Source organism: Micromonospora sp. BQ32 (genome assembly GCF_059358895.1).
On sequence record NZ_JCADBI010000001.1, the window covers coordinates 113,923 to 171,593 of the forward strand.

A 57,671-nucleotide genomic window follows, 5' to 3' on the forward strand; every position below is an offset into this window, starting at 1 on the left:
GCGGAAACGCCGAGTCCGATGCGTGGCTGCCGTCCGGCCTTCCATTGCAGCAGGTTAATGCAGCGCCGGTTGTTGGACGGCTGCGGATCGGCTGGCGGCGAGTGACGGATAGTCAACAGTTTCGCCATTTGTGCGAGCTGGCGAGGCAGCCGGGATCGGCGAAACACGTCGATGGCGGGGCCGCCGGCGATCGGAAACTCGTGCCGGCGACCCCGCTATCGATGAACGCGTCACTGGTGGACCACCCGGCTGGGGGGATTACGCTCGGCCCCGCCGTTCGCTCGGCCGTACCGCCCAGCCGTGTTAGCCGATGCGGAACTGGTCGCCGTAGACGGCGAACACCAGTGGCGTGTTCAGGTTGAAGTTGCCGTTGTTGAGGAACACCCGCTGGGCGGTGTCGACGCGGGAGGTGTCCGAGTGGGCCAACTCCTTCTTCATTTCGATGACCCGCTCGTCGAGGAACGCGTTGAGCCAGGTTCGCTCGTCGCCGCCCTGGGCCGGCGGCGTGGCCCGATTGAGGGCGCGGCTGCGGATCTGGCGCATGCCCTCGTACCCGTGCATGACCGCCGCGTCGTAGTAGGCAAACTGACCGAGCGCCCGGACCTGGTCGTTCTTGCCGTCGCGTACCGAGGGGTTGAAGTAGACCCGGTCGCGTTCGGCCTCCTGGGCGGCCTGGAACACCGAGTCGGTGGCCGCCGTTCGCCAGTCGCGGGGGAAGTTGGGGTCGAGACCGGCGTGCGACGAGGTGCCGTTGACGTTGCGCAGCGCCGGCAGGTAGCCGGCGAGCACGTTGCCCGGCTTGGTGCGGGTGTACGCCTCGACCAGTTCGAGCATGTCGCCGGTGCCGGAGCAGAAGCCGATGATGCCGGCGGTGTAGCCGCGCCCGTCGCCGATGTCCTCGATGTAGGAGAACTGTGCGCGCCAGTCGAGCGAGGAGTTCTCGGCGGCCGAGACGAGTTGCATGGCGACGTTCTTCTTCGCCGGGTCGTCGAGGTTGGTGCCGGTCGGGGTGGTGGGCGTGGGGGTGGGGGAGCCGCCGCCCGGCAGGGTCCACCGCTGGTTCGTGGTGCCGCCGCAGGTCCAGATCTGCAACCGGGCGCCGTTCGCGGTGCTCCGGTCCGTGACGTCGAGGCACTTGCCGGAGCCGGAGTTGACGAGCGCGCCGTTGCTGGCGGTCCACTTCTGCGCGCCGGTGTTGTTGCAGTCGTACAGCTGCACCTTGGCGCCGTTGGCGGTCGACGCGGCGGTGACGTCGAGGCACTTGCCGAGTGCCCGGATCGAGTTGTCGGTGTTGCCGACGGTCCACGTCTGGGCAGCGCTGCCGTTGCAGTCGTAGAGCTGGACGGGCGTGCCGTTGGCCGAGCTGGCGCCGGCCACGTCGACGCACTTACCGCCGAGGCCGGTGATCGGGCCGGCGGTCGCGGCGCTCGCCGACGGCAGGCCGTAGCCGACGGCGGCGACACCGATCAGCAGGGTGCCCACGACGTAGGCGGCTCTTCTCTTGTGAACCATGGTGTTCCTCGGGGAAGGGGCGGCGTGCCGCCAGCCGGTCGGTGGCCCGGCGCGGCGGTTCGGCCCCGGCGGGCACCGCGAGCATCAGGAAACTGTATTAACAGATACCAGTGCGTCGATTTCTCGTCAATCGACGGCCGCGGGTGCGAGCCGGCGGACGGCGCCCGCCGAGTGCCGTCCGCGTGGCGAGGATGGGGTTGCGGCTCTCTGAACGGGCTGTCTGGAACTTCCGGAAAATCGCGGTGCCGGATCACTGGAAGTCCTGGCTTTCGCTAGCCGGTCTTCTCGCAATAGGTCAGAGGTCTTGACCGCTACGACATCAGCTCGTAGCGTGCCGGCCATCGATCGGTATTACCGGCGAAGCATTGAAAGTTTCGGAGATCCATCGATCCCCACCCTGCCGGCTCAGTCGGCGTCCGAGCACCCCGTGAGACAACGCACCACCGCGAGCAGACCTGAAGTTTCCAGCAGGACGCAGGGGGACCGTGGGCATGGAGAACGGCCGAAACGTCACCATCGCCATGATCGCGCGGTTGGCCGGTGTCTCCGTGCCCACCGTCTCCCGGGTCATCAACGGTCGCTCCGACGTCGCCCCCGACACTCGGGAACGCGTCGAGGCGCTACTGCTCAGGCACGGTTACCGCCGCCGGTCCCCGGCCCGGCGCACCGACGCCGCCCTCATCGACCTGGTCTTCAACGACCTGGACAGCCCGTGGGCCGTGGAGATCATCCGTGGGGTGGAGGACGTCGGCCAGACCAGCGGTGTCGGCACCGTCGTGTCGGCCATCCACTGGCGCATGTCCTCGGCCAAGCAGTGGCTCGACAACATGCGTACCCGCTCCACCGAGGGAATCATCTTCGTGACCTCGATGGTGAACCCACCGTTGCAGGCCGAGCTGCGCCGGCTCCACCTGCCGGTCGTCATCATCGACCCGGCCGGCGTCGACCCGCAGGAGTCACCCACCATCGGTGCCACCAACTGGGCGGGCAGCCTCAGCGCCAACCAGTACCTGATCAGCCTCGGCCACCGCCGCATCGGCATCATCGCCGGCCCGCCGCATCTGATGTGCAGCCGGGCCCGAATGGACGGCTACCGGGCCGCCCTCGGCGCCGCCGGCATCCCCATCGACGACTCCCTGATCCGCCCGGGAAACTTCTACCACGAGGCCGGCTTCACCGCGGGTACGCAGCTGCTGGCCCTGCCCGACCCACCCACCGCCATCTTCGCCTCCAGCGATCAGATGGCCCTCGGCGTCTACGAGGCGGTCCGCAAGCGGGGCCTGCGGGTGCCCGACGACGTCAGTGTGGTCGGCTTCGACGACCTGCCGGAGGTGCGGTGGTGCTCCCCGCCGCTGACCACCGTCCGGCAACCCCTCTCCGAGATGGGCATGCTGGCCGCGCGTACCGTGCTGCGCCTCGCCAGCGGTGAGAGGACCGAGAGCTCTCGGGTCGAACTCGCCACCGAGCTCATCGTGCGCGACAGCGCCGCACCACCACGGTCGTGACCTCCCTCAGCCGACCCGCAACGCGTCGTCGACGCCCGTCTCCCGGCGGCCGAGATGCGCCGGGTCGCGACCGGAGAGCAGATCCAGCGCGGCCTTCACGCAGGCGCCGTTCTCCCGCGACGAACTGAACCACCACGTCTGGGCGTACCGCTTCGCACTGTCGTCGCCCACTCCGTTCGCGTCGATACCGAGGCGCCGGCACAGCGCCACGGCGCGCGGGAGATGGAAGGACTGGGTCACCACCGTGGCTTGCCGCACCCCAAAGATGCGCTTGGCCCGCGCACACGAGTCGTACGTGTCGAAGCCCGCATAGTCCGGCACCACCTTGTGTGCTGGTACACCCCGCTCCACCAGCCAGCTCCGCATCGCGGCGGGCTCGTTGTAATCGGCGTTCATGTTGTCGCCCGACACGAGGATCGCCCGAACCTTGCCGGCGTCGAAGAGTCGCCGCGCGATCTCCAACCGGGCCGTGAGGACGGGTGAGGGCGTGCCGTCGGCGTCCACCTTGGTGCCCAGGACCAGCGCGACCGGGGCGTCCGGCACCTCGGCCTCGCCGTAGAGGTGGCCCTCCGCGGTGTCGCGGATCCAATTCACGCTGGCCACCGTGCCCCCGGTCAACGCCACCGCCCCCACCATGAGCGCGAGAACCGTGCGGCGGACCAACCGCCGATGCTCCCCGTACCATCGCCTGGCCGCACCGAATCGTCCCCGCATGCCGCAAGGCTATTCCGGCCGCGCTCACGACGGTCATCGGCGTCCATGCAACCACTCCGCAGCAGCAAACGAAGACCGTTGTCTATGGACAATCGCTCACTGTTAGCGCTAACGTGACGGACAGTCGTCGATACTCGACAACCTCGGGCGGCTGTGACGGAGCTGTCGCCACTGACCTGAGGTGTGCTGGACGACGATCGTGGCGTGGGGCGGGTGGCACGTGGCCGGCGCGAGACGGCCCGAGACCACCATCGGGCGACCCGCACGCCGCGCGGCCGAGGCATGAACGGCCATCGGGGTTCCAGGGCACCGCAGCAGCCGGGACAGTCGTGCGACGACAACCGGCCCGCTCACCTGCCCAGCGGACGCCGCTGGCAGGGGCCGCACCTTGGGCCGCCCCGATGACGACCGCCGGCCCCAGCCCTGGCCGCCGGGTTGCGTCCCGCTGTTCGGAGTCCGGGCCCGAGCAGCGGGACGCCGCCCGGCCCGAGCCAGGGCGCTACCGTCCTCGGCAGCGAGATCACCGCCGCCGGTCACCGCGTCAGCTTCGGGTCCACCGCTGGCTGTTCGTGCCGTTGCAGCTCGCCAGGACCGCAGGGGTGCCGTTGGCGGTGCCGGCGGCGTTGGGCGTGAGGCACAGGCCGGACTGCACGCCGGTGACCGTGCCATCGGTGTTGACGTTCCACTGCTGGTTGGTGCCGCCGTTGCAGTCCCAGATGATCACCCGGGTGCCCGGCGAGGTCCCGGCGCCCTCGGCGTCCAGGCACTTCGTGCCGTACACCTGGAGTTGTTTCGTGGCGGTCGACGTCCACTGCTGGTTGGTGCCGCCGTTGCAGTCCCACAACGTCAGCTGGGTGCCGTTGGTCTGCGACCGGGACGGGACGTCCAGGCAGCGATTGGCACCGGTGTTGCGCAGCGGCGCGGACGCGCCGCCGGGTGGCGGGGTGGTGGGGCTCGTGGTGTCGAAGCCGAGGAACCGGACGGCCTGCGCGGCGTCGAACGGGATGGAGTGGCCGTACCCCTGGAAGCTGATCGCTTCGACGGGCGCCGTGCCGCCGGTGCCTCCGTACCGGGTGCGGGTGGCGCTGGTCTGCGGGGCGTCGGTGAAGCTGGGGGTCTGCGACACGCCCTGCATGTTGGTCCACTGCTTGATCTGCTCGCCGAAGTTGACGTAGCTCAGCGTGGTGTCCGTGGTGCCGTGCCAGATCTGGAACCGGGGACGCGTGCCGGAGTAGCCGGGGTAGGCGTTGCGGACCAGGTCACCCCACTGCTGCCCGGTCCTGACGATCCGTCCGCCGGAGCACTCGCTGTTCCACTCCGCGCCGTTGGTGGTGGCGAAGCACCCGAACGGGACCCCGGAGGAGCTGAACCCGGCATTGAACAGGTCCGGGTAGAGGCCGACCATGACGTTGGTCATCATGGCCCCGGAGGAGAACCCACCGACGCCGATCCGGTTGGCGTCGACCGGGTAGCGACTCCGCACGTGGTCGACCATGGACTTGAGGCCGACCGGGTCGCTGCCGCCGTCACGCCGCAGGGACTGCGGTGACGAGACGTCCCAACACTTGCTGCTCCGGGTCACCGACGGGTAGATCACGATGAAGCCGTAGCGGTCGGCGAGGGTGCTGAGTCCGAAGCCGCTGTGCACCGCCGGACCACTGCCGGTGCAGTAGTGCAGGGCGAGGAGTAGGGCCGGCTGGGCCGCGACCCGGTCCGGCACGTACAGGTGCATCTGGAGGTTCGTGGGGTTGGCCCCGAAGGTGGTCACCTGGGTGAGCGTCGCGGCCGACGCCGGGGTGGCGACCGTTACCACGGCCGTCATCGTCGCCAGGGCCGTCGCCAGCGTGGCGGCCAGCAGTGCGATCCTTGATCTCATCGGCGGTTCCTCTTGTCGTGAGTCGGGGGCCCGGCAGCAGCGCCTGGGCGGTCCCGAGGCGCGCGACGTCCGCCGCACGTCACCGGCGGCTGTTGGCAGATCCTGATGCGACGTCCACGTGCACAGGGACGTCCTGAATACCGAGGCCCGACCAGCGATGGCCCTCCCGGTGAGCCACGGACGCTGATCGCCTCGCATCGACTGTGAGCGATAACATGCCGTTCGTCAAGCCGTAACGTATGACGTCTGTCGATCCCCCGCGCACCTTGAGATTGTCGAACCGACAATGCCATTGTGGTACGTCGATGAGCCGCGCGGGGCTGACGTCCGTCCACTGGGCAGCCGGGATCCAGATGTGATCTCCGGGGGACGGTGACACAACCGATGGACCAAAGAGAGCCAGCCGTCCACGAGTTCGCCCGTCGCCGCGTCGCACCCGGACCGGCGGGCGGGCGGCTCATCTGCGCGAAGGAACCCCGCCCATGCGTACACCGAAGACCCGAGCGGCGCTCCTGGCGGGCCTGCTGCTCGCCGCGAGCGCGCTCGCGAGCGTCGACCCACCGACCGCCAGCGCGGCGGCCGACCCGGTCACCGTGACCGTCAACACGCGCGCGGGTCTGGCGACCGTGCCGGACACCGCCCTCGGCGTCAACCACGCCATCTGGGACTCGAACCTCGGCACCGCCGAGACGTCGGACCTGCTCAAAGCTGCCGGCGTGCAGATGATGCGCTACCCCGGCGGCTCGTACGCCGACATCTACCACTGGAAGGACCACACCGCGCCCGGCGGTTACGTCGCGCCGGGAACCGACTTCGACACCTTCATGGCGGCGGTCCGGCGCGTCGGCGCGCAACCGATGATCATCGCGAACTACGGCACCGGCACACCCGCCGAAGCCGCCGACTGGGTGCGGTACGCCAACGTGACCAAGGGCTACGACGCGCGCTACTGGACCGTCGGCAACGAGAACTACGGCAACGGCCACTACGGGTCCGCGTGGGAGGCCGACGACCACCCGGACAAGAGCGCGACGCAGTACGCGCGGCTGGTCGTCGAGTACGCCGACGCGATGAAGGCGGTCGACCCGAGCATCAAGGTCGGAGCGGTGCTGACCATGCCGGGCAACTGGCCGGACGGGATCACCGCCGGCAGCGACCCGGGCCCGTGGAACCAGACCGTGCTCTCCATCGCCGGCCCGAAGATCGACTTTGTGGACGTGCACTGGTACCCGGGCGGCACCGCCGCCGAGTCGCTGGCCCGCGTCAACCACCTCCCCGACGCCACCTACCTGCTGCGGCAGCAACTCGCCCGGTACGCCGGCGCGAACGCCGACCGGATCGGCATCAGCTTCACCGAGCTGAACGTCGACGCCGGCCGGAACACCCAGCCGGCCGCGCTCTTCCTGGCCGACGTCTACAGCGGGCTGCTGGAGAACGGCGTCTTCACCGCGCACTGGTGGAACGTGCACAACGGCATGGGCACCGTGACGACGGTGGCCGGCCAGACCGACTACGGCGACTTCGGGATGCTCTCCAGTGGCGGCTGCACCGAGGACGGCTCGGTCTGCCAACCGCCGCTGAACACCCCGTTCGCCCCGTACCACGGGCTGAGCATGATGAAGCTCTTCGCGAAGACCGGCGACCAGTTCGTTCGCGCCGGCACCGACGAGCCCCTGGTCACCGCCCACGCCGTCCGCCGGGGCAACGGTGACCTCGCCGTGCTGCTGGTGAACAAGGACCCGGACAACGACCATCCGGTCACCATCGACTACGCGGGGTTCACCCCGTCGGCGCAAGCGCCGACGGTCTCCACCCTCACCAACGGCGCCAGCGGCATCGCCACCAGCCAGTCCGGCTCGGCGACCAGCCGGACGCTGCCGGCGTACTCGTTGACCACGCTCGTGCTGCGCCCGGCCGGCGCGACCGCCGGACGGCCGGCGGCACCGGGCCAGCCGACCGCGAGCGGCGTCACCGACCGCGCCGCGACGATCACCTGGCCGGCGGCCACGCCGGGCGGCAGCCCGATCGCCAAGTACGAGGTGTACCGGCAGCACGGCGCGGTCAGTGAGCAGTTCGGCGAGACGGCGACCACCTCGTTCACGGTCGACAACCTCGTGCCCGGCAGCAGGTACACCGTCAACGTGCTGGCCCGCGACACCGCCGGACGGGTCTCCTGGGCCTCACCGCCGCTCACCTTCGCCACCGCCAGCCCCGCCGCCAGTACCTGCACCGTCCGCTTCACCGCCAGCAACGACTGGGGCAACGGCTACATCGGTGGCGTCGACATCATCAACAACGGGACCAGCCCGATCAACGGCTGGACTCTCACCTGGACCTGGCCCACCGGCTGGCAGCAGGTGAGCAGCGGCTGGAGCGCCACCTGGGAGCAGGTCGGCACCGCGGTCCGGGTCACGCCCACCACCGACAACCGGCAGATCGCCGCCGGCGGCACCGTGAGCGCCGGCTTCGTCGGCGCGTACAGCGGGCCGAATGTGCTGCCCACGGCGTTCACCCTCAACGGCACCATCTGCGCCACCGGCTGACGCCGCCGCGGCCGGCTGACCCGTTCGTCGGGCCAGCCGGTCGCCCGGTCAACCGGCCTGGCGGACGGTGACCGTCGCCGACCCGGTTTCGTCCGCCCAGGGGTCGAGCACGAGAGCGTACGTGCCGCCCGTGGGCAGTGGGCCGGTCTCGAACCGCCCGGCACCGCCGATGACGCAGCCACTGCCCACCGCCGCGCCGTCCGGGCCGGTGACGGTCAGAATCGCGCACCGGTCGGGAAGGCTGGCGGCGCTCACCTCGATGGTGAGGCGCTGACCGCTGCCGGCGGGGAACCGGAGCCGGCTGACCGCACCGGGCCGGCTGACCGACAGGGTGTTCGCCCGTCCATCCGCGACGGTGTCACGCTGCTCGTCGCTGGCGTCGCGCAGCCGCACGTCCGCCGAGCCGGTGTCGGTGGAGATCCCGTCGACCTCCAGCACGTACCGGCCGGTGGCCGGCAGGACGAACCCGTCGACATGCCCCTGGCCGCCGATCACGCAGCCGCTGGTCACCTGTTCGCCGGCCGGGTCGCGCAGGCGCAGCAGGTTGCACCGGTCCGGCAGGGTGGCGTCGGTGACCTGGAGGAAGACCTTCTGACCGGCCCGGCCGTCGAACGTCAGGCGGCTGATCGCCCCCGGTTGGGCGAGCGTCACCCGGACCGCGGGCCCGTCCAGCGTGAGCGTCTTCTCCTCGTCGGTCACCGCGACGACCCGTACGGTCGCCCGACCGAGGTCGGCATCCCATGGGTCGAGCACCACCTGATGGTCGCCGGTGGCGGTCAACGTGGTCGTGTCGATGAAGCCGACACCGGAGATGACGCAGCCGGTCGCCAGCTGACGGCCCTGTGGGTCGAGCAGCAGCAACACGCCGCAGCGATCCGGCACGGTGGCGGCCGGCACCTCCACGAAGATCTTCTGACCGGCCCGGCCCGGCACCTTCATCGCGGCCGTGTCGCCGGCCCGGGTCACCGCCAGGTCGACGTCGCCGGCAGCGGGCGCGTCGCGTTGCGCGCGGGCGGCGTCCTCGGCGAACGCCACCTGCCCGGTGAGGCCGACGTCGAGCACACAGTCGGCGAGGATCTGTGGATCGGTGACACCGGCGCGCCGGCAGACGAGTTCGGCGGTGGCCCGGTTGGGCAGGTCTCCGACGGTGAGCAGTCGGTCCGGGAAACGCCGGTCGGTGAACGTGCCGGTGTTCTGCCCCGGCTCGTAGTCGAACAGCGACCGTTGCGCCTCGACGCGCCAACTGTCGGCGAAGCCGGGGTACAGCGCCTCGAACGTGGGCGGCTGCGCCACCCGCTTTCCGCTGCGCACGGTCAGGTCGTCGCCGGGGTCACCGTCGTGGTCGCCGAGCAGGCCCTCCAGCGTCCCGGCCCGGGCGGTGGGCGCGCTGACGCTCACGCTCAGCCCCCACACCCCGATCGGCTGGGCGGTCAGTCGGGCGCCGTCCGGCCACTCCACGGTCACCGCGCCGTCTGCCCAGCTGGTGACGGTGCCGCCGTGGGGCAGCTTCACCCCGTCGGGGGCGGACACCGGCGCGGCGCCGTTCACCCGGACGGCCGGGCCGTCGGGTGTGACGTACACGCCGACCCGGTCGCCGGCCACCCGAACCGCGACGGCCGAGTTGACGGCCACCACCGAGCTGGCCGGGAACATCGTCTGTCGTACCTGGACCTCGAAGTCGTCGGTCGTCGAGCGGGTCAGCACGAACTCCCCGGCGGCCTGGAAGCCGTACCGCAGACCGTCGTAGGTGAGCAGGTGCGGGTCGCCGTTGCTGTTCGCGCACCGGTAACCCTTGCCGATCACCGAGATCGAACAACCACCACCACCGGGTGGTCGGGGCTTGGGCTGGTCGCAGTCCTTGCCGTTGGACGGCAGCTTCAATCCGCTGTACGTGGTACGCAGCGGCACTCCCACGGCCTTGCGGTACGCGTTCTCCGCCAGCACCGCGTGCACCTCGTCCGGGTCCACGGTGCTCGCCTGTAGGCCGCCCTGCGTGCAGAACTTGCCCCGGTCGGTGTCGTTCACCTCATCGAGGGCGTGGTTCATCTCGTGGATCAGGGTGGCGCACTGGTCCTCGGTGAAGCCCGCTCCCTCCTCCGGCAGCGCCCGCCCGTCGTTCTCCGGCACCCAGTTGATCTGCACGTCGCTGCCCGGCACGTACGTCGTGGTGCTGCTCTCCGAGCCGAAAATGGGTCTGCGCACCTTGATCTGCTTGCCGGAGCGTTCCAGCTCGTCGAGCACGGCGCCGTTGCCGGAGCCGCGGATCTGTCCGACACAACCCGCGTACTCCGCTTGCAGGTCGCTGTTGACGCTGACCACGGCGGACGCCGCCTGTGGGGCGAGCAGCACCAGGACGCCCGCCAGCACGACACCCAGTCGCATTCGGCTCCGCAACCCGGTCACCCGCCCTTCACCTCGAACGCGACAGTGCCCTGCTCGGCCGTCGCGGCGCAGGCATCCGCCGGCACACCCCGCAGTGGCGCTCGCAGGTAGCCCAGCACCAGCCGGTACGCCCCCGGTTGGTCGACCGGCCACCAGGTGACGGTGGCCCCACCGCGCCCGTCCGGCGCGGAGGTGGTCAGCGCCGCGCCGATCGGGCTCTGCGGATCGCTGCCCAGGGTCAGCTCCACCGACCCGCGCGGCGGCACCCGCACCAGGTTCTCGACCAGGTACGCGGTGAAGTCCCGGTAGTAGGCGGCGCCGCCGACCGCGGGTGCCACCGCCGTGCCGTCTCGGGTCAACGACATGACCGTCACCGCCCCGTCCGGCACACGACTGAGGTGGCACTCGGTGTCGCGGTTGTTGACCAGCTTCAGCCGCAGGCTGATCTGCTCACCCACCCGGTACGACGGTTGCGCGGCGCTGACGGTCAGGCCGACCGTCGCCGTGCCGCCGGTCGGGGCCGACGACGGGCGCGACCGTCTGCACCCGACCGTGGTGGCCATCAGTAGCAGGGCGAGACCGCCGGCGAGCGCCGCCGTCCCTGCACGGGGTACGCCCATGGGCCGCGAGCCTCCTCCAGGTGCCGACCGTCGTCGTCACCGAACCCGGCCAGCCTGCGCCGCAGGTGGTGGGAACGCTGTCGTGATCCGGCCCGGTGGATGTCCGCTAACCGACCCGCGGGGTCCTGGAGAAGGCGGCCGCCGTGCTGTTACCGGCGCTCGTGTTTGCCCGGGGTGTGCCCGAAGGCGCGCCGGAAGACGTCGATGAACGCGCTGGCGGAGGACCATCCACACTGATGCGCCACGGCGGTGACCGGTACACCCTCGGCCAGCAGCACCAGGGCACGGTGCAGCCGCAGTTGGGTACGCCACTGCGGGAAGGTCATGCCGAGGTCGGAACGGAACAGGCGCGACAGCGTACGGTCACTTCCGCCCACCTGTCTGCCGAGCACGGCCAGGGTGCGGTTGTCGGCCGGGTCGGCGTACAGGATCGCGCAGAGTGCCTTCAGTCGGGGCTGGGTGGGCGTGGGCAGGTGCACGGGCTGCGTGGCCGAGGACCGCAACTGGTCGAGCAGGACGGCCCGCAGCCGCGCACGCGCGGGGCTGTCATCCTGGGGGGCGCTGGTGTAGGCGAGGATTAGCTCGCGCAGCAGCGGCCCGACGGCCAGCACTGTCGGCTCCGTCAGATTCAGCGGGTCCTCAGTCGCGGGCAGGCCGATCAGGTGCAGTTCGAGTGCGCCGTGGGCCTGGTGCTCGTGCGCGGTTCCGGCGGGCACCCAGATGGCGCGGCTAGCGGGGACGACCCAGGCACCCGCGTCGGTGGTGATGGCCAGCACGCCGCGGGCGGCGTAGACGATCTGATGGTCGTCGTGGCGGTGCACGTCGATCACGGACCCGGACGCCAACTGCTGGGCGCGAGTCGGTGCCACCGGCCGGTGGCGGATTCTCGTCATTGGTTGGCAGGTTATCGGAAGCCCGACAGGTCGGGAAGCGGCGAACATGGCGGCGTGCGGAGAAACAGAACGATCATCTTGCTGTCCGTCGGGCATGGTTGCGTGGACGTCTACCAGGGCGCTGTGGCCGCGCTCGTACCGTTCTTCATCGCCGAGCGTGCCTACACCTACGCGGCGGCCTCGGGCGTGGTGCTCGCCGCCTCGCTGCTCTCCTCGGTGGCGCAACCGCTGTTCGGTGCGCTGACGGACCGGTGGGCAACACCCTGGCTGTTGCCACTGAGCACGATCCTGGGCGGACTGGGAATCGCGTGCAGCGGGCTCACCGGTTCGTACCCGTTGACGCTGGCGTTCGTGGCCGTCTCCGGGATCGGAGTCGCGGCGTACCATCCCGAGTCCGCCCGGGTCGCGCGGATCGCCAGCGGCGGAAGCCACGCCGGCATGGGTTGGTTCTCCCTCGGCGGCAACCTCGGCTTCGCTGTCGCGCCCATTCTGGTCGCCGCCGTCGTCGCCAACGGCGGTCTGCGACTCACTCCACTGCTCGTGGTGCCGGCCCTCGCGGGCAGCGTGCTGTGCCTGCCCGTCCTTCGCGCGCTGCGCGCGACGACGGGGGCCGGTTCCGATACCCCGCGATGGGTCGGGACCGACGACAGGGCCGCTTTCGGCCGGCTGTCGCTGGCCGTGGTCTGCCGCTCCATCGCCTTCGCCGGTCTGAGCACGTTCCTGGCGCTCTACGCGCCGCAGCGCACCGGCGGGGGAACGTTCGCGGGAACGGCGGCGCTGGTGGTGCTCTACCTCGGTGGAGCGGTGGGTACGGTGCTGGGGGGCAACCTGGCCGGCCGCTGGGACCGGGTCACCGTCGTGCGCTGGTCGTACCTGCTGAGCGTCGCCGCCGTCGCGGGGGTCGTGTTCGTCCCCGGGCCGGCGTTCTATCTGTTCGTGGCGCTCACCTCAGCCGGGCTCTATATCCCGTTCTCGCTCCAGATCACCCTTGGCCAGGACTACCTCCCGACCCGTGTGGGCACCGCGAGTGGCATCACCCTGGGCCTTACCGTCAGCGTCGGTGGCCTGGTCAGTCCGTTCATCGGCGGTGTCGCCGACGCGACCACCCTCCAGGTGGCCCTCGCCCCGCTGATCGTGATGCCCGCGTTGGGTTGGCTGCTTTTCCGCACCCTCCCCGAGTCGCCCGCGCCGAGGCGGACGGCACCTGGCGTGACACCGTGCTGTACGCGATCGTCGACGACGCCTGGCCAGCGGCGAAGGAGAAGTTGCTGGCACGGCAGGCGGCCCACGAGCAGAACTAGTGATCTAGTACATCGGATGTGGCAGACCGTGCCGCACGGTCTGCCACCCCGCCTCGGTGAGCCCTGGTCAGACCCCGGTTCTTGTCCAGCGCTGGTTGTTGGCGCTTCCGCAGGTCCACTGCTGGATGTCCACGCCGTCTCCGGTTCCTGACTGGTACACGTCCAGACACTTGCCGCTGTGCCGGGCCACAAGCCGGAAGTTGCTGCCCTGGGACTGCCATTGCCACTGCTGGTTTTGGCCGTTTCCGCACGTCCACTGGACGATGTTCGCGCCGTCTGCGGTGGAGGCGGAGGCGACATCGAGGCACTTGCCGCTGTTCTGGTTGACAATGCGGAAGTAGCCGCTACCGGCGTCCTCGAAGCGCCATTTCTGGTTGCTGCCGCCCAGGTAGCTCCATTGCTTGATCTCGGCGCTGTCGGCCGTGGACTGCCCGATCACGTCCATCGCCTTGCCGCTGTTGACGTTGTTGATCCGGTATTGGGTTCCCGAGGGCGGGGGCGTCGTGGAGCCGCCGCCGATGGTGTCGCCATAGGCATAGCGGATCCGGTCGGCGCCAGAAGTGTTGCGGATGGTCAGGTTGAGATTGGTGCCGCTGCCGGTGAGGGCGAACATCGAGTACCAGTCGTGACCGGAGCCGGAGTTCTTGCCGCCGACGGCGGGCCAGTAGGTGCCGCCCATCTGGTTGTCACGCATGACCTGGGCCATGGCGCGGATGTGGCGCACGAAGTTGTCGGTGCTGTTCGCGTCGGCGTAGTTGAGGCCGTTGTCCATGGGCGCGCCGAACTCGGTCGCGACCGCCCGGGAGGCACAGTTGCCCAGACGCGTCTGCATGTGACTTCGCCAGGCGTCGTAGGTCATCGAGCCGTAGAAGAAGGCGTAGTGGTGGAAGGACAGCAGCGTCGAGTTGAAGCGGCTGTCGTTGCAGACGTCGCGCAGGTCCTGGCTTGCGCCAGTGCCGCCGATGAGCACCCGGCTGGGCACGGCCGAGGAGTGGGTGCTGAGCCAGTTGGCTGCGATGTCGCGCCACTGTGCCGAGCTGTAACCGCCCGGCTCGTTCATTGGCTCGAAGTACACGTTGGTGTTCGAGCCGTAGGCGCTGGTCACGCTGGACCACATGGTGTTCCACGCGGCGAGGTTCGCGATCCTCGCGCCGGAGGAATGGTCCGTCCAAAAGGCGAGGATGACCTTGAATCCACGGGCAGTAGCGGCGTCAATGGCGCCCCGGTAGGCGTTCCACCAGGTGGTGTTTGCCACTGTCTGAGTGTTGATAGGCAGCCGGACGGTGTTGATCCCCATGGTGGAGGCCATGTCGTCGTAGAGGGCGTTGGCCTTGGCCTGCACTGTTGCGTAGCTGTCGGATTGGCTCAGGCCCTGCACGACGAGCGGGCTGGTGCTGAAGTTGTCACCCAGTTGAGCCCAGTTCATGCCTCTGAACTGGCTGGTGGCGGCAGCGGCTGGGCCGGCGGTAGCGGTGATGGCGATTGCCGCTGCGGCAGCCGTGGTCGCCATCACCGCACTGGTGGCCACGAGCCTGGCCATTCGCGACAGGGGGCGGCTGAACATGGCACGTCGCATATGCGTCGTCCTTTCTGTTGGGGGACGGGACGATGCAGGTCGGACGCTCCGTGCAGACGGCCTGTGCGGGATGAGCCCTCTTTTGGCCGACCGACAGCATGCTCAGCGCGGTGGGCCTGACGCGGGCACGGCGCGGGCAGGCTACTCCCGGAGTCTGCCGAGGCCGAGCGGATCGAGGGCTGGTCATGAGATCTCCAGTCAACCGGTCATGGTGTGGCAGGCGACGCCGCGGACTCGCCGGCCTGCGGTGCAGAGGTGGCACGTCATCGTCTGATCGCATCGACTCATATTTATACCATTCGGAGCTAGAGATGCCAGGAACGGACCGAGACGTTCAAGAACGCTCAGACTCGACCATCCGGCCGTCAGGCTGGAGGACTGCGACGGATCCACCCAGCGGTCGGGGGCCACGCTGGCCGTCCTCATGCCCACGCCACGCCAAACGCCGCAGCCAAATGACGTTGGAGTACTAGACCGTCGACAACTCATGACCTCGTTGTCCTCCCACCAGCCGCGCCGCTGCTGACGCTCCGCTGTGGAGACAACTACGCTAAGGCGAAGCTCGCCGGATCGGATCGAGCTGGCGAAGCGTTCCACGCCGGGGTAGCGGTGTGAGTAGTTGTGGGGGAGTACCGAATGGCCGACTTGCCGCACCCGCTCGCCGCGTTCATCGTGGCCGAGATCCGCCGGGCCCGAGGGGCCGCCGGGATGACCCAGGACGCCTTTGGCCGGGGCGCCGGCTTCAGCGCCTCGCATGTCAGCGCCGTGGAGAGCGAGACGTGGGCGCTGACGTTGGACTTCATCAAGGGCGCCGACCGGGCGTTCAAGAACGGCGGGCTGTTCGAGCGCATGGTGGGCAAGCTCGGCGCCCCGTCCTGGTTCCTGCCGTGGTTGGACGCCGAGCGCACGGCAACGCAGCTCAGGTGTTTCCAGCCGAGCCTCGTGCCGGGTCTGCTCCAGACGGAGAGCTACGGCCGCGCCGTCATCCGCTGCAACGACACGCTGAGCGACGACGAGGTGGAAAAACGGCTCGCGCATCGGATGGACCGGCAGGAGACGCTGACGAAAGCGACCGCCCCGCACTTCGTCGCCGTCATCGCCGAGGCGGTGCTCCGCCGCGCCCGCGCGGACTTCCGCGACATCATGGCGGGGCAGATCAAGCAGTTGACCACTCTCGCCGAGCGGCCGAACGTCAGCATTCACCTCTTGCCGGACGAGGTCAGCATGCACGTCGGCCTGACCGGGCCGTTCAGCCTGGCCCGGCTGCCCGACCACAAGTGGGTGGCCGAGATGGAGAACCAACTCGGCGGCGTTGTCATCGACCGCGACGACGATGTGGATACCCTCATGTCGAGGTGGGAGATGGTTCGCAGCGAGGCGCTACCCCGCCGGCAGTCACTGGATCTGATGAAGGAAGTGGTGACGTCATGGACCTGATCGGCGCTACGTGGCGCAAGTCCACCCGCAGCGGCTCCGGCGGCGGCAACTGCGTCGAGGTCGCGGACGACCTGCCCGGCATGGTGGGCGTGCGGGACTCGAAGGACCCCGAGGGGCCGGCGTTGGTCTTCGGGCCGGTGGCCTGGCGGGCGTTCGTCACCGAGGTCGCCCGGCGGTCGTAGCCGATCTCCGAACACGCCGAAGCGCCCGCCCCGGTCGAGGGGACGGGCGCTTCGTTGTGCGGGTCCGTCAGCCGACCACGGACCGCAGGGGCACTCGCGCGTCGCGCAGCGCGCGTACCAGATCCCTCGCGAACGGGTGTTCGTCCATCTGGAGTCCCTGCGGGTTCGGGATCACGACGTACGCCGAGCCGTTCTTCGCGGACGCCCGGGGTTCGGTGGTGAAGCGTTCGACGATCGCCTCGGTGCGGGGTAGGTCGCCGGCCGCCACCTGGATGGTGATCGGTCGCCACCCGCCGCCCAGGTCCGGCGTGACCGGCGCGGCGGCGGCGCTGGCGCGCGCCGCGTCGACCTCGGCCGGGCGCCGGGCGTCCGGTGCGGCGGTCGCCGGATAGAGCAACGCGTTGGCGACCAGGTGCAGACCATTTTCGTTGTACGCGCGGAAGAGCGGATTGAACGCGAACAGCACCGCCCGACCGGCGCCGGTCGGCTCGTCGACGACCGCGGCCGTGCCCTTCAGGGTGTCCGCACCGACGGTGTAACCGTTGGCCCAGAAGGTGTCACCCGTCGGGTAGGTGAGCACGTTCGTCCCGGTGGTGCTGGGGGTGAGGATCGGGTCGCTGTTGTTGAACTCGAAGTCCTCCGCCGGGCGACCCAGCGCCACCGGGCTGTCCTGGTCGACGTCGACGCGCAGGTGCGAGCCGATCACCAGGTAGTCCGCCGGCTTGGTCTTCTCGGTGGTCGAGGTGAGACCGGCGGCGCGGGCCACCCGGGTGCCCTCGTTGCGCAGCCCGAGGTAGGTGTGGCCCTGGCTGATCCAGTCGCGCAGGTTGGCCTGCCCGGTGGCGGTCAGGCCGCCGGTGGCGCTGCTGCCGTCCGGCACCAGCAGCACGGTACGCCCGGTGAACGCCTCGGTGTTGTCGTTGATGTCGGCCGTGGTGACCGGTGTGAGGTCGAGCCCCCACCGCTTGCCGAGCACGTAGCGAGCCTCGCCGTGTGAGCCGGAGGTGGTGGAGATGCCGGTGCCCTGGAACAGCCCCACGTCGGGCAGGTCGAGGCGGGTGCCGGCGGGTCGACCACCCGGGGTGAGGGTGACCCCGAGGGATTCGGCCAGCCCGTCCACCGTCCGGTTCACCGTGGCCGCCGGGATGGCGACCCTGCTGGTCGTGAGGTCGCGGACCAGGGGTACGCCGCGGCCGAGCAGGCTGAAGGTGAGCTCCGCGGCGGCGGCCGAGTCGAGCGGGTAGGTGTACGAGCCCCAGGGCCACGCCGCGCCGGTGCGACCGCCGGAGACCTTGCGGACCAGTTCGGCCCTCGGCCGGACGGTGTCTCCGGTGTAGATGGTGTTGATGCCCATCAGCAGCGGGTTGCTCCAGGACGACACGTCGTAGAAGTACGGGAACGGGACGTACGGGTCCTCGCCCATGACGGCCTGGATCCAGTGCTTCTGCGGCTGGTCCATCGGGATCCAGTACGCGCCCCTGGGCACTGTCACGTTGGTGGCGCTGCGCCCGCCGAAGACCCGCGCGGTGGGCACCCGGGTCGCCTTCTGCACCTCGTACACCTCGACGTCCATCCGGCGTAGCCGCTCGACGAGTTGGCGGACGTCGGCGAGCTGCCGGTCGGGCAGCAGGATGTACGAGCGGATGGTGAGGTCCGGCACCGGGAACTGGACCTCGTTGGTGGGCTGCACCACCTCGTTCGGCTCCAGGGTGCCCGCCCGGCCCTGGGCGAGCGCGTCGGTCCAGATGTCGAAGTAGCCGTCCAGCACCTCGCGCTTGTTCGCGGCGGCCCAGCCGAGCGTCGACCACTGGGTGTGGAACTGCTGCTGGACCCGGTCGGCCACAGCCGAGGCGCTGCCCTTCTCGTACGTCATGCCGGCCGCGCCGAAGCCGGTGGTCGGCACCGTGTCGCCGTAGCCCATGAAGAACATGTCGTACGTGTCGTAGTTGAAGTAGCACTCGGTGGTGACGGTCTCGTCGCAGGCCCCGTTGAAGCCGAAGCCGGCCTTGTTGGCCTCGCCGATGCGGTTGATCCAGTCCACCGCCTCACCGGCGATCTCGTGGTGGATCGGGTCGGCGTTGGGCGGGAAGAAGTACTGCCGGCCGCCCATCTCGTGCGCGTCGATGAAGACCTGCGGCGGGTAGCGGCGCAGCAGTTCGAGCTTGCCGTCGGTCTCCTGCTGGGTGCGGGCGAACCAGTCCCGGTTCAGGTCGAAGCCGAACTCGTTCTGCCGGCGGGTCGCGTCGCGGCCGTCCGGGTTCTGGGTGGGGACGATGATGGTGACCAGGTTGTCGTTGCGCTGGGCGACCGCGCAGGACAGGCCGGCCGCCAACTCGTACAGCGTCTTGAGCGCCGCGTCGGCGCCGCTCTTCTCACCCCCGTGCACGTTCGCGGTGACCCAGACGATGGCCGGGCTGTCCTTCGCCGTCCGGGCGGCGGTTCGCGCGCTGGTCCGGCGCGGGTCGCGCAGGTCCCGGACGTCGTCGGCGATCTCGCGTAGCGCGGCGGGCCGCACGTGGCGTTCGTTGGACACCACCGCGTACGGCAACGGCTGGCCGAGCACGCTGGTGGTCATCACGCCGGTGACGACCCGGTTGGAGGCCCGATCGACGGCCCCGAGGTAGGTCCGGACCTCGTCGTTGGTGACGACCCGCTCCTGCCCCGCGCCGAGCGGGAAGCCGAGCACGGTCTCCGGGGCGGGCACCGTGCTCAACCGCGCCGTCGGGTCGTCGCTGCACCGGGAGGGCTGGGCGGCGCTCGCGGCCGGTGTGCCGCCGAGCAGGGGAATCATGCCGAGCAGCAGTGCGATCGTGGCGGCACCTGCCAGCCGCCTGGCGGGGACCATCCGGAACGGACGCATCGATGGGGCCATGTGTCGTGTTTCCCTTCTCGGGAACAACCTCGCAGTGGCCGGAGCCTATGAACCGTCGATACGGCGGTCAAGGGTTGATCGATAGTGCTGACTACTCGGCGTGCCGGTCCCGACGCGGACTGGCAGGATGATGGAGTGGGCTTGTCGTCGGCTGGGAGGAGGAGACGTGCCCGAGATGATCACGCTCTCGGTCCATCCGGATCTTCCGTCCGCCGATGCTCGGCGTTCGCTGGCGTCCTGGCTGCGCGCTGAGGATCGGCTGCGGAAAGGGGTGACCACGACGTCCCCTGACGGGATGTCGGCGGACCGCACGGACGTACTGCGGGTGGCCGCCAGCGACGCGGGCACCGCCATGGTGCTGGTGCAGGCAATCGCCGACTGGTTGACCCACCGCCGCGAGGAGGTGACGGTGAAGCTCACCCGGCCCGACGGCTGGTCGGCCGAGGTGGACGTGCACCGCGCTCGGGACATGGACCAGGTGACCGCGCTCATCGATGCCGCGGTGCGGGCGGTGACTGCGCCGCAGCGGTAGCCGGCCCGCCGCCAGCCGATAGGTCGGCCGGCGACGGGCCGGGTGGCACACGTACGGCTACCAGGTCGTCAGGCCGAGGCCGATCGTCTTGGTCAGCGTGGCGTTGTCGTCGTCGCCGTCGAGCGACCAGATCATGGCGCCGGCCAGGCCGGCCCGTCGGATGTAGAGCGTCTTCTGCAACACGACCGCCGGGTCGTCGTACGTCCACAACGTCGTACCGTCGAACAACCAGGCGTGCCCGGCGCGCAGGTCGCGGTGGACGGTGTAGCCGTTACCGGCCAGGGTCTTCAGCTTCTTGTAGTCCTCGTAGCCGGCCTCGAAGGTGGCCGGCGCGGGCCCGGTGGCCGGCTGGAACAGGCCGTTGCCGCCGCCGGTGATGCCGGTCCAGCCACGACCGTAGTAGGGGATGCCGAGCACGAGCTTGTCGCGCGGCGCACCACGGGCGATCCACCCGTCGATGGCCACCTCGACGGAGAAGTCCGGGTTGTCCGGGGCGCCCTGCGGAACGCGCAACGCCGACTGCTGGTTGGCCCGCGCGTCCCAGCCGCCGTGGAAGTCGTACCCCTGCACGGTGGCGAAGTCCAGGTACTTGAAGATCTTGCGACCCTCGTAGCCGGCGTCCATGGTGGCCGGGCTGGCCGGCAGGAACGCGGTCAGCGGGTGGTGCGCGCGGGTCGTGCGCCCGTACGCGTCGAGCTGCCGGCGGAACTCGGCGAGCAGTTTGGTGAAGTTCTCCCGGTCCTCCGGGCGGATGACGTTGCCGGGCTCACCCTCCCAGTTGGGCCACTCCCAGTCGAGGTCGATGCCGTCGAAGACGCCGGCCCCGGCGCCCGGGCCCCCGGCGGCGCCGTCACCGCCGGGCAGGTTGCCCTTGAGGTAGAGGTCGATGCAGGACGTGACGAACGCCTTGCGGGAGGCGTCGGTGCGGGCCGCGTTCGAGAAGTACGTCGACCAGCTCCAGCCACCCAGCGAGATCAGCACCTTCAGTTTGGGGTGCTTGGCCTTGAGCTTGGCGAGCTGGCCGAAGTTGCCGTTGAGCGCCTGGCCCGGGGCGTCCGCGACACCGTCGACGCTCTCCTCGGCCGGAACCGGGCGCTGGTAGTCGGCCCAGGCGTCGCCCTCACCCGGCCCGCCGTCCACGTAGCAGCGGCCGTCCTCGCTGACGTTGCCGAAGGCGTAGTTGAGGTGGGTGAGGCGGCTCGCCGCCCCGGAGGTTTCGAGTTTCTTGACCGGGAACGCCCGGCCGTAGATGCCCCACTGGGTGAAGTAGCCGACCCGGTGGTAACCGGTGCGGCGCTGTTGGTTGTCACCGGCGCTGGCGGCGGTGGGCGGAGCGGCGGTGACCAGCAGGGTCGCCAGGGCGACGACGGCGGTGAGACGGCGGTGGCGGAATGGTCGCATCGGCACACTCCCACGAGACATCAGGCAAGATTAGTAAAGAGACTTATCTGATTGATGAAGTTAAGCCGATCACCGTCCGGGGTCAAGAGCCGTCCAGCCACATGGGGGATTGTGACGGCGTTACCGGGTGGTAACGATGTTGTGCCATGGACTCCGCCGTGACTCTGATCGGACTACCCGTCGCCCTCGGCATCATCATGCTCGGTCTGGGTCTCGGACTGACCATGGCGGACTTCCGCCGAGTGGCCCACCACCCACGAGCCGCCGTCATCGCCCTGGTCTGCCAGGTACTGGTGCTGCCGGCGCTCTGCTTCTGCCTCGTCCTCGCGTTCGACCTCGCGCCCGAGCTGGCCGTCGGCATGATGTTGCTGGCCGCATCACCGGGCGGCACCACGGCCAACCTCTACAGCCACCTGTTCGGCGGGCACGTCGCCCTGAACATCACCCTGACCGCCATCAACTCGGTGCTCGCCGTGTTCACCCTGCCGATCCTGGTCAACCTGTCGGCGGCGTACTTCCTGCCCGAGGGCAGGAGCATCGGCCTCCAGTTCGACAAGGTGCTCCAGGTCTTCGCCATCGTGCTCGTCCCGGTCGCGATCGGCATGCTCATCCGGGCGCGGATGGCGCAGGTGGCCGAGCGGCTGAACCGTCCGGTCCGCATCCTCTCCGTCGTCGTGCTCGTCGCGGTGATCGCCGGCGCAGTGCTCGGCGAGCGGGAGAACATCGCCGACTACTTTGTCTCGGTCGGCCTGGCCGTGCTCGCCTTCAACCTGCTCAGCCTCGCCATCGGGTACGGGGTGCCGCGGCTCGCCGGTGTGGACCGGAGCGCCGCGACGGCCGCCGGGTTCGAGATCGGCATCCACAACAGCACCCTGGCCATCACGATCGCGCTCAGTCCGGCGCTGCTCAACAGCACCCAGATGGCGATCCCGGGCGCCGTCTACGGCATCGTCATGTTCTTCACCGCAGCGGCCTTCGGCTACCTGGTGACCCGCGTCGGCGCCCGGCCCGCCGCCGCCCTGACGCCCTGACGGCTGAGGCCCTGTCGCCCTGACGGCTGCCGTCGGGCGACAGGGCGGGCGGCAGCGCTCAGCCGACCTGGTTGTTGTCCTTCTGCGCGCCCCAACCGTGCCAGCGGTCGATCTCGATCAGGGCACTGACCCGGGCGCGTTCCCGGCGTGGGTACGCGTTGCCCGTGTAGTGCTTCGACAACCGGTCGATGTCCGCCAGGCCCTCGTCGGAGCGCAGTTCGGCGACGTGCCCGATGATGCTGACGTGGGTGTACCAGCCGGCCTCGTCGAGCACGGTCAGTGACACCCGGGGGTCGTTGCGGACGTGCTCCAGCCGGCGGCGGCTCGCGTCCATGTTCACCAGGATCCGGCCGTCCTCCCACAGGTACCAGGTGGCGGCGGAGACCGGCTGGCCACCGTTGCGAAGGGTGGTCATGACGGCGGGGTTCGGCTTCTGGAGCATGGCGACCGCGGCCTCGGGAAGCGGTGGCTTGGACATGAAGTCTCCTCTTCGCGTCAGGGGGTTACTCCTGCACGTTACGCACCCGCCGGTCCGGTCCAGTCCGAATGGGGGCGTATAGCGGGCTGAGGTCGGCGGCGCCGGCCCGGCCGGCCTCGCCGGGCCGGCGCGATGGTGCGACCGACGCTCGAACCCCTGTCGATTACTCGGCTCGAGGTTCGCATCCCGGGAACCCAGCCCAGGGCAGCCACGTCGTAGGGGCATGACGCGTAGCAGCGCCCACGTACCCCAGCCAACGGCCGCCAACGGCGCCCCCCGAGTCATGACTCCAGCTCGCGTCATGGGACTGGCCCTGGTCGCCGGCCTGGCGCTGGTCACCGGCTGTACGGCGGAGCCGGCCCCCGCGCCGCCACCTGACCGGGGAGTGCCGGCCGGCGGGTTCCGGCTCGTCGCGTTCGACTCCTGCCCGGAGGCGCTGCGGCAGCTGAAGACGGCAGCCAGCGCGCACGTCGGGCCCTGGGGGTTCGGGCCCAACGGGGACGCGCGTGCCTTCGGCAGCGCCGAACGGGCTGCGGCGCCCGCCGTGGCGGGGGCTGCGGACGCGGCGTCCAAAGCCGCCGCCCCCGGCTACTCGGGCACCAACAGTCACGAGGCCGGGGCCGATGAACCGGACCTGGTCAAGACCGACGGCAGGCGGATCGTCACCGTGCAGCACGGCACGCTGTACGTGGTCGACCCGGCCACCCGCCGGCTGACCGGAAAGCTGGAACTGGCACCGGGCGCCGATCAGTTCGGCGGGGCCGAGGACGCCCTGCTGCTGCACGGTGACCGGGCGCTGGTGCTGCGCCGCGACGGGTGGGCCGGGAGGGCGAAACCGGCCGTCCCCGAGGGAGGCGGGCGGGTCGTGGACGCCCCGGCGCCGGACGGTATCGTCGGCCCTCAGCTGATCATGGTCGACCTGTCCGGCCAGCCAAAGATCATCGGCGAATACCGGATCGACGGCAATCTGGTGGACGCCCGCCAGGTCGGCACAACGGTCCGGGTCGTGGTCCGCTCCGCCCCCCGGCTAAACTTCCCGCATCGGGAACGGGCCACCGATGAGCAGCGCACCACCGCCAACCGCGAGATCATCGACAACGCCACCGCCGACGACTGGCTGCCCCGGTACGAGGTCACCTCCGGCGGGAGAACCAGCGCCGGACGGGTCGGCTGCGAACGGGTGAGCCGGCCGGCCGTCTACTCCGGCACGTCGCTGGTGACCGTCCTCAGCTTCGACCTCGGTGCGGCCGCGCTCGGTGCTGGCGACCCGGTCACCGTGATCGCCGACGGCGACACCGTCTACAGCAACGGACCCCGGCTGTACGTCGCCAACGATCAGCGCTGGCGGGTGCTGCCGATTCTGACCGCGCGGAACATCGCACCGGATCCCAGGGACGAGACCACCGAGATCTACCAGTTCGACATCACTGGCACCGGTGCCCCGCGATACGTCGCCGCCGCGTCCGTACCGGGCTGGCTCGTCAACCAGTACGCCATGTCCGAGTGGGACGGGCATCTGAGAGTGGCCACCACCAGTGGCCGTACCTGGGGCGACAGGCCGAACTCGACGTCCAGCGTGTATGTCCTGCGTGCCGACGGCACGGCGCTGACCCAGGTCGGAAAGGTCACCGGGCTGGGCAAGGGGGAACGGATATACGCGGTGCGGTACGTCGGTGGCACCGGGTACGTCGTCACCTTCCGGCAGACCGACCCGCTCTACACCATCGATCTGCGTGATCCGGGGGCGCCGAAGGTGACCGGCGAACTGAAGATCAACGGGTATTCGGCGTACCTGCATCCGGCCGGCGAAGGACGGCTGCTCGGTGTCGGGCAGGAGGCGTCCGGCCAGGGCCGTATCCAGGGCACCCAGCTCTCGCTCTTCGACGTCTCCTCCCCGGCCAAGCCGACCCGGATCGCCCAGTATCACGTCAAGCAGGGGCACTCCGAGGCGGAGTTCGACCCGCACGCGTTCCTCTACTGGCCGGCAGAACGCCTGGTCGTGGTCCCACTGACCGTCCACGGTACGAGCCGGCCGAGCAACGTGGCTGTGGCCCTGCGAGCCGGCGACGGCGGGTTCACCGAGGTCGGCACGGTCGACCACACGCCGGACACGGGAGGTCCCGAGGGTCTGACGCCGATCCGAAGGTCACTGGTGGTCGACGGAGTGCTCTGGACCGTCTCCGCCGGTGGCCTCAAGGCGACCAGCCTCTCCACGATGAAGACCCTCGGCTGGCTGCCCACGGCGTGAACGGCGTGGTGGTGTCCGGCGGGGGGTCGTGCCGCTGTTCGGAGGGGGTCGGTCCGCACCCGCCTCCGGGGCGTCGCGCCTCGCCGGAGAAGATGTCGGCATGAGCGATTCCGTACTGCCCGAGCGCGTCGTCGTCACCGGTGCCACCGGCAAGCTCGGTCGCGCCGTGGTCGCGCACCTGCGCGCCGCGGGCGTCGACGTCCTGGCGGTCGACCGCGTCGGCGGACGCGACCCCCGTGGCGTGAACGGCGAGTTCCTGCTGGTCGACCTGACCGACTACGGGCAGGTGGTGGAGGCGTTCACCGGGGGCGCCGACGAGCACGCGGGCGGCATCGACGCGGTCGTGCACCTCGCGGCGATCCCGGCCCCCGGGCTGATGTCGAACGCGACCACCTTCGCGAACAACTCCGCCGCGACGTACAACGTGTTCGCCGCGGCCCGGGCGGCCGGAATCAAGCGGGTCGTGTGGGCGTCGAGCGAGACGGTGCTCGGGCTGCCGTTCGACACCCCGCCGCCGTACGCGCCGGTCGACGAGGAGTACGCGCCACGGCCCGAGTCGACGTACTCGCTGAACAAGGCCCTGGAGGAGGAGATGGCCCGGCACTTCTGCCGGTGGGACCCGGAGCTGGTCATGGTGGGGCTGCGCTTCTCCAACGTGATGGACATCGAGGACTACGCGCCGTTCCCCTCGTTCGACGCCGACCCGCGGCTGCGTCGGTGGAACCTGTGGGGCTACATCGACGCCCGCGACGGTGCCCAGGCGGTCGAGCGGGCGCTCGCGTACGACCAGCCCGGCGCCGACGTCTTCGTCATCGCCAACGCCGACACCGTGATGACCAGGTCCAGCGCCAGCCTGATGGCCGAGGTCTACCCGGGCGTCGAGATCCGTAAGGAGCTGGGTGAGCACGAGACCCTGCTCAGCATCGACAAGGCCCGCCGGGTGCTGGGGTACGAGCCGCAGCACTCCTGGCGGGACCACGTCGACGTGCTGTAGGTCAGCGCGCCGCCTGGTAGGCGCGGCCGACGGCGGTGGCGGTGCTGCCGGTACGGAACAGCCCGGTCTGGTCCTTGTCCGTGGCGGGCAGGCCGAACCACGCGTACCGGTGTAGCCAGGACAGGCCGCCCAGCATCCGGGTCGCCGCGGTGAGGAACGCGGCCTGCTGTGCCTGGGTGGGGAAGCGGACGCCGTTGGAGAAGTCGATCAGGGCGAACTCGGTGAGCCAGATCGGCAGCTGGTACCGGTCGTGCACGGCCTGGAGGTACGACCTGAGCTGGTTGACCGCGTTGGCGGTGGTGAAGTCGCCGCCGTACCAGTGCAGGGCGATGAAGTCGACGCGGTAGCCGCGCTGCTTCGCCCCGGCCATGAACCGGTCGAGCCACTCGCCCGGCCGGTCGCCGCCCCAGGCCACCGCCGGGCTGCCCAGCGGAAGGCCGGTGGCCTGCAACTGCGGCCACAGCTCCAACGCCTGCTCGACAGTCATCTCCGCCTGACCCTTCAGGTCCGGCTCGTTGAACCCGAGCAGGTAGCGACCGTTCTTCTTGGCCTGTTGCAGGTTGGTGGCGGTGACGCTCTTCGCCCCCCAGATCATCGGGACGAACTCGGCGCCCTTGGGGCTGGTGACGCCCGAGTGGGCCACGTCCCAGGTGTAGTACCAACTCGCCCCGGAGTTGGCCAGCGCCTGGCTGACGCCGTCGAAGGTCCACACCCCGACGCCCTTGCGCTTCGAGGTCACCGCCGGGGCCGCCGGGGCGACCGGACGCCCGGTTGTCGGCTTCACCGCCGGCGGCGGCGTCGGGGTCGCCCCCGCCGGGCTCGTCGTGGCGGCGGGCGTGGTCGCGCTGGACACGCCGGGCTGCGGGCTCGTGGGCGGCGGCACGTCGAGCGCCTGCGTCGCCGCCGGGGCCGGCGTCGGCCCGGTCGGCTGCACCACGACGATCACACCGGTCACCAGTACGGCGACCGCGGTGGCCACGAGGAGTGGCCACAGCAGCCGCCTCGCACCGATCGGGAGGCGGCCGAGCATCCCGTGTCGGGGTTGCGCGTGGACGCCCCGGTTTCCCCTCGCGGCGTCCGCTTCACCCTGGCCGGTTGCGCGCATCGTCTCGACTCCCTCGTGTGTGGTCGCAGCACTATCCGTGCTGCGGTGGCGGGGGAACCCGCCAACGCCTCACCTCAGGAGACTCGCCGGCCGTACCCGGATAACAGTTTCGTCGGCCGGAGCAGCGTCCGGCGGGTCGTCCCTTCCGGCCGGCCGCACACGCAGGAGTGGGGCGGCGGTCCGGTGACCGCCGCCCCACCACCGGGTCAGACCGTGATGCGTCCGGCGCCGGCACCTGCGGTGACGCTCGCCTTCACACCACTGGCGGCGTCGAGTTGGTAGGAGTAGGGGATGGTGGCGACGTCGCCCGCGCTTTCCGGCGCACCGGAGTTGACGAAGACGTTGTCGCGCTGGACGAGGTCGCCCGGGTCCGATTCGGCGTAGCCGACCGCGGTCGGCCGGGTCACGTTCTCGAAGTAGTTGCCCTCGACGAGCACGCCGGCGCCCATGGTGGACGCGACGCCGTAGTCCGCGCCGAAGTAGTAGTTGTTGAACACGTGCACCGGGTCACCGAACCGGACCCGGGGGTGCCGCTCCTTGCTGCCGTCGAACCAGTTGTGGTGGTAGGTCACCCGCAGGTGCCCGATGTCGGCGGTGAAGCCGTCGTCGTGGCCGAGCAACATGCTCTTGGTGTGGTTGGTGACCCGGTTCCACGAGACGGTGACGAAGTCGGACTCCCGCTTGATGTCCAACGCGCCGTCGTAGCCGCCGTCGAAGGTGTTGTGGTCGATCCAGACGTTGCGCGAGTTCTGCACGTTGACCGCGTCGTCGTCCCAGCCCCGGAAGGTGAGGTTGCGGATGATGACGTTGGTGGCGCTGCTGACGTTCAGCCCGTTGTCGAGCGTGGCGTTGCCGACCCCGAGCACGGTCTTGTTGGACCGGACGTCGTTCATCTTGTCCGGCATGGTGAGCGAACCCTGCACCCGGATGATCAGCGGTGCCGCCGACTCCAGGGCGTCGGCGAGCGCCGGGCCGTCGGAGACGGTGACCGTCTGGCCACCCGCGCCGCCGGTGGTGCCGCCGTTCTGGGTGGCCCAGCCGACCAGACCGGTCTGCGGTGGGGTGGTCGGCGGCGGGGTGGTCGGGGGAGGGGTCGTCGGGGGCGGGCTGGTCGGTCCGCCCGGCAGGCCGACCTTGCCGACCCCGGCCTGCGCGGTCACGACGGCCTTGATGTCGCAGGCGGTGGTGATGGTGTACGGGTACGGCGGGTTCGTGACGCTGCCGCCGGTCTCACCCGCACCGGTGTTGATGAGGCAGTTGTTCCGGGCAACCAGCCGGCCGGGGCCGGAGGACGCCTCGGCCAGGTGGTAAGGATCGTCGACGTTCTCGAAGTAGTTGCCCTCGACGATCACGCCGGAGTTCTCGGTGGCGGCGACGCCGTAGTCACCGGTGTTGAGGTAGTAGTTGCTGTAGACGTGCACCTGGTCGCCGAAGCGGACGCGGGGGTTGCGCTGACGGGTCTCGTCGAAGAAGTTGTGGTGGTAGGAGACCTTCAACCGCCCGGTGTCCTGGGCGGCGTTGCCGTCGTCGTGCCCGAGCAGCATGTTCTTGTCGGTGCCGTCGGCGTGGTTGTAGGACACCGTCACGTACGACGAGCCGCGCTTGATGTCGAGGCCGCCGTCGGAGCCGGTGGTCCAGGTGTTGTGGTCGATCCAGATGTGGTGGGAGAACATCTGCACGTTCATCGCGTCGTCGGACCAGTTGCGGAAGTTCAGATTTCGCAGGATCACGTTGTGCGCGGCGTTCGCGGGCGGGCTGGTGACCGCGTTGTCGATCGGCAGACCGATGTTGAGACCGCCGCCGGTGAAGCCCGAGTTGGCGCCGAGTCCGACGATCGTCTTGTCCGAGGTGACCTCGTGCATCGGGCCGGGCAGCGCGATCAGTCCGCTGACCTGGATGATCTTCGGACCGGCCGAGGCGGCCTCGGCGATGAACTGCGCCGCGGTGGTCACCGTGACGGTCGGGCCGCCGGCCCCGCCGGTGGTGCCGTTCTGACCCCAGGCGTCGACCGAGGCCCAGCCGTCGGCCACGTTCGGGCCCGGGTCACCGGGCGGGTCCGGCGTCGGGTCGGTCGGGTCCGGCCCGGGGGTGGCACTGGTGACCTGCACGTTGTCGAAGTTCGCGCTGGCGTTGAAGGTGGCGACGCCGATCCGGCCGCTGGCGAACTGGCTGTCGGTGGCCTCGGTCAGCAGTGTGCCGTTGACGTAACCCTTCAACGAGTTGCCGGCGACGTCGATCCGCAGCGTGTACGCGGTGCCGACCGTCACCGTGGTCGCGGCGCTGTCCAGCGTGGTGCTGGAGCCGCCGCTGAGTCGCTTGAGCTCGACGGTGTTGTTGCTGCGCAGCGCCAGGTAGTAGTAGCTCGTACTGCTCTGCGCCCGGGCCAGCAGCGCGACGAAGCGGTTGGAGCCGTTGAACGCGGTCGGCTTGACGGTGGCCTGGACCGAGTAGTCGGTCCAGCTCGCCGTACCGGCCAACGACCGGGCGTCGCTGCTGGTGCCGGACTGCCGGTAGACCCGGGAGCCGTCGGTGGCGACCGTCCAGCTCCCCCCGGACGCGGTCCATCCGGTGGCGTTGCCGTCCTCGAAATCATCGGTGAAGAGGGTGTCGGCGTAGGCGCCGGTGGCACCCATGCCGAGGGCGAGGGCGACCGCGGCGAGCGCGGCTCCGATGGCGAGCAGGAGACCTCGGCGATGCCTTCGCCAGGTGTCGGTGGTGTGCACGGAACCTCCTTGGTGGTGGTCTGCCCAGGAACGTGGGCATTCGATCGACGAGTGTCGATGCATGGGGGTGGTGTCTTCCCTTGGTGACGGGGCCGGTGCCGGTCGACCGGCACCGCCGCCGCGGCTAGAAGCCGAGCTTTCCGGTGCCGGAGCCGGCCGAGACGACCGATTTGATCGTGTTCGGATCGGTGACCGTGTACGGGTAGTAGGTGCTGGGCTCCTGCACGGAACCACCCGCGTCGCCCGGTTCGCTGGTGCCGGCGAGCACGTTGTTCCGGGCGATCAGCCGGCCCTTGGACCCGGCGTAGCTGATCGACCACGGCACCTCGACGTCCTCGAAGTAGTTGCCCTCGACCACGCAACCGGAGTTGAGCTGGCAGGCGACTCCGACGTCGGTGTTGTAGACGAAGTAGTTGTTGAACACGTGCACCGGCTCGCCGAAACGGACCCGCGGGTTGCGCTGCGGTGTCCGGTCGAACCAGTTGTGGTGGTAGGTCACCTTCAGATAGTTGGTGTCCTGGGCGGCGTTGCTGTCGTCGTGCCCGAGCAGCATGTTCTTCGTGTGGTGGTGGGTGTGGTTCCAGGAGACGGTGACGTAGCTGGCGCCACGCTTGATGTCGATCAGCCCGTCATAGCCGTACGCCAGGTCGTTGTGGTCGATCCAGATGTGGTGCGAGAACATCTGCACGTTTATCGCGTCGTCCACCGTGTTGCGGAAGTTCAGGTTGCGGACGATCACGTTGTGCACCGCGTTGGCGGGCGGGCTGGTCGCGGTGCTCACCGGCAGGCCGATGTTCAGGCCGCCGCCGGTGATGCCCGAGCTGGCGCCCACGCCGACGATCGTCTTGTCCGAGGTCACGTCATGCATCGGACCGGGTAGCGCGATCACACCGCTGACCCGGATGTTCAACGCGCCGGCGGTGCCGATCGCGGCGAGGAACTCGGCGGCGGTGTCAACGGTGACGGTCGGACCGCCCGCGCCGCCGGTGGTGCCGTTCTGGCCGAGCGCGTTCACCGAGGCGAAGCCGACCGGCGGTGCGCCCGGGTCCAGTGGCGGCTCGGTGGGTGGCAGTGTCGGCTCGCCCGGCGGCTCCCCGGGCGCTCCCGTCTCGGTGTCCACGCGGACGTCGTCGAAGGAGGCGCTGGCGTACGACGTGGCGAGCCCGGCGCGGCCGGCGGCGAACGCGCTGTCGGTCGCCTCGACCACCAGCACGCCGTTGACGTAGCCCCGCAGGGTCGTGCCCACGGCCTCCAGGCGCAGCGTGGCCCAGCTGCCGGTGGTCACGCCACCGGCGGCCGAGTCGAGCGCCACCGGGTCTCCACCGGCGCGCCGGAGCAGTTGCACGCCGCCGCTGGCGGTGACCGCCAGCGCGTAGTAGCTGCTGCTGTTCTGCGCCCGGGCGATCACCCCGACGTGCCGGTTCGTGCCGCCGAACCCGGTGGGTCTGACCCGCGCCTGGACGCCGTAGTCCGCCCAGCCCGGGGCCGAGGTCAACGCCCGGGCATCGCTGCTGGTGCCGGACTGCCGAAAGACCAGTGAACCGTCGGTCACCACCGACCAGCTGCCTCCCGACCGCGACCAGCCGGTCGAGTTGCCGTCGGAGAAGTCGTCGCTGAGCAGCGTGTCGGCGAAGGCGGGCGGCGTGGCGATGAGCACCGCCGTGGCGGCGAGCGCCCCGGCGGCGAGCACCGCCGCGATCAGCCGGGGTCTCGGCCGGCCCCGAGGTTTCGTTGCTGTCATCGTGGATCTCCCTGGTGGTGGCGGCCTCAGATTTTCGATGCCGTAACGGATACGAAATGAGCCATACACGAACGGTAGGGAGACGCACTGGCGAGAGTCAATGAATTGTATGTGCAGGTATGTTGCAGGCTATTTGGGCAACACTTATCGCTCGGCCGCTGGCGGTCGAGTCGGCAGGCATTCCGAGCGGTTGTCACCGAACGATCATGCCCGTTCTGTGCAGCCGCGGGTGCTGTTTGCGCGACTGCTGACATTCAGTTGTCGATGCTCGACACGCTCTTTCCGGGGTGGCTGAGTCGTCGGTGGCGCAGGTTCATTCCCGGACGCCGCGGGGTGCCGGCGCGGTGCGGGGCCACCCGGTGGGCGGGTGGCCGACGTCGGGCGACGAGACCTCGATCAACGGTCCTGGGTGACATCGCCGTGCACCTCCCGGGCCTGCAAAGGTTTGCAGCGAAGTAAGCACGGAACCACGACCAACGTCAATGCTCTGACGTGAACCTGCGGCATTTATCCGCGTTGGTGGGGGAGGGCGTCGCGGAGCCGGCCCTCGGCGGTTACTAGATCAGCAACGTAGGCCATGATCAATGCAACAACCGTTTGCAAGAAATCAAGATCTGTTGATTGACACGAATTAATCGCCGTGCCTAGCATGGGCACTGGAAAGCGCTTTCCGACCTCGCACCCCACCGCCACGGATCGTCGGCCGATCCGGCGCTGGCCCGTGCCTGGCGACGCCGCCGTCCAGGCGTCGCCGAGCGGTTCGGGCTCGCCGCCGCGGCCCATCGGGCCACGCCCGGTCCGCGTTCCGTCCCGCGAAAGGCAGCAGCCCAATGCCCTTCACGCCCGCTCGCCGCATCCCGTCGCGCTGGTGGTCACCCGCCGCCGTGGGCCTCGTCGCCGTCCTGCTCACCCCACCCGGGTTGGCCCAGGCCGCCCACACCGCCGCGTCGGCGAAGCCGGCCGCCAGAGCTGTCGCCGGCCCCGCCGACGGCTTTGCCGGCGTCGCCGCGCTTGGCCAGGCCGGCACCACCGGCGGAGCCGGCGGACCCACCGTCACCGCCACCACCGCCGCCCAGTTCCTGGACTACATCGCCCGGCCGGGGCCCTACGTCATCCAGGTCTCCGGCACCATCAACCTGCCCGCAGGCAGCAACGACGGAATGCACGACGTCACCTCGGACAAGACCATCATCGGGCTCGGCGCCACCGCCACACTCTCCGGCGGCGGGCTGAACATCGGTGTGCCGGTCGATGACGACGTCACCGCGCCGCCAGCGAACGCCGTACACAACATCATCATTCGCAACCTGCACCTGACCGGCGCGAGCGACGACCTGATCAACGTACAGATGTTCTCCCACCACATCTGGATCGACCACAACGAGTTCTCGAATGGCGATGACGGCGCGGTCGACATCAAACGGGGCTCCGATTTCGTGACCGTCTCCTGGAATCACTTCCACGATCACGACAAGACGTTGTTGCTGGGCCATGACGAGGACGCCGGACCGCAGGACATCGGCCGGCTGCGGGTCACCTATCATCACAATTTCTTCGACCGTTCCGACCAGCGCAACCCCCGGGTACGGTTCTCCGCGTTGGCGCACGTCTACAACAACTACTACTACGACAACAGCTACGGGGTCGCGTCCACCTACGACGCCGCCGTGCTCATGGAGAACAACTACTTCTACTCCGTGAACAACCCCGGCCGGGTGGACTTCAGCGGCGATCTGGGCCGGATCGTGGCGCGGGGAAACATCCTCGTCGCCTGCAACCATCCGATCGAGACCCGCGGCACCGTTCCCGATCCACGCGGTTACTACCCCTACCAGCTCACCCCCGCCGCCGACGTCCCGACCACGGTTTCGGCCGGCGCCGGGGTGGGCAAGCTGTCGTCGACGATCGCCGCTGCCTCGCCCAGCGCGGTGCCGGCCGGCCAACCGGACGGGTTCGCCAGCGTTGTCGCGCTCGGTCAGAACGGTACGACCGGCGGCGCCGGCGGCCCGGTGGTCACCGCTACCAACGCGGCGGACTTCCTCGACTACATCGACACCATCGGCCCCATGGTCATCCAGGTCAGCGGCGTCATCCGGATCAGCAGCAAGCAGGGGGTGCGTCCGCACAAGACGATCATCGGCGTCGGGAACGCCGAGATCACCGGGGGTGGGCTGGACTTCTACCGGTCGTACAACGTGATCGTCCGCAACATCAACTTCACCGAGGCCGAGGACGACGCGATAAACGTCGGCCAGAACTCCCACCACATCTGGATCGACCACAACCGCTTCGCCGGCGCGATCGACGGCTCGGTCGACATCGTGCGGGGCGCCGACTACGTGACGGTCTCCTGGAACCACTTCGACCATGCCGACAAGAGCATGCTCATCGGGCATTCCGACGGCGCGGCGTCCACCGACATCGGGCACCTGAAGGTGAGCATCCACCACAACTTCTTCGACCACAGCCGCCAACGCCATCCCCGGGTGCGGTTCGGCGAGCCAGTGCACGTCTACAACAACTACTTCCTCGGCAACACCCTCTACGGCGTCGCGTCGACCGAGAACGCCGGCGTTCTGGTCGAGGGCAACTACTTCCGGGACGTCCCGTACCCGCTGCACTCCGCGAGCGGTTACGCCGACAGTGGCCCCGGCCGTGCCGTGCAGCGCGGCAACGTCTTCGTCAACTCCGGCCAGCCCGAGACCGCCGGCACGGTCGTCGAGCCGCGTACCTACTACCCGTACCAGCTGGACCCGGCGGCAAACGTTCCGGCGCTGGTCACCGCGGGCGCCGGGGTCGGTCGGCTGACCTGACGCCCGTAGGCCGTACCGTCCGGCCGGTGATCGTGCCAGATCATCGGCCGGACGGTACGACGCGGGACGACCCGGTCAGTGCCGCAGTGTCGTGGACGGTGACTCCCCGAATCGCGTCCGGTACTCGGTCGCGAACCGGCCGAGGTGCACGAAGCCGTGTTGCAGGGCCACCGTCGTCACGGATGCCCCCGGCGGGGCCGAACGGAGCGTGCGGTGCGCCGCGTCGAGCCGGCAGGACCGCAGGTACGCGGTCGGGGTGGTCTGCAACTCACGGCGGAAACAGTCCTGCAGCGTCCGTACGCTCACCCGTAGCGCCTCGGCGACGTCACCGACGGTCAGTGCCTCGCCATGGTGCTCGGAGATCAGGGCGCAGGCCCGGCGGACGAGACGTCCGGGGTGGGCGTGCCGGCCCGGCTCGGCCAGCAGGTGGGAGTGGCTGTGCCGGTGGGTCAGCAACAACTTGCCGATGAGCCCCTGTTCGAAGCGGGCGGCGACCTGCGGGTGGTCGAACAGGGACGCGTCCGCCGGCTGGGACAGCTCGTCGGCGAGGAACGCCACCCCGCGCGCCCAGGCCTGCGCGGTCGGCGTGGTCATGAGCATGCCGACGTCGAGGCGGACCGGATCGTCCACCGGGTGGCCCAGCAGGCGGGCGAGTTCCCGGTCGACGGCGCGCCGGTCGGCGTAGAAGATCCGGTGGGGCGATCCCTCGGACCACCGCATGTCCGAGGAGTCGTACGGGGACAGGACCGAGGCGACATCGGCGGTCGAGGTCACGGTCTGACCGGCGTGCCGGACCATCGTGCTGCCGGCGCTGGGGATCTGGACGAGGTAGAAGGTCTCCAGCGCGGGCGGTTGAATGCGGACCGACTGCCCGTAGTCGAGGTCGATGACACCCACCCCGCCGGCCCGGCGGGCCGCCATGCGCAGTTGCACATTGTGCACACCCGGCTGTGGGGTGAGCCGGTGTGGACAGAAGATCCGGCCCACCTCGGCGCGAGCCCGGTCGACGTCGTCCGTCCGGACCGTCACCGCATCCATCCGACACCTCCCGGGCGTCCCGTCGCGCTGACCGTAAGGCGTGACCGGGCCGGACCAGACCCGAAAGCCGTCGACCCGACAGGAAAATGATCCGGCTGCGTACCGCGGACAGCGCCCGCGCCGCGCGGATAGCGACCTTCCCGGTCTGCTCGCTAGCGTGCGACCACCGCGGACGGTCATCGCCGGCGCGGTTCGCCCGTCCCTTGGAGGAGACCATGAGGATTGCCGTCGTCGGTGCCGGGTTCGCCGGTGTGAGCGCAGCGAAGGTGCTGCGGCAGAGCGGATTCGACGTCACCGTGTTCGAGCGGGCGCCCGACGTCGGTGGGGTGTGGAGTCGCACCCGCCGATACCCCGGCCTGCACACCCAGAACGACAAGGGCACCTACCACCTCTCCGACCTGCCGATGCCCGCCCACTACCCGCAGTGGCCGTCCGGTGAACAGGTCCAGCAGTACCTGGAGAGCTACGTGCAGAAGTTCGAGCTGGCCGGCGCGCTGCGCCTGTCCACGGAGGTCGTCTCCGCCGAACTCGTCAACGACGAGACCGGGTGGCTGGTCACGTCCCGGCCGGCGGGCGTCCAGGACCCGCTGACGGTGGAACGGTACGACCACCTCATCGTCGCCAACGGCATCTTCTCCGACCCCTTCGTCCCGGCCTACGACGGGCACGCGAGCTTCGCCGCCGCCGGAGGGCGCGTACTGGCGACGGGGGAGTTCCACGACATCGAGGCGGCCCGAGGTAAGAACGTCCTCGTGGTCGGGTACGGCAAGTCGTCCTGCGACGTGGCGGTCCCGGTGAGCGAGGTCGCCGCCCAGACCCACGTGGTGGCTCGTGGGCTGCTCTGGAAGATGCCCCGCAAGCTCGGTGGCGCGCTCAACTACAAGTACCTGCTGCTCACCCGGATGGGTGAGGCGCTCTTCCGCTACCTGCACCTGAAAGGCTTCGAGCGGTTCCTGCACGGCCCGGGGAACGGTCTGCGCCGGCGCATGGTCGACAGCGTCGGCTCGGTCGCGACCCGGCAGCTCAACCTGCGCGAGCTGGGTCTCGTGCCCAACGGCAGCTTCGAGGACATCGCCCGCAGCACGGTCAGCCTCGCCACGGAGGGATTCTTCGAGCGGGTCACCGACGGCCGTATCGCCGTGCACCGGGATCAGGTGATCACCGAGTTGCTGGTCGACGGTGGCCGGCCCGCCGCCCGCCTGGCCGACGGTACGGTGCTCGCCGCCGACCTGGTGATCTGTGGCACCGGCTTCCGCCAGCACGTGCCGTTCTTCGACGACGCGTTGCACGCCCGGCTCCAGGACGACGCCGGCAACTTCATGCTCTACCGGCAGATCCTGCCGATCGGCGTGCCGCGACTGACGTTCGCCGGCTACAACTCGTCGTTCTTCAGCCCGCTCAGCGCGGAGATGGCGGCGGTCTGGACGGCCGCGTACCTGCGGGGTGGGATCACCCTGCCGACCGAGGTCCGGATGCGCGACGAGGTGCGCGCCCGGCTGCTCTGGATGACGACGCGCACCAACGGACGGCACGCTCGCGGCACGAACATCATCCCGTTCTCGATGCACAACGTCGACGAGGTGCTCGACGAGCTGGGGCTCAACGTCGGCCCGCTGACCCGGGCCCGGCAGTGGCTGTTCCCCGTCGACCCGGCCTCGTACCGCAGGGTGACGGCACAGATGATCCGGCGTACCGACGACCCGGTATCCGCTATCAGCGACGGAGCCCCGATAAAGATGGATAAAGTACGCAGATAGGGGGACCACGCGGGACCGGTCGGTGAGGAGGCTCGGGGACGATGGCAGCGAAACAGGGTCGCCACCGCGGTACGCCCGTGCCGGCGGCCCTGGCCGGCTGAGCCGTCTCGCCGTCCGTGCTGACCCGCACCGAGTTCTTCCGTGGGCTCGGGGACAGCAAGAGCCCCCGCTCGGCGACCGTCCTGGAACTGCTCTTCGACATCGTCTACGTCTTCGCGCTGGCCCGCCTCGCCGGGCGGATCGCGGACGACCTGACCATCGTCCGGCACGCGCTGCTGTCCGAGGCGGGCCAGACCGTCCTGTTCTTCACGGCGATGTGGATGATCTGGTCGCTCAACGCCCTGCTGGCGAGCACCTACGACCCTCGGCGCCCGGATCTGCAGGTCGTTCTGCTGGCGACGATGTTCGGCACGCTGGTGCTGGCGGTCACGTTGCCGCAGGCATTCGGCCAACGCGGCGTCGTCTTCGCCTGCACCTACGTCGCCATCCAGGTCGGTCGACCGCTCTTCACGTCGTTCGCCCTGCGGGGTCACGCGGGTCAGGCGTTCGCGCTCCGGGTGCTGACCTGGCACCTGGCGTCCAGTGTGCTCTGGATCAGTGGCGGCATCAGCGGTGGTCTCGGTCGGGGCGTCTTCTGGACCCTCGCTCTCGCCATCGAGCTGATCGGAGCCGGCACCAGCTACCCCCTGCCCCGCATGGGCAAGCGACAGCTCACCAGCCTGGGGGTCACCGTCTCGCAGGAGCATCTCGCCGAGCGGTACAACCAGTTCTTCATGATCGCTCTCGCCGAGGTGGTGCTCGAAGCCGGCGCCGCGGTCAGCTTCCCGGGCTTCACCACCGAGGGAACCATCGTCCTCGTCGCCTCGTTCGTGGTGGTCGTCTCGTTCTGGCGGATCTACTTCTACCACGTCAGATCCGGCCATGCCTCGAGCGCGAGTGGGGAGGGGATCCAACTGTCGCGGTGGGCGAGCTACAGCCTGCTGTTGATCGTCGGTGGCATCATCTGCACCGCCGTCGGCTTCGGGCAGGTCATCGAGGATCCGCATCCGCCGATCGACTGGGCTCTGGTGACCATCATCTTCGGCGGCCCGGTGCTGTTCCTGATCGGGCGGAGCACCCTGGAGCGGGAGAACCGATCCGCACCGCGGTGTCGGGCGCTGTATGTCGGCGTGGTGGCGCTGGCCCTGGTGGCCCCGCCGATGGTGCTGCTCCCGCCGGTCGCGGTGGCGGCCGTCGCGGCGGTGATCCTGGCCGGCATCACCGTGTACGACCAGCGAGCCCACAAGCGTGGCTCGGCGACCAACCCGACGCTGTGACGATCCGTTGCGGGCGGCGACCACTGCGCGTATGGTCGTCGGGCACGCCGTCGAGCTGGAAGGAGGTCAGAACAATGTCCAATGTTCTGCGCCCCCTCCGCGCTCCGGCGTCCGCGCGGATCTGATCCGGGGCGCGCGCTTCCCGGAGGACCAACCCATGACTGATCTGGTCATTCGTCCGCTCGTCGCGGGCGAGGAAAACCTGTTCGACTCCATGCCCGATCCGCTGCCCCAACTGCGCCAGGTCGCGTACGCCGACGGGGATCGCCGGTGGTGGCTACCGGCCCGAGAACACCTGGGTCGCGCTGCGCGCCGGCCGGTTGGTCGGCCGGGCCGCCTGGCTCCTTCCACCGGGCGCCGTTGGTGCCCCCTGGCTGGACCGGTTCGATCTGGACGCCGACCCGGAGGTGGGCGCCGAGCTGCTGCGCGCCGCCCACGAGGCGCTGGGCGGTCCCGGTCTGTACTACGCCGCCCTGCCGGCGCACTGGCGGCGTCGACCCGAGGTGCTGGCCGTCGTGCGGGCGCCCATGGCGGCCGCCCGCCTCGCCGGGCTGGTCGAGCGGGGGGAGCGGCTCCGGTGCTCCTGGACGGGCACCCCCCTCCCGGCGTCCTCCGGGCGGTACGACTTCCGTCCGCCCGTCGACGTGGCCGAGATCAACGCCCTGGTCGCCAGGATCGCCGAGCCGGACGTGCTGACCGGCGTCGAGATCGCGCGGGTGGTCGGCGGCGTCGACCTCGCCACCGACCCGCTGGCCTGGCTGGGGGACGCCACCGAGGAATGGCGCATCGCCCTGGCGGCCGGCAACCCGGTCGGGCTGGTCGGCACGGCCGGCGACGCCTGCTACCCCCTGCTCGCCTACCTCGGCCTCCTCGACGAGGCTGCCCGGCCCGAGCTGCTGGCCGAGGCGGTCCGGGTGCTGGCCGCCGGCGGCGCCCGCGAGGTCATCGCCGATGTGGCAAGCCACCGGGTGACGGTGCTGGCGGAGTTGGAGCGGACCGGTCTTCGGCAGTTGCGCTCCCGGGTCGTCTTTGCGCCGCCGACCAGCCGGGAATAGCTGACCGGGTGCGCCCGGTCACCCGGGCGCACCCCCTCAGCCCGCGCCGAGCGCGGCCCCTGTCAGCATCTGAGCATGCCGGAGATCATCGCGCTTCTCGTCGGCGGGTTGGCGCTCGTCGGGGCGGCGGTCGCCGGGCTCTATCTCTGGCCGGTGGGCCGCCGGGGGCTCCGGGTCGCGCCGACCCGACCGCTCGACTTCGACACGGCCACCCGTGCCGCAGCGGCCATCATCGCCGCCGAGGCGGCCGATCCGGAGGTCCGACCGGAGTCGCGCAGCCGCCTGCTGAGCCACGGCGCCCGTACCGGCCGGGCCGTGTTGCTGCTGCACGGATACACCCTCGCCCCCGAGCAGTACGCGGGGCTGGCCGAGCAGTTCTTCGACCGTGGGTACAACGTCTGGGTTCCCCGGGCCCCGCAGCACGGCACCGTCGACCGGCGGGCCCACCACCGGGTCGAGGCCGGTGAACTGACGACGTACGCCGCGCAGGGGTGGGCCGTCGCGGCGGCCCTGGGAGACGAGGTCGGCGTCGTCGGTATCTCCGGCGGCGCCGTGCTGGCCGCCTGGCTCGCCCAGGTGCCGGGCAACGTCGTACGGCACCTGCTGTTGCTGTCGCCGTTCTTCGGCCCGAACCCGCGACAGGCGCCGGCTTACGCGGTCAAGCCGCTCATCGTGCTGTACGGGCGTCGCGTCCTCCGGGACCGCGTCACGTCGCGCGGATACTCCCTCGCCGCCGTCACCCAGTACCTGACGATCGCCCGGAGCCTCCCGAATCCGCCCCGGCGGACCGGTCTGCGGACCGCGGCGGTCGCGATCAGCCCGCTCGACGGCGTGGTGGACCTCAAGGCAGCGATCCACCTGCCGCGCCGGATCGCCGACGCGAACGCGATACCGCTGCGGGTGTGCACCCTGCCGGCGACGTTGGGCATCGAACACAACACCCTCAACCTCGCTGCCCTCGGCGCCGACGGCGACGAGTGGCGTCGGCGGTACGTCGCGCTCTACGAGGGAGAAGCGGCACCGACGTCCGGGTTCGCCCCGACGGCCGGCGCCGGCGAGTGATCGTCGAGGACGTCGTGGTAGCAGGAGGGCTTCTGCCACCACGGCGTCGATCAGACCCGAACGGTCCGCCGGCGCTGCCGCCACGCCAGCGTAGGAGGCGCAGATGGCTCGGCTCGCACTCGCGGGACGGACCAACCCGGAGATCGGTGCCGCGCTGTTCCTCAGCCCTCGTACCGTCGAGTGACACCTGCGTAAGGTGTTCACCAAGCTCGGCATCGGGTCGCGCAGGAAGCTGGCGGCGGCCCTGCGCGACCGCTGATCCCAGGTGACGGACCCGCTCGTTCAGTGACTGAGCACGACCTTGCCCGACAGGCGGCCGGCGGCGTGGCGGCGGTGCACCTCGACGATCTCGGTCATCGGGAGGCGCTCGCTGACGCCCGGTGAGATCCCGTCGGCGTCCACCCGGCGGGCAATCTCGTTGAGGTGGGCGGGATCCCGGCGGACGGTCATGACCATCGCGCGCACCGCGTGGCGGCGGTCTGTCGCCGCGGACGAGGTGATAGAGACCAGACGACCCTCCGGCTGAATGAGGGCGACGAGCCGATTCAGGCCGGACCCGCCGACGGGTGCCGTGTTGAACACAGCGTCGACCGGCTCGGTCAGCTGGTCGACCGTGTAGTCCAGGACCTGGTCGGGGCCGGCCGACCGGGCTGCCGTGATGCTGGCCGGGCCCGCCACTCCGAGAACGGTGGCGCCAGCCAGCTTGGCGAACTGCACAGCCAACCGACCGACGCCGCCGCCCGCGCCGTTGACCAGGATGCGCTGGCCGGGTCGGACCCGCAGGTGGTCGTGGATGCCCTGCCAGGCGGTGAGCCCGGCGATCGGCAGGGCTGCGGCGTCGGCGAGCGGGATGCTCGTTGGCGCGGGGACCACCATCGTCGCCGGAGCGAGGGTGAACTCCCCGGTGGCGCCGTCCGCCGGTCGTGGCAGAGCCGCGATGACCCGGTCGCCGACCGCGTGTCCGGTGACACCGGTGCCGAGTTCGACGATCGTGCCAGCGACGTCGGTGCCAGGGATGTGCGGCATCCGGACGGGGTGGGAATGGTGCAGGACACCGGCTCGGATGATGGCGTCCGCCGGGTTGAACGACGTGCCCGCGACCTTGATCAGGACCTCGCCGCAACCGGGGACGGGCACGGGTGCCTCCTCGTAGCGGAGCACCTCCGGTCCGCCGTATTCGTGCATTCGGATGGCGTGCATGTCTTCCTCCAGCGGGGTTTGCGGCAGAAGGGGGTGCGCGCGGCCATGACCCGGGCTGCGGACTCATGGCCGCGGGCACGCGGGCGGGTCAGCCGGTGACGAGCTTTTGGGCGTACTCCGGGTTGGTGTAGTCACGCCAGGCAGCGATCTTGCCGTCGCGGATCTCGTAGATCGCCATGTTCATGACCGGCGCCACCGGCCGGCCCGGCAGGCCGAGGCCGTGGACCTGCTCGGCGATGACGATGTCGCCGTCGACCGCCTGGTGCACGGTCTCGAACTGGACCTCCGCGAACGTCCCGAAGACGCCGCGCCACACCTCCACGACCGCGTCCCGGCCGCGCACCTGCTTGTCGCCGTACGAGTGGAACACGACCTGAGGGTGTAGGTAGGGAACGAGGCGGTCCGCGTCCTTGGTGTTGAACGCCTCGACGAACTCACGAACGAGGGTGTCGTTGCTCTGTGCCATGTCCGGTCCTTTCACTTGGTGGGTTGGGTGGCGCCGTTGAACACCGGCGGGGCGTAGCCGGCCGGCTTGTCGCCGATGCCGAGACCGGGGCTCACCACCCAGGACTGGTACTGCGGGGTGAACATCACGTAGGGCCCCCCGAGTTGAGGCGCGCTGGCCTCCTCGATTCGGCGGCGGGCGTCGGCCGGGATCTCGAAGTCGAGCGCCTCGAAGTTGCTGCCGACCTGCTCGGCACTGCTCGCCCCGATGATCACCGAGGCGACCGCGGGCTGGGTGGCCACCCAGTTGATCGCCACCTGCGCCATGCTGCGCCCCAACTCGGTGGCCACGCTCTCCAGCGCCTCGATGACCTGCCAGTCGCTGGGGCTGATCTCCCGACCCGCGGCGTCGGGGTTCGTCAGGCGGCCGGTCCCGCTCATGCCCTCGTCGGTCCGCCGGTACTTGCCGCTGAGCAGACCCCCGCCGATCGGGCTCCACGCGGTGAGCCCCATGCCCAGGGTCTGGGCCATCGTCACGTGCTCCGCCTCGATGTCCCGGGTGACCAGGGAGTACGGCAGCTGCACGTTGATCATCGGGGCCAGCCCGTGCGCCTCGGCGTAGCTCTGCGCCCGAGCCGCGTACCAGGCCGGTACGTCGGAGAGCCCGGCGTACCGGATCTTGCCGGCGCGAACCAGGTCGTCGAGGGTGTGCACGACTTCCTCGACCGGGGTGATCCGGTCCCAGGTGTGCAGCAGGTACAGGTCGATGTAGTCGGTGCCGAGCCGGCGCAGCGACGCCTCCACGGCCCGCATGATGTGCTTGCGACCGTTGCCGCTGGCGTTCGGGTCGGTCGGGTCGACGGTGTTGGTGAACTTGCTGGTCAGCACGAGCCGTTCACGGACGCCGGCCCGGTCGATCAGGCGGCCAAGGATCTTCTCGCTCTCGCCGGCGGTGTAGAAGTCCGCCGTGTCGATGAAGTTCCCGCCCGCCTCCAGGTACTGCCGGAAGATCGGCTCGGCCTCCTCCTCGGTTTTGCCGTACGCGGCGTGGAACCCGTCGACGCCGAAGTTCATCGTGCCCAGCGCCAGTCGGCTCACCCGCAGACCGGACCGCCCGAGCAGGTAGTAGTGGTTCACGGTGGTGCCCTCCCGATCGTGGTGTCGGCCCGCTGCGGACCGCGCTTTCCCGACCTTTGCTCGGCAAAAGTGGACCTGCAAGTCCAAAAACCGAGGTAAGGTTGGACCGCAGGTCCAAACCAGGAGGTCTCATGACACGGGCGTTGACCCGCAAGGGCGAGGCGACCCGCGCGCGGATCGTCGCCGGCGCGGCCGCCGAGATCCGCGAGCGCGGCGTCGACGAGGTACGCCTCGAGGATGTGATGGCCCACACCGGCACCAGCAAGGGGCAGCTCTTCCACTACTTCCCCGACGGGAAGGAGGGGCTGCTGCTCGCGGTGGCCCAGCACGAGGCGGACCAGGTGCTCAGCGACCAGGAGCCGATGCTCAGCAACCTGACGTCCTGGCCGGCCTGGTTCGCCTGGCGCGACCGACTGATCGAGCGATACCTCGCGCAGGGAGTGAAGTGCCCGCTCAACGGCCTGCTCGGCCAGACCGGCCGGCGGGCGCCCGGCGCGCAGGCGATCGTGACCGGGCTGATGTGGCGCTGGCAGAAGGCGATCACCGAGGGCATCCGGCACATGCAGTCGACCGGCGACATCGCCCCGGACCTCGACGCCGACCGCGCCGCCGCGGCACTGCTCGCCGGCATCCAGGGCGGTGTGCTGCTGCTGCTCTCCACCGGAAAGATCGACCACCTGGAAGCCGTCCTCGACCTCACCATCGACTCACTGCGCCCCGGGGCCCGGGCGGGCGGGAGCTGAGCCGTAGGCCAGCGACGGCTGCGTTATTCTTGCGCCCGAGTTGCCGGAGATCGGAGCAGGCGTGGCAGGTGACGACGACATCTCCGGGTGAGCACCCGGACCGGCCGCCGACCGGCGCGTGATCGCGCCGCCGTCGCCGCGGCCCCGTCGTCATGCCCTGCTCCCATCCGGGGCGCCGGTGCGCGCCCCGGATCGTCGTTCTCCGAGGTACTCCATGTCTGTTCGACCTGCTCTCATCGCCCATGACCTCGTGCGGGTCCGCGGCGACCGCCGGGTGCTCGACGGCGTCTCCCTGACCGCCGCGCCCGGCCACCGGATCGGCCTGATCGGTGAGAACGGCACCGGCAAGACGACCCTGCTGCGGGTCCTGGCCGGCGTCGACGTACCCGACTCCGGCACCGTCACCCGCCCACCGGACGTCGGTTTCCTGCACCAGGAGCTGCCGTTGCGGGCGTCCACCACCATCGCCGCGGTCCTCGACGACGCGCTGCGCGAGGCTCGTGCCGACCTCGCCGAGCTGGACCGGATCGGCGTCGCGCTCGCCGACTCGCCGCAGGGCACCGAGCAGCACGACCGGCTGCTGACCGCGTACGGCGAGGTGCTGGAGCGGGCGCAGGACCGCGACGCCTGGGACGCTGACCGGCGGGCCCGGACGGTCCTCGACGGCCTCGGTCTCGGCGGGCTGCCCCACGACCGGACGTTGGGCGCCCTCTCCGGCGGGCAACGTGGCCGGCTCGCCCTCGCGGCGATGCTGATCCGCCGGCCGAGCGCGCTACTGCTCGACGAGCCCACCAACCACCTCGACGACGCGGCGGCGGCGTTCTGCGAGGGCCAACTCCGTGCCATGCCCGGGGTGGTCGTGGTGGCCAGTCACGACCGGGCCTTCCTGGACGCGGTCTGCACCGATCTCATCGACCTGGACCCGGCGGTGGACGGGCCGGTCCGCTTCGGCGGTGGCTACACCGCGTACCTCGCGGCGAAGCGCGCCGAGGCGCAACGATGGCGCCGGCGCTACGACGACGAGCAGGCGCTCCTCGCCGATCTGCGCGAGGCCGCCGTCGTGACCGGGCATCAGGTCGCTCACGGCCGTGCCCCACGCGACAGCGAGAAGATGGGGTACGGGCACACCGCCGGCCGCGTCCAGAACCAGATCTCCCGTCGCGTCCGCGATGCCGCCCGTCGACTGGAGACGATCGAGCGCGACCCCGTTCCGGTGCCGTCGGAGCCGTTGCGTTTCCACCCGCCTGGGCTCGCCATCGGCGACAGCGACGAGGTCGTCGTCACGGTCGACCGACTGGAGGTTCCCGGCCGACTACGGGTGGCACAGCTGGAGATCAAGGCCCGCGACCGGCTCCTGGTGACCGGCCCCAACGGCGCGGGCAAGTCGACTCTGCTCGCCGTGCTCGCCGGCCACCTGACCGGTGCCGGAGCGCTCTGGCGACGACCGGGGCTGCGGGTCGGCCTGCTCGCCCAGGACAGCGTCTTCACGGACGCGCGACGGACGGCCCGGCAGGTCTTCGACGTGGCCGTCGGGGTGGAGCGGGCCGAGGTCGTACCGCTGTCGTCGCTCGGCCTGCTCGCCCCGGCGGACCTCGACCGCCCGGTGGGCGACCTGTCGGTCGGACAGCGTCGTCGGCTCGCCCTGGCCGTGCTCGTCGCCGACCCGCCGGAGTTGCTCCTGCTCGACGAGCCCACCAACCACCTCTCGCCGACACTCTGCGACGAGCTGGAGGACGCCCTGGGTTCCGGCCCGGGTGCCGTCGTCGTGGCCAGCCACGACCGCAGGCTCCGCTCCCGCTGGCCAGGCAGACAGCTCACCCTCACCGCAGGCCCGCCCTTCGAGCGGTGATCAAGAGGTTTGCGTCACGCCACGCCGGGCGGGATGACGCAAACCTCTTGATCAACGGCGGCTGATCTGCTGGCACGGCGGTTGGAAACGTTTTCGTAACGGGCCCTTGACCTCTCCGGTTCCTGCGGAGCAGACTCCCCGGAAACGTTTACAGCTATCGGGTGGAGGTGCCGAACGTGGGTCGTAAACGTTTACAGGAACCGGCGGACGGCCGGCCCACGGTGCACACCGTCGCCGCCCGCGCCGGCGTCTCCATCGCGTCCGCCTCGCGGGTGCTCAACGGCGTCGGCGGCAGCCCTGAGACGATCCGCAAGGTCCGCGAGGCGGCGGCCGAGGTGGGCTACGTGCCCAACGCGATCGCCCGGTCGTTGCAGTCCCAGCGCACCGGTCTCGTCGCGCTCGCGGTGGAGGACATCGGCAACCCGGTCTACGTGGAGATGATGCGGGCCATCGAGGCCGTGGTCGCGTCCTCCGGGCGGCAACTGCTGGTGCACGCCACCGGCGGGCGGATCGACAACGAGACCGCCCTGCTGCGGCGGCTGGCCAACCGATACGTGGACGGGATGATCGTCTCGCCGATCCGGGTGACCGACGACCACCTCACCGCGCTGGTGGACAGTCCGGTACCGGTGGTGGTCGTCGGCCAGCTCGGCGCGGACGCCCCGATCGACAACGTGCGTACCGACTCACGGCACGGTGTGGCGCTGGCCGTGGACCATCTCGTCGCCACCGGCCGACGGCGGATCGGCTTCGTCAACGGCCCCCTCGACACCGTCCCGGGCGCCGCCCGCGACGCCGGGTTCCGGGCCGCCCTGGCCCGACACGGCATCCCGCTCGACGACGAGTTGATCGAGGTCGGCGACTTCCAGTACGCGGCCGGCCGCGCCGCCACCGAGCGACTGCTCGCCCGCGCCGACCCGGACGCCCTGGTCTGCGCCAACGACCTCATCGCGGTCGGCGCGCTGCACGCCCTGCTGGTCGCCGGTCGCCGGGTGCCGCAGGACGTCGCCCTGGTCGGCATGGACGACACCGAACTGGCCCGGATGATGTTCCCCCAGCTCTCCAGCGTCTCGCTCGGCTCGGCCGAGCGTGGTCGCCGGGCCGCCGAACTGCTCCTGCAACGCATTGCCGACGCCGCCCTGCCGCCACGGCGCGAGCAGGTGCCGCCAAGCCTCGTCGTCCGCGCGTCCAGCGCCGCGACACTGCCGGCCCCTCGACCCGCCACCGGGCCGGCCGGCCCACCGACCACCCACCCGTCCAGCGAAGGGGTGACCGCATGACCACCCTGGCCGAGCGGCCGGACGTCGAACGGGCCGAGCCGTCCCGTCGGCCGAGCCGGTTCCGCTCCGACCGCACCACCATCTATCTTCTGCTGCTGCCGTCGCTACTGCCGATCCTGGTGCTGTCGGTGTTCCCGCTGCTGCGGGGCATCTACCTCGGCTTCACCGACGCCCGCGCCGGGCGCAACGTCGAGGTCAGCTTCACCGGCCTGGCCAACTACCGGGAACTCCTCGGCGACGAGCTGTTCTGGAACTCGTTCAAGATCGGCCTGCTCTGGGCGGTCGGGGTGACGGTGTTGCAGTTCCTGCTCGCCCTCGGGCTGGCGCTGCTGCTCAACCAGCAACTGCGGTTCCGAGGTGTGGCGCGGGTGCTGGCCGTCGTGCCGTGGGCGATGCCACCGGTCGTGGTCGGCATCCTCTGGAAGCTCGTCTACCACCCCGACGCCGGCCTGATCAACGAGTTCTTCCACCTCATCGGCGCCGACGGGCTGCGGACGAACTGGCTGGGCGACTTCAGCACCGCCCTGCCCGCGGTGATCATCGTCGGGGTCTGGGCGGGCATGCCGCAGACCACCGTCGTCCTGCTCGCCGGTCTGCAGGGCGTGGGTCGCGAGCTGCACGAGGCGGCGGCCGTGGACGGGGCCAGCCCCTGGCACCGGTTCCGGCACGTCACGTTGCCGGCGCTGGCGCCGGTGATCGTGGCTATCACCTCGCTGGACTTCATCTGGAACTTCAACTCCTTCGGCCTGGTCTACGTGCTCACCGCGGGTGGACCGGGCGGCAAGACGATGCTGCCGATGCTCTTCGCGTACGAGGAGGCGTTCCGCTACGGCAACTACGGCTACGCGGCGGCGCTCGGCAACGTCATGGTCGTGATCATCATCGCGCTGCTCGCGGTCTATCTCCGTCGCCGGCTCAGGGAGGCGAACTGACATGTTCGGAAAACCGAGCCGCACGAGCCGGACGTTGCAGTACCTGGCGCTCGCCGGCTACCTGATCTTCCTCGGGTTCCCGCTGGTCTGGCTGCTCTCCACGGCGTTCAAACCGCCGCGCGAGCTGGTACGTCTGCATCCGACGTTGATCCCGGACAACCCGACCCTGCAGAACTTCGTCCAGGCATTCACCGAGCAGGAGCTGGGCCGGGCGGCGCTCAACAGCCTCCAGGTCTCCCTCGCCTCTGCGGTGCTGACCGTGCTGGTCGCCATGCCGGCGTCGTACGCGTTGGCCCGGTTCCGCTCCAAGCTCGGCACCGCCGCGCTGGGCTGGGTGCTGCTGTCCCAGCTCTTCCCGTTCGTGCTGCTGATCATCCCGATCTTCCTGGTGCTGCGGCAGGTCGGCCTGGCCAACACGCACGCCGGGCTGGTGCTGATCTACGTGGTCTGGGCGCTGCCGTTCGCGCTGTGGATGCTGCAGGGCTTCGTCCGCAACATCCCGAGAGAGCTGGAGGAGGCTGCCTCAGTCGACGGCGCGACCCGGGTGCAGGTCCTGCGGCGGGTGGTCTTCCCGCTGCTCGCCCCGGGCCTGGTCGCGACCGCGCTGTTCTCCTTCATCTCGGCCTGGAACGAGTTCTTCTTCGCGCTGGTGCTGATCAAGACCCCGGAGCTGGCCACCCTGCCGGTGGCGCTGGCCCGGTTCGTCGGCATCGAGGGCACCGCCCGACTGGGCCCCCTGGCCGCCGGCTCACTGCTGGCCACGCTGCCCAGCCTCATCTTCTTCGCGTTCATGCAGCGCCGGCTCTCGTCCGGGTCGCTCGCGGGCGCGGTCAAGGGCTGACCCGTCCCCCAACCACCACCACCAAGGAGGTAACCCCCATGCTCCGTACCCGATTCCGTCGACTCGCGGCGGCCGCCGCGGTCGCGGTCATCGGCCTCGGCGCGCTCACCGCGTGCGGTGCCGGCGGCGACGACGAGGGCACCTCAGGCCCCGCCAAGCTGCGCTTCCTCAGCCTCGCCTGGCAAAAGGAGTCGTTGCAGGTCAACAAGGATCTGGTCACCAAGTGGAACGCCGAGCACCCGGACATCCAGGTCGAGTACGTCCAGGGTGACTGGAACTCGGTGCACGACCAGCTGCTCACCTCGTTCGAGGGCGGCGACGCGCCGGACATCGTGCACTACTAGGCGTCCGCGATCGGCGAGTTCAGCAAGCAGGGCTACCTGGCTGACCTCTCCGACCTGGTCTCCGACGACCTGAAAGGTCAGATCGACAAGGGCATCTGGGACACCGCCACCGTCGACGGCAAGGTCACCGGTGTGCCGTTCCTGCTGGAGTCGCAGGTCGTCATCGCCAACAAGAAGCTGCTCGACGCCGCCGGTGTCGCGGTGCCGCCGGCCGACGGCGGCTGGACCTGGGACGAGTTCCAGGCCAACGCGCAGAAGCTCACCAAGCCCGGCCAGTACGGCGCGGCCTGGGCGCTGAAGTCGCCGACCAACCGGGTGCTGAACCTGGCGCTCAACTACGACGGCAAGTTCTTCTACGGCGACGGTGGGCGCACGGAGGTCAAGGTCGGCGACGCGGAGAAGGAGATCCCGAAGCGGATCCACGACATGCTCTACACCGCCAAGTCCGCCTCCCCGGAGGCGCTCGGCATGAGCGGCGCGGACACCCTGCCCGGCTTCTTCGGCGGCAAGTACGCGATGCTGCCCGGCTCGGTGTCGCTGCGTCAGCAGATGGTCGAGCAGGCGCCGGCCGGCTTCGAATGGGTCACCCTGCCCCCGATCAAGGGACTCTCCACCAAGCAGGCCGCCAACCCGCAGACGCTGTCGATCTCCGAGGACAGCAAGCACAAGAAGCAGGCCGCGCAGTTCCTGGAGTACTTCCTGAACCCGACCAACATGGCAGCCCTGGCCAAGGGCGACTGGCTGGTGCCGACCGGCAAGCAGGCCAATGAGGAGTTGGTCAAGCTCACCGCCGGCAAGCAGGGCTGGGACGTCGCCGCGGACAGCGCCGCGGACCTGACCGTCGCCCCGTTCCAGCAGGCCGACGGCTACCCGGAGTGGAAGACCAAGTACGCCACCCCGGCCCTCCAGCAGTACTTCGCCAACAAGATCACCCTCGATCAGCTCGGCACGCAGCTGGTCGACGGTGGCAAGCAGGTTCTGAGGTAACGACATGTCACTCTTGCTCGACACATCGGTCGGTTGCCTGGTCGGCGCCGCGGTCGGAGACGCCCTGGGCGGCGCCACCGAGACGGCGCTGCCCGAGCAGATCCGCACCCGCTTCGGCGGCTGGGTCGAGGGCATCGTGCCCCCGTACCACGCCGACTGGGCCACCGCGCGACCGCTCGCGCCGTACCACAAGGGCGACGGGCACATCACCGACGACACGTTGATGACCCACGCCCTGGTCCGCGCGTACGCGGCCAAACGGGACCACCTCGACGCGTACGACGTGGTGGAGCTGTTGGTTCCCGACCTGATCGAGCGGGTGGTGTACATCCCCGACCTGGAGCGCGACGGGGTGACCTTCCACCGCCTCGCGGCCGCCGAACGGTGGCTGGTCACCCGACTGCACCACGCCCACGCGGACCCACGCGAGGCCGGCGTCGGCAACATCGTCAACTGTGGCGCGGCCATGTACATGGCCCCGGTCGGCATCGTGAACGCGGGCGACCCGGCCGGGGCGTACGCCGAAGCGGTGGAGATCGCCGGCGCGCACCAGCACAGCTACGGGCGGGAGGCCGCCGCGGTGTTCGCGGCCTCGGTCGCGGCGGCCGCGACCCCCGGCGCCGGCGTCGAGGACGTCGTCGCGGCGGCGCTGGACCTGGCCCGCGACGGCACCCGCGCCGCCATCGACGCGGTGGTCAAGGAGGCCCGCGGCCACCACGACTGGAAGCAGGCGATCCCGGCGCTGCGTGCCGCGGTCGCCCCCTACGACACGGTGGGGGAGGAGTACCGCAGCCCCGGCCTCGGCGCGCGGCGGCCCAGCCGGCTGCACGCCATCGAGGAGCTGCCGGTGGCTCTCGGCATGCTCGTGGTGGCCGGCGGCGACTTCCGGGCCGCAGTGCTCGGCTCGGTCAACTACGGCCGGGACGCCGACTCCACCGCCACCATGGCCGCCGCCATCGCCGGTGCGCTCGGCGGCGCCGACGCGGTGCCGGCGGAGTGGTCCGACGTGGTCGCCACCGCCTCCAAGACCGACCTGGTGGAGCCGGCCCGGGTCCTCGCGGCGGTGGCCGGCGAGGTCTTCGAACGCGACCAGGCCCGGTTCGCCCGCCGGGCGGAGCGTTTCGCCGGGCTGGCCGCCGGTGCCACCCGGGAGGCTGGGGGCGAGACCCGGTGAGGATCACCTGGGTTCAGCCGGAGGACCTGCTGCCGCACGAGCTGGCGGCCAGCCGGGACGAGGGGCGCGACGTCGCCGCGATCGCCGAGCGGTGGACGGCGGCCGGCGGGGATCTGACCCCACCGGTCAGCGGGGCGTCAGTGACCCCGGCGTCGCCCGAGCTGCGAGCCCTCGCCACGGAGCTGCTGGACGCCGCCGACGCGGTGCCCGCCATCGACACCGCCGACGAGGCCGACGACCTGGCCACGCTGCGCGCCGGCTGGCCGACCAGCTGGTCGCTGCCGACGGAGGTGGCGTACGACCGGCTGCACGGCGGGTGGCTCGGCCGGGCGGTCGGCTGCCTGCTCGGCAAGCCGGTGGAGAAGATTCCCCGCGAGGGCATCCGGCAGATCCTCACCGCGACCGACCGGTGGCCACTGCGCGACTGGTTCACCGCGAAGGGGCTCCCGGCCGACGTGGCGGCCCGCTGGCCGTGGAACCGGCGCAGCGCGCCGACCAGCCTCGCCGAGAACATCGACGGGATGCCCGAGGACGACGACCTGAACTACGCGTTGCTGGCACTGCGCGTGCTGGAGACGCACGGTCGGGGCTTCACCAGCGCCGACGTGGCGCAGGCGTGGCTGGACTGGCTGCCCGGCGGGCGGGTCTTCACCGCCGAGCGGGTGGCCTACCGCAACCTCCTTCTCGGCTACGCGCCGCCGCGGAGCGCCCGTCGGCACAACCCGTTCCGGGAGTGGATCGGCGCGCAGATCCGCACCGACGTGTACGGCTGGGTCAACCCCGGCCGGCCGGACCGCGCCGCCGAGCTGGCGGTGCGGGACGCGACGGTCAGCCACGTCCGGGGTGGGGTGCACGGCGCGCTCTGGGCGGCGGCGCTGTCCGCCGCCGCGCCGGTGGCTGACACCGTGGACGAGGTGCTGGACGCCGCCGAGGCGGTGCTGCCGCCGCGCAGCCGGTTCGCCGCCACGGTCCGGGAGGCGCGCGCCCTCGGCGCGGGGACCGACGACTGGGAGCGCGTGGTCGACGAGCTGTACGCACGGCACGGCCACCTGCACTGGGTGCACGTCCGCAACAACGCGGCACTGGTGGCCGCCGCCCTGGCCTACGGCCGGGGGGACCTGGAACGGTCCATCACGGCGGTGGTCAGCGGCGGCTGGGACACCGACTCGACCGGCGCGACGGTCGGCGCGGTGACCGGAGCGCTCACCGGCGCGTCCGGGTTGCCGGCCCGCTGGGTCGACCCGCTGCGCAACCGGCTGGCCAGCAGCATCGCCGGCTTCGACGGGATCGGCTTCGACGAGCTGGCCGAGCGGACCCTCGCCCTGGCGCAGCCGGGAAGCAGCACGGAAGGGAGCGTGGCATGAGCGCGCGGGTGGCGGTGGTGGGCAGCAGCAACCTGGACCTGGTGGTCACGGCGTCGCGGCTTCCCCGCCCCGGTGAGACGGTGCTCGGCGAGAACTTCCGGACCGTACCCGGCGGCAAGGGCGCCAACCAGGCCGTCGCCGCCGCCCGGGCCGGCGCGGCCTGCGACTTCGTGGGCGCGGTCGGCGACGACGAATTCGGTACCCGGATGCGGGCGAGTCTCGTCGACGCCGGCGTGGACGTCCGGGGCCTGCGGACCGTCGCCGGCCCCTCCGGCGTCGCGCTGATCGCCGTCGACCGGGACGCGGAGAACTTCATCGTGGTCGCGCCCGGCGCCAACGGCACGCTGACCGAGCTGGACGCGGACGACCGGGCGACGATCGCGGCGGCGGACGTGCTGCTGCTGCAACTGGAGGTGCCGCTGGCCGCCGTGCTCCAGGCGGCGCACTGGGCCCGGGCCGACGGCACCACAGTGGTGTTGAACGCCGCTCCGGCCGCCGCGCTCCCCACCGAACTGCTCGACCTGGTCGACGTGCTGGTGGTCAACGAGCACGAGGCGGCGGTCGTCGCCGAGGTCGCCTCCGACGACCCACCGGTGCTGCTCGACGCCCTGCTGACGCTGGTGCCCCGGGTGGTGCTCACCCTCGGCGCGCGCGGCGCCGGGTACGCCGACCGGCACGGCCTTCGGCTCGCGGTCCCGGCGCCGCAGATCGACGCGGTGGACACCACCGCCGCCGGTGACGCGTTCACCGGCGCGCTCGCCGTGGGCTGGGCCGAGCGGGGCGGCGCCAGCAGCGAGGACACCGTCACGGCCAGCCTGCGCTGGGCCTGCGCCGCCGGCGCGGCCTGCGCCCAGCGGCCCGGAGCGTCCACCGCCCTGCCCGAGCGGCCGGCCATCGACGCCCTCTACGACGCGACCTACCGAGGTGCACCGTGAGCTTCAACCCGTACGTCCCACGCCCGATCGACCGGCCGACCGAGGTGCCGCTGGGCGGGCACGCCGACCTGAGCACCCTGGACGAGGCGAAGATCTTCGCCGCCCCGACCGACCCGGCCGACTGGCCGGCCTGGCGGGAGCAGATCGCCCGCTGGCGGGTCGACGCCCGGGACCGGATCGGCTACGTCGGCGAGCACTACGACGAGATCGCCAGTGACTGCTTCAGCGTCTGCCTGGCCTGGCTCTGGGACGAGACGCTCTACGACCACGAACGCGGCGTCTTCACCGTCGATGAGTTCCTCGACGCGGCCGGGCGGGACTTCGGCGGCTTCGACGGGGTGGTGCTCTGGCACGCGTACCCGGTGATCGGCCTCGACGACCGCAACCAGTTCGACTGGTACCGGGACGTGCCGGAGCTACCCGAGGTGGTGCGCGCGTTCCAGCAACGCGGGGTACGGGTCTTCGTCGACTACAACCCGTGGGACACCGGTACCCGCCGTGAATCGGGCAGCGACGCCGAGGAGGTCGCCACCCTGGCCGGCAAGCTCGGCGTCGACGGGGTCTTCCTGGACACCCTCAAGGAAGGCGCCGGGGAGCTGCGCGCCGCGCTGGACGCGGTGCGCCCCGGCATGGTCCTGGAGGGCGAAAGCCGGGTTCCCCTGGCCCGCATCGCCGACCACGCGATGTCCTGGGCGCAGTGGTTCGCCGACTCCGAGGTCCCCGGCGTGCTGCGGGCGAAGTGGTTCGAGCGACGGCACGTGCTGCACCACACCCGGCGCTGGCACCGCGACCACCTCGACGAGCTGCACTCCGCCTGGCTCAACGGCGTCGGCGTGCTGGTCTGGGAGAGCGTCTTCGGCGTCTGGGTCGGCTGGAACGAGCGGGACCGCGCGGTGCTGCGGGCGATGCGCCGGGTACAGGCCAGCCATGCGGCGTGGTTGCGCGCCGAGGACTGGGTGCCGCTCGCTGACCATCCCGGCGACGGCCAGGTGTACGCGTCCCGCTGGACGCACGACGACGAGCCGCTGTGGACGGTGGCGAACCGGGGCGCGGACCACGACGGCCCGTGGCTGATCACCGACCCGAGCGCCGGCCGACACTTCGTCGACCTGGTCACCGGTGCCGAGCTGACCGTCACCGAGACCGTCGACGGTCGGCTGGCGGTGGGCGGCCCGCTCCCGGCCGGCGCGATCGCGGCCGTGACGCGTGGCGTCGCCGCCGCGCACCGGCACGAGCCGCCGACCGGTGACCCGTCCTTCCCGGCCCGCGCCGCAGTGCGTCGTCGTACGCCGTGGGCGCCCCGACCGCAGGTGCCGCCGGGCCTGGTCGCCGTCGAGGGCGGCCGGCACGACCTGGTCGTCCGGCACCGGGTGCGGGAAACCGGGCTGTACGGCGAGGCGCCCTACGTCGACGAGTGGAAGCCGCTGCCGCCCCGGCTGCACCATCCCGGCACGCTGCGGCGCAGTGTGCGGCTCGGCCGGTTCGCCATCGCCGTGCACGAGGTCACCCACGGCGAGTACGCCGAGTTCCGGCGCGCCACCGGTTACGTTCCGGTGCGCCCGGAGCGGTTCACCGCCGGCTCCGGTCCGGCCGGCGCCCCGGTGACCGGGGTCGAGCTGGCCGACGCGCGGGCGTACGCGGCGTGGGCCGGGCTGCGCCTGCCCACCGAGGACGAGTGGCAGGTCGCCGCCGAGGCGGGGCTGCTCGTGCGGCGCGAACCGTTGGTGTGGAACCTGACCGAGAGCGAGCACTCCGACGGTCGTACCCGGTTCGCCATCCTCAAGGGCGGCGCACAGTACCGGGCGGAGGGCTCCGACTGGTACCTCGACGGCGGCCCGCAACCGGCGGACGTCTCGGTGAAGCTGCTGCTCACCGGCGCCGGTCTCGCCCGCTCCGAACAGGTCGGGTTCCGCTGCGCGGCCGACCTGCCGGAGGCGACGGAGGTGACCCGGTGACCGCGCCACTGGACGGCGTCAAGGTCGTCGACCTGGCCACCCTCTTCGCCGGGCCGCTCGCGGCGGCGTTCCTCGGTGACTTCGGCGCCGACGTGATCAAGGTGGAGCATCCGGCCAAGCCGGACCCGTCGCGGGGACACGGCCCGGCCCGCGACGGCGTCGGTCTCTGGTGGAAGGTGCTCGGCCGCAACAAGCGCACCGTCACCCTCAACCTCTCCGACCCGGACGGGGCGGCGTTGCTGCGCCGGCTGCTCGCCGACGCCGACGTGCTGGTGGAGAACTTCCGCCCCGGAACGCTGGAGCGGTGGGGGCTCGGCCCGGCCGAGCTGCACGCGGTCAACCCCCGGCTGGTGATCACCCGGATCAGCGGGTTCGGCCAGGTCGGCCCGTACGCCCGCCGACCCGGCTTCGGCACCCTCGCCGAGGCGATGAGCGGTTTCGCGGCGGCCACCGGGGAACCGGACGGGCCGCCCACGCTGCCCCCGTTCGGGTTGGCCGACTCGGTCAGCGCGCTCGCCGCCGCGTACGCGGTGATGCTCGCCCTGCGGGCCCGCGACGTCACCGGCTCCGGGCAGGTGGTCGACCTCGCCATCATCGAGCCGATCATGGCGATGCTCGGGCCGCAGATCACCTGGTACGACCAGCTCGGCTACGTGCAGCCCCGGCTGGGCAACCGGTCCAACAACAACGCCCCGCGCAACACCTACCGGTGTGCCGACGGGCGCTGGGTGGCGGTCTCCACCAGCGCGCAGAGCATCGCCGAGCGGGTGCTGCGGCTGGTCGGCCGTGCCGAGCTGATCGATGAGCCGTGGTTCGCCACCGGCAGCGGCCGGGCCGCGCACGCCGACGAGTTGGACGCGGCGGTGAGCGCCTGGGTGGCGCAACGCGACCGTGACGAGGTGGTGGCCGCGTTCGAGGAGGCGCAGGCCGCGGTCGCGCCCGTCTACGACGTGCGCGACATCCTCGCCGACCCGCAGTACGCCGCCCTGGGCACCGTGCACACCGTGCCGGACGAGGAGTTGGGCGAGGTACGGATGCAGAACGTGCCGTTCCGGCTCGCCGAGACGCCCGGCGAGATCCGGCACGCCGGCCGACGGCACGGCCAGGACACCGACGCCGTCTTCGGCGCGCTCGGCCTGAGCGCCGAGGAGTTGGCCGCGCTGCGCGAGTGGGGGGTGCTCTGATGCTGTTGAGCTGGCTCTACGTGCCCGGCGACCGCCCGGACCGGTTCGCCAAGGCGGTCGCCTCCGGTGCCGACGCGGTCATCCTCGACCTGGAGGACGCCGTGGTCGCCGGGCGCAAGGCGTACGCCCGGGACGCGGTAGCCGAGTTCCTCGCCGAGGCGCACCCGGTGCCCGTGCAGGTCCGGGTCAACGAGCTGACCGGCCCGGACCTCGATGCCGACCTGGCGGCGGTGGCCGGCCGGCCCGGGTTGGCCGGGCTGCGGCTGCCGAAGGTCGAGTCGGCCGCGACGCTGGCGGCCCTCGCCGAGCGGGTCGACGTGCCCCTGCACCCGCTGATCGAGTCGGCGGTCGGGCTGGAAGCCGCGTACCCGATCGCTTCTGCCCACCCGGCGGTGGCCTCGATCGGGCTCGGTGAGGCCGACCTCCGCTCGGATCTGGGGGTCAGCGACGACGACGGGCTGCTCTGGGCGCGCGGCCGGGTGGTGGTCGCGGCCCGCGCGGCCGGTCTGACCCCGCCGGCCATGTCGGTGTACGCCGACGTCGTCGACCTCACCGGTCTGGCCGCCTCCTGCGTGGTGGGTCGACGGCTCGGTTT

The 57,671-nt window shown here is 70.7% G+C and carries 44 protein-coding genes and 1 pseudogene (2 of these 45 only partly in view); 27 read left to right on the forward strand and 18 right to left on the reverse strand.

The features are described 5' to 3' along the window. Both AC5L30_RS00505 and AC5L30_RS00510 read right to left on the reverse strand, forming a co-directional pair. Nucleotides 1-45, reverse strand: the 5' portion of a protein-coding gene (locus AC5L30_RS00505; RefSeq protein ID WP_494864390.1) for a transporter substrate-binding domain-containing protein. It extends 1,014 nt beyond the left edge of the window; only the first 45 of its 1,059 coding nucleotides appear in the window; the start codon lies at nucleotides 43-45; its stop codon lies off the left edge, out of view. Nucleotides 46-303: 258 nt separating this feature from the next. Next, the gene (locus AC5L30_RS00510) at nucleotides 304-1,512 is read right to left on the reverse strand and encodes a chitosanase (RefSeq protein WP_494864391.1); all 1,209 of its coding nucleotides are present in this window, start codon (nucleotides 1,510-1,512) and stop codon (nucleotides 304-306) included. 491 nt (nucleotides 1,513-2,003) lie between these two features. Here AC5L30_RS00510 and AC5L30_RS00515 point away from each other — a divergent pair, with 491 nt between their 5' ends. Beyond that, complete coding sequence (locus tag AC5L30_RS00515) at nucleotides 2,004-3,017, forward strand: LacI family DNA-binding transcriptional regulator (RefSeq protein ID WP_494864393.1); 1,014 nt, start codon at nucleotides 2,004-2,006, stop codon at nucleotides 3,015-3,017. Nucleotides 3,018-3,023: 6 nt separating this feature from the next. Here AC5L30_RS00515 and AC5L30_RS00520 read toward each other — a convergent pair whose 3' ends face one another. After that, nucleotides 3,024-3,731, reverse strand: coding sequence for a SanA/YdcF family protein (locus tag AC5L30_RS00520; RefSeq protein WP_494864395.1), 708 nt, complete (start codon nucleotides 3,729-3,731; stop codon nucleotides 3,024-3,026). A 541-nt stretch (nucleotides 3,732-4,272) separates the two neighbouring features. Then, the gene (locus AC5L30_RS00525) at nucleotides 4,273-5,607 is read right to left on the reverse strand and encodes an extracellular catalytic domain type 1 short-chain-length polyhydroxyalkanoate depolymerase (protein ID WP_494864397.1); all 1,335 of its coding nucleotides are present in this window, start codon (nucleotides 5,605-5,607) and stop codon (nucleotides 4,273-4,275) included. Nucleotides 5,608-6,089: 482 nt separating this feature from the next. Here AC5L30_RS00525 and AC5L30_RS00530 point away from each other — a divergent pair, with 482 nt between their 5' ends. Further along, complete coding sequence (locus AC5L30_RS00530; protein WP_494864398.1) at nucleotides 6,090-8,150, forward strand: cellulose binding domain-containing protein; 2,061 nt, start codon at nucleotides 6,090-6,092, stop codon at nucleotides 8,148-8,150. Between the two features lie 48 nt (nucleotides 8,151-8,198). Here the strand turns inward: AC5L30_RS00530 and AC5L30_RS00535 are convergent, their stop codons facing one another. The 3 genes from AC5L30_RS00535 to AC5L30_RS00545 form a co-directional block, all read right to left on the reverse strand. Further along, the gene (locus tag AC5L30_RS00535) at nucleotides 8,199-10,532 is read right to left on the reverse strand and encodes a VWD domain-containing protein (protein ID WP_494864400.1); all 2,334 of its coding nucleotides are present in this window, start codon (nucleotides 10,530-10,532) and stop codon (nucleotides 8,199-8,201) included. 17 nt (nucleotides 10,533-10,549) lie between these two features. Then, on the reverse strand, nucleotides 10,550-11,152 hold the full coding sequence (locus AC5L30_RS00540) for a hypothetical protein (protein ID WP_494864402.1): 603 nt from the start codon (nucleotides 11,150-11,152) through the stop codon (nucleotides 10,550-10,552). Nucleotides 11,153-11,301: 149 nt separating this feature from the next. Continuing rightward, nucleotides 11,302-12,045: an AraC family transcriptional regulator gene (locus tag AC5L30_RS00545; RefSeq protein ID WP_494864404.1), complete on the reverse strand. Its 744-nt coding sequence runs from the start codon at nucleotides 12,043-12,045 to the stop codon at nucleotides 11,302-11,304. A 54-nt stretch (nucleotides 12,046-12,099) separates the two neighbouring features. Between AC5L30_RS00545 and AC5L30_RS00550 the strand changes: the two genes are divergently transcribed. Beyond that, entirely contained in the window at nucleotides 12,100-13,497 is a 1,398-nt protein-coding gene (locus AC5L30_RS00550; protein WP_494864406.1) for an MFS transporter, read from the forward strand. On the opposite strand, the gene AC5L30_RS00555 is transcribed toward AC5L30_RS00550, so the two are convergent. After that, on the reverse strand, nucleotides 13,414-14,886 hold the full coding sequence (locus AC5L30_RS00555; protein WP_494864408.1) for an RICIN domain-containing protein: 1,473 nt from the start codon (nucleotides 14,884-14,886) through the stop codon (nucleotides 13,414-13,416). The genes AC5L30_RS00550 and AC5L30_RS00555 overlap by 84 nt on opposite strands. Before the next feature lie 672 nt (nucleotides 14,887-15,558). Between AC5L30_RS00555 and AC5L30_RS00560 the strand changes: the two genes are divergently transcribed. After that, complete coding sequence (locus AC5L30_RS00560; RefSeq protein WP_494864409.1) at nucleotides 15,559-16,359, forward strand: helix-turn-helix domain-containing protein; 801 nt, start codon at nucleotides 15,559-15,561, stop codon at nucleotides 16,357-16,359. Continuing rightward, nucleotides 16,350-16,541, forward strand: a complete 192-nt coding sequence (locus tag AC5L30_RS00565; RefSeq protein WP_494864411.1) for a DUF397 domain-containing protein — start codon at nucleotides 16,350-16,352, stop codon at nucleotides 16,539-16,541. The genes AC5L30_RS00560 and AC5L30_RS00565 overlap by 10 nt, the downstream gene beginning before the upstream one ends. A 67-nt stretch (nucleotides 16,542-16,608) precedes the next feature. On the opposite strand, the gene AC5L30_RS00570 is transcribed toward AC5L30_RS00565, so the two are convergent. Further along, nucleotides 16,609-19,413 carry a M14 family zinc carboxypeptidase gene (locus AC5L30_RS00570; protein WP_494864413.1) on the reverse strand — a complete coding sequence of 935 codons (2,805 nt, stop codon included), beginning with the start codon at nucleotides 19,411-19,413 and terminating at the stop codon, nucleotides 16,609-16,611. A 175-nt stretch (nucleotides 19,414-19,588) separates the two neighbouring features. On the opposite strand from AC5L30_RS00570, the gene AC5L30_RS00575 reads away from it, so the two are divergent. Continuing rightward, complete coding sequence (locus tag AC5L30_RS00575) at nucleotides 19,589-19,945, forward strand: effector-associated constant component EACC1 (RefSeq protein ID WP_494865298.1); 357 nt, start codon at nucleotides 19,589-19,591, stop codon at nucleotides 19,943-19,945. Nucleotides 19,946-20,002: 57 nt separating this feature from the next. Here AC5L30_RS00575 and AC5L30_RS00580 read toward each other — a convergent pair whose 3' ends face one another. Continuing rightward, nucleotides 20,003-21,346: a glycoside hydrolase family 18 protein gene (locus tag AC5L30_RS00580; protein WP_494864415.1), complete on the reverse strand. Its 1,344-nt coding sequence runs from the start codon at nucleotides 21,344-21,346 to the stop codon at nucleotides 20,003-20,005. Between the two features lie 146 nt (nucleotides 21,347-21,492). On the opposite strand from AC5L30_RS00580, the gene AC5L30_RS00585 reads away from it, so the two are divergent. After that, complete coding sequence (locus tag AC5L30_RS00585; protein WP_494864417.1) at nucleotides 21,493-22,377, forward strand: bile acid:sodium symporter family protein; 885 nt, start codon at nucleotides 21,493-21,495, stop codon at nucleotides 22,375-22,377. A gap of 58 nt (nucleotides 22,378-22,435) precedes the next feature. Here the strand turns inward: AC5L30_RS00585 and AC5L30_RS00590 are convergent, their stop codons facing one another. Further along, nucleotides 22,436-22,855, reverse strand: coding sequence for a PPOX class F420-dependent oxidoreductase (locus AC5L30_RS00590; protein ID WP_494864419.1), 420 nt, complete (start codon nucleotides 22,853-22,855; stop codon nucleotides 22,436-22,438). Between the two features lie 283 nt (nucleotides 22,856-23,138). Between AC5L30_RS00590 and AC5L30_RS00595 the strand changes: the two genes are divergently transcribed. Then, entirely contained in the window at nucleotides 23,139-25,103 is a 1,965-nt protein-coding gene (locus tag AC5L30_RS00595) for a beta-propeller domain-containing protein (RefSeq protein ID WP_494864421.1), read from the forward strand. 100 nt (nucleotides 25,104-25,203) lie between these two features. After that, nucleotides 25,204-26,097 (forward strand): NAD-dependent epimerase/dehydratase family protein, encoded by an 894-nt coding sequence (locus tag AC5L30_RS00600; RefSeq protein WP_494864423.1) that lies wholly within the window; start codon nucleotides 25,204-25,206, stop codon nucleotides 26,095-26,097. A gap of 1 nt (nucleotide 26,098) precedes the next feature. Here AC5L30_RS00600 and AC5L30_RS00605 read toward each other — a convergent pair whose 3' ends face one another. The 3 genes from AC5L30_RS00605 to AC5L30_RS00615 all read right to left on the reverse strand — a co-directional run bounded on the left by AC5L30_RS00605 (nucleotide 26,099) and on the right by AC5L30_RS00615 (nucleotide 31,666). Then, nucleotides 26,099-27,202, reverse strand: a complete 1,104-nt coding sequence (locus AC5L30_RS00605) for a glycoside hydrolase family protein (protein WP_494864425.1) — start codon at nucleotides 27,200-27,202, stop codon at nucleotides 26,099-26,101. 206 nt (nucleotides 27,203-27,408) lie between these two features. Beyond that, nucleotides 27,409-29,925: a pectate lyase family protein gene (locus AC5L30_RS00610; RefSeq protein ID WP_494864426.1), complete on the reverse strand. Its 2,517-nt coding sequence runs from the start codon at nucleotides 29,923-29,925 to the stop codon at nucleotides 27,409-27,411. Nucleotides 29,926-30,049: 124 nt separating this feature from the next. Next, nucleotides 30,050-31,666 (reverse strand): pectate lyase family protein, encoded by a 1,617-nt coding sequence (locus tag AC5L30_RS00615; RefSeq protein ID WP_494864427.1) that lies wholly within the window; start codon nucleotides 31,664-31,666, stop codon nucleotides 30,050-30,052. An 830-nt stretch (nucleotides 31,667-32,496) separates the two neighbouring features. On the opposite strand from AC5L30_RS00615, the gene AC5L30_RS00620 reads away from it, so the two are divergent. After that, on the forward strand, nucleotides 32,497-34,479 hold the full coding sequence (locus AC5L30_RS00620) for a pectate lyase family protein (RefSeq protein WP_494864428.1): 1,983 nt from the start codon (nucleotides 32,497-32,499) through the stop codon (nucleotides 34,477-34,479). A 75-nt stretch (nucleotides 34,480-34,554) separates the two neighbouring features. On the opposite strand, the gene AC5L30_RS00625 is transcribed toward AC5L30_RS00620, so the two are convergent. Further along, a complete protein-coding gene (locus tag AC5L30_RS00625; protein WP_494864430.1) occupies nucleotides 34,555-35,517 on the reverse strand; it encodes an AraC family transcriptional regulator in 963 nt (320 codons plus the stop codon). 215 nt (nucleotides 35,518-35,732) lie between these two features. On the opposite strand from AC5L30_RS00625, the gene AC5L30_RS00630 reads away from it, so the two are divergent. From AC5L30_RS00630 to AC5L30_RS00650, 5 genes are all read left to right on the forward strand, one after another. Next, nucleotides 35,733-37,274, forward strand: coding sequence for a flavin-containing monooxygenase (locus AC5L30_RS00630; protein ID WP_494864432.1), 1,542 nt, complete (start codon nucleotides 35,733-35,735; stop codon nucleotides 37,272-37,274). A gap of 116 nt (nucleotides 37,275-37,390) precedes the next feature. Next, nucleotides 37,391-38,590, forward strand: a complete 1,200-nt coding sequence (locus AC5L30_RS00635; protein ID WP_494864433.1) for a low temperature requirement protein A — start codon at nucleotides 37,391-37,393, stop codon at nucleotides 38,588-38,590. A 320-nt stretch (nucleotides 38,591-38,910) separates the two neighbouring features. Beyond that, nucleotides 38,911-39,645, forward strand: coding sequence for an acetyltransferase (locus tag AC5L30_RS00640; RefSeq protein WP_494864434.1), 735 nt, complete (start codon nucleotides 38,911-38,913; stop codon nucleotides 39,643-39,645). 75 nt (nucleotides 39,646-39,720) lie between these two features. Beyond that, the gene (locus AC5L30_RS00645; protein ID WP_494864436.1) at nucleotides 39,721-40,707 is read left to right on the forward strand and encodes an alpha/beta hydrolase; all 987 of its coding nucleotides are present in this window, start codon (nucleotides 39,721-39,723) and stop codon (nucleotides 40,705-40,707) included. 103 nt (nucleotides 40,708-40,810) lie between these two features. Then, the gene (locus tag AC5L30_RS00650; RefSeq protein WP_494865300.1) at nucleotides 40,811-40,891 is read left to right on the forward strand and encodes a hypothetical protein; all 81 of its coding nucleotides are present in this window, start codon (nucleotides 40,811-40,813) and stop codon (nucleotides 40,889-40,891) included. Between the two features lie 98 nt (nucleotides 40,892-40,989). Here AC5L30_RS00650 and AC5L30_RS00655 read toward each other — a convergent pair whose 3' ends face one another. From AC5L30_RS00655 to AC5L30_RS00665, 3 genes are all read right to left on the reverse strand, one after another. Next, nucleotides 40,990-41,907 (reverse strand): NADP-dependent oxidoreductase, encoded by a 918-nt coding sequence (locus AC5L30_RS00655; protein ID WP_494864437.1) that lies wholly within the window; start codon nucleotides 41,905-41,907, stop codon nucleotides 40,990-40,992. Between the two features lie 88 nt (nucleotides 41,908-41,995). Continuing rightward, nucleotides 41,996-42,373, reverse strand: a complete 378-nt coding sequence (locus AC5L30_RS00660) for a nuclear transport factor 2 family protein (RefSeq protein ID WP_494864439.1) — start codon at nucleotides 42,371-42,373, stop codon at nucleotides 41,996-41,998. Between the two features lie 11 nt (nucleotides 42,374-42,384). Further along, complete coding sequence (locus tag AC5L30_RS00665; RefSeq protein ID WP_494864441.1) at nucleotides 42,385-43,488, reverse strand: aldo/keto reductase; 1,104 nt, start codon at nucleotides 43,486-43,488, stop codon at nucleotides 42,385-42,387. Nucleotides 43,489-43,619: 131 nt separating this feature from the next. Between AC5L30_RS00665 and AC5L30_RS00670 the strand changes: the two genes are divergently transcribed. The 12 genes and pseudogenes from AC5L30_RS00670 to AC5L30_RS00725 form a co-directional block, all read left to right on the forward strand. Beyond that, nucleotides 43,620-44,231, forward strand: coding sequence for a TetR/AcrR family transcriptional regulator (locus AC5L30_RS00670; RefSeq protein WP_494864442.1), 612 nt, complete (start codon nucleotides 43,620-43,622; stop codon nucleotides 44,229-44,231). 214 nt (nucleotides 44,232-44,445) lie between these two features. Beyond that, the gene (locus tag AC5L30_RS00675; RefSeq protein WP_494864444.1) at nucleotides 44,446-46,080 is read left to right on the forward strand and encodes an ABC-F family ATP-binding cassette domain-containing protein; all 1,635 of its coding nucleotides are present in this window, start codon (nucleotides 44,446-44,448) and stop codon (nucleotides 46,078-46,080) included. A gap of 176 nt (nucleotides 46,081-46,256) precedes the next feature. After that, a complete protein-coding gene (locus AC5L30_RS00680; protein ID WP_494864446.1) occupies nucleotides 46,257-47,360 on the forward strand; it encodes a LacI family DNA-binding transcriptional regulator in 1,104 nt (367 codons plus the stop codon). Further along, a complete protein-coding gene (locus tag AC5L30_RS00685; protein ID WP_494864447.1) occupies nucleotides 47,357-48,292 on the forward strand; it encodes a carbohydrate ABC transporter permease in 936 nt (311 codons plus the stop codon). The genes AC5L30_RS00680 and AC5L30_RS00685 overlap by 4 nt, the downstream gene beginning before the upstream one ends. 1 nt (nucleotide 48,293) lies before the next feature. Beyond that, nucleotides 48,294-49,133, forward strand: coding sequence for a carbohydrate ABC transporter permease (locus AC5L30_RS00690; RefSeq protein ID WP_238667634.1), 840 nt, complete (start codon nucleotides 48,294-48,296; stop codon nucleotides 49,131-49,133). A gap of 38 nt (nucleotides 49,134-49,171) precedes the next feature. Then, a pseudogene (locus AC5L30_RS00695) lies at nucleotides 49,172-50,464 on the forward strand (ABC transporter substrate-binding protein). 4 nt (nucleotides 50,465-50,468) lie between these two features. Further along, nucleotides 50,469-51,638, forward strand: a complete 1,170-nt coding sequence (locus AC5L30_RS00700; RefSeq protein ID WP_494864449.1) for an ADP-ribosylglycohydrolase family protein — start codon at nucleotides 50,469-50,471, stop codon at nucleotides 51,636-51,638. Further along, entirely contained in the window at nucleotides 51,635-53,002 is a 1,368-nt protein-coding gene (locus AC5L30_RS00705) for an ADP-ribosylglycohydrolase family protein (protein ID WP_494864450.1), read from the forward strand. Before AC5L30_RS00700 ends, AC5L30_RS00705 begins: the two co-directional genes overlap by 4 nt. Further along, nucleotides 52,999-53,937, forward strand: coding sequence for a ribokinase (locus AC5L30_RS00710; protein ID WP_494864452.1), 939 nt, complete (start codon nucleotides 52,999-53,001; stop codon nucleotides 53,935-53,937). Before AC5L30_RS00705 ends, AC5L30_RS00710 begins: the two co-directional genes overlap by 4 nt. Beyond that, nucleotides 53,934-55,892, forward strand: a complete 1,959-nt coding sequence (locus tag AC5L30_RS00715) for an SUMF1/EgtB/PvdO family nonheme iron enzyme (protein ID WP_494864454.1) — start codon at nucleotides 53,934-53,936, stop codon at nucleotides 55,890-55,892. Before AC5L30_RS00710 ends, AC5L30_RS00715 begins: the two co-directional genes overlap by 4 nt. Then, nucleotides 55,889-57,076, forward strand: coding sequence for a CaiB/BaiF CoA transferase family protein (locus AC5L30_RS00720; RefSeq protein WP_494864455.1), 1,188 nt, complete (start codon nucleotides 55,889-55,891; stop codon nucleotides 57,074-57,076). The genes AC5L30_RS00715 and AC5L30_RS00720 overlap by 4 nt, the downstream gene beginning before the upstream one ends. Then, on the forward strand, nucleotides 57,076-57,671 hold the 5' portion of the coding sequence (locus tag AC5L30_RS00725; RefSeq protein WP_494864457.1) for an HpcH/HpaI aldolase/citrate lyase family protein. The gene runs 226 nt beyond the window's last position; 596 of the gene's 822 nt are visible here — the first part of the coding sequence; its start codon is at nucleotides 57,076-57,078; the stop codon falls past the right edge of the window. The genes AC5L30_RS00720 and AC5L30_RS00725 overlap by 1 nt, the downstream gene beginning before the upstream one ends.

What these genes read in the sequence shown, in the direction of transcription:
- AC5L30_RS00510 (WP_494864391.1), bottom strand. Translation starts at nt 1,512, where the DNA reads ATGGTTCACAAGAGAAGAGCCGCCTACGTCGTGGGCACCCTGCTGATC.
- AC5L30_RS00515 (WP_494864393.1), top strand. Translation starts at nt 2,004, where the DNA reads ATGGAGAACGGCCGAAACGTCACCATCGCCATGATCGCGCGGTTGGCC.
- AC5L30_RS00520 (WP_494864395.1), bottom strand. Translation starts at nt 3,731, where the DNA reads ATGCGGGGACGATTCGGTGCGGCCAGGCGATGGTACGGGGAGCATCGG.
- AC5L30_RS00525 (WP_494864397.1), bottom strand. Translation starts at nt 5,607, where the DNA reads ATGAGATCAAGGATCGCACTGCTGGCCGCCACGCTGGCGACGGCCCTG.
- AC5L30_RS00530 (WP_494864398.1), top strand. Translation starts at nt 6,090, where the DNA reads ATGCGTACACCGAAGACCCGAGCGGCGCTCCTGGCGGGCCTGCTGCTC.
- AC5L30_RS00535 (WP_494864400.1), bottom strand. Translation starts at nt 10,532, where the DNA reads ATGCGACTGGGTGTCGTGCTGGCGGGCGTCCTGGTGCTGCTCGCCCCA.
- AC5L30_RS00540 (WP_494864402.1), bottom strand. Translation starts at nt 11,152, where the DNA reads ATGGGCGTACCCCGTGCAGGGACGGCGGCGCTCGCCGGCGGTCTCGCC.
- AC5L30_RS00545 (WP_494864404.1), bottom strand. Translation starts at nt 12,045, where the DNA reads ATGACGAGAATCCGCCACCGGCCGGTGGCACCGACTCGCGCCCAGCAG.
- AC5L30_RS00555 (WP_494864408.1), bottom strand. Translation starts at nt 14,886, where the DNA reads ATGGCCAGGCTCGTGGCCACCAGTGCGGTGATGGCGACCACGGCTGCC.
- AC5L30_RS00560 (WP_494864409.1), top strand. Translation starts at nt 15,559, where the DNA reads ATGGCCGACTTGCCGCACCCGCTCGCCGCGTTCATCGTGGCCGAGATC.
- AC5L30_RS00565 (WP_494864411.1), top strand. Translation starts at nt 16,350, where the DNA reads ATGGACCTGATCGGCGCTACGTGGCGCAAGTCCACCCGCAGCGGCTCC.
- AC5L30_RS00570 (WP_494864413.1), bottom strand. Translation starts at nt 19,413, where the DNA reads ATGGCCCCATCGATGCGTCCGTTCCGGATGGTCCCCGCCAGGCGGCTG.
- AC5L30_RS00575 (WP_494865298.1), top strand. Translation starts at nt 19,589, where the DNA reads ATGATCACGCTCTCGGTCCATCCGGATCTTCCGTCCGCCGATGCTCGG.
- AC5L30_RS00580 (WP_494864415.1), bottom strand. Translation starts at nt 21,346, where the DNA reads ATGCGACCATTCCGCCACCGCCGTCTCACCGCCGTCGTCGCCCTGGCG.
- AC5L30_RS00585 (WP_494864417.1), top strand. Translation starts at nt 21,493, where the DNA reads ATGGACTCCGCCGTGACTCTGATCGGACTACCCGTCGCCCTCGGCATC.
- AC5L30_RS00590 (WP_494864419.1), bottom strand. Translation starts at nt 22,855, where the DNA reads ATGTCCAAGCCACCGCTTCCCGAGGCCGCGGTCGCCATGCTCCAGAAG.
- AC5L30_RS00595 (WP_494864421.1), top strand. Translation starts at nt 23,139, where the DNA reads ATGACTCCAGCTCGCGTCATGGGACTGGCCCTGGTCGCCGGCCTGGCG.
- AC5L30_RS00600 (WP_494864423.1), top strand. Translation starts at nt 25,204, where the DNA reads ATGAGCGATTCCGTACTGCCCGAGCGCGTCGTCGTCACCGGTGCCACC.
- AC5L30_RS00605 (WP_494864425.1), bottom strand. Translation starts at nt 27,202, where the DNA reads ATGCGCGCAACCGGCCAGGGTGAAGCGGACGCCGCGAGGGGAAACCGG.
- AC5L30_RS00615 (WP_494864427.1), bottom strand. Translation starts at nt 31,666, where the DNA reads ATGACAGCAACGAAACCTCGGGGCCGGCCGAGACCCCGGCTGATCGCG.
- AC5L30_RS00620 (WP_494864428.1), top strand. Translation starts at nt 32,497, where the DNA reads ATGCCCTTCACGCCCGCTCGCCGCATCCCGTCGCGCTGGTGGTCACCC.
- AC5L30_RS00625 (WP_494864430.1), bottom strand. Translation starts at nt 35,517, where the DNA reads ATGGATGCGGTGACGGTCCGGACGGACGACGTCGACCGGGCTCGCGCC.
- AC5L30_RS00630 (WP_494864432.1), top strand. Translation starts at nt 35,733, where the DNA reads ATGAGGATTGCCGTCGTCGGTGCCGGGTTCGCCGGTGTGAGCGCAGCG.
- AC5L30_RS00645 (WP_494864436.1), top strand. Translation starts at nt 39,721, where the DNA reads ATGCCGGAGATCATCGCGCTTCTCGTCGGCGGGTTGGCGCTCGTCGGG.
- AC5L30_RS00650 (WP_494865300.1), top strand. Translation starts at nt 40,811, where the DNA reads ATGGCTCGGCTCGCACTCGCGGGACGGACCAACCCGGAGATCGGTGCC.
- AC5L30_RS00655 (WP_494864437.1), bottom strand. Translation starts at nt 41,907, where the DNA reads ATGCACGCCATCCGAATGCACGAATACGGCGGACCGGAGGTGCTCCGC.
- AC5L30_RS00660 (WP_494864439.1), bottom strand. Translation starts at nt 42,373, where the DNA reads ATGGCACAGAGCAACGACACCCTCGTTCGTGAGTTCGTCGAGGCGTTC.
- AC5L30_RS00670 (WP_494864442.1), top strand. Translation starts at nt 43,620, where the DNA reads ATGACACGGGCGTTGACCCGCAAGGGCGAGGCGACCCGCGCGCGGATC.
- AC5L30_RS00675 (WP_494864444.1), top strand. Translation starts at nt 44,446, where the DNA reads ATGTCTGTTCGACCTGCTCTCATCGCCCATGACCTCGTGCGGGTCCGC.
- AC5L30_RS00685 (WP_494864447.1), top strand. Translation starts at nt 47,357, where the DNA reads ATGACCACCCTGGCCGAGCGGCCGGACGTCGAACGGGCCGAGCCGTCC.
- AC5L30_RS00690 (WP_238667634.1), top strand. Translation starts at nt 48,294, where the DNA reads ATGTTCGGAAAACCGAGCCGCACGAGCCGGACGTTGCAGTACCTGGCG.
- AC5L30_RS00700 (WP_494864449.1), top strand. Translation starts at nt 50,469, where the DNA reads ATGTCACTCTTGCTCGACACATCGGTCGGTTGCCTGGTCGGCGCCGCG.
- AC5L30_RS00710 (WP_494864452.1), top strand. Translation starts at nt 52,999, where the DNA reads ATGAGCGCGCGGGTGGCGGTGGTGGGCAGCAGCAACCTGGACCTGGTG.